Source organism: Janthinobacterium sp. SUN206 (assembly GCF_030587305.1).
In the GTDB taxonomy this organism is placed as follows: Bacteria; Pseudomonadota; Gammaproteobacteria; order Burkholderiales; family Burkholderiaceae_D; genus Janthinobacterium; species Janthinobacterium kumbetense.
The window spans coordinates 632214-689197 of the sequence record NZ_JAPWIB010000001.1 but is presented as its reverse complement, the minus strand read 5'-3'; the positions used below and the strand labels follow the sequence as shown (position 1 = coordinate 689197).

Annotated in this window: 52 protein-coding genes and 1 pseudogene (1 of these 53 only partly in view); 33 read left to right on the top strand and 20 right to left on the bottom strand. The window is 63.2% G+C overall.

Annotated elements, in window-relative coordinates:
* The first annotated feature begins 137 nt into the window (after positions 1 to 137).
* Together O3300_RS02855 and O3300_RS02850 are read left to right on the top strand one after the other, a co-directional pair.
* The gene (locus tag O3300_RS02855; protein ID WP_328572601.1) at positions 138 to 605 is read left to right on the top strand and encodes a cache domain-containing protein; all 468 of its coding nucleotides are present in this window, start codon (positions 138 to 140) and stop codon (positions 603 to 605) included.
* Positions 606 to 665: 60 nt separating this feature from the next.
* On the top strand, positions 666 to 2216 hold the full coding sequence (locus O3300_RS02850) for a methyl-accepting chemotaxis protein (protein ID WP_305051961.1): 1551 nt from the start codon (positions 666 to 668) through the stop codon (positions 2214 to 2216).
* Here O3300_RS02850 and O3300_RS02845 read toward each other — a convergent pair.
* The gene (locus O3300_RS02845) at positions 2213 to 3295 is read right to left on the bottom strand and encodes a hypothetical protein (protein WP_305051960.1); all 1083 of its coding nucleotides are present in this window, start codon (positions 3293 to 3295) and stop codon (positions 2213 to 2215) included. The genes O3300_RS02850 and O3300_RS02845 overlap by 4 nt on opposite strands.
* A 10-nt stretch (positions 3296 to 3305) precedes the next feature.
* Positions 3306 to 3737 carry a Cd(II)/Pb(II)-responsive transcriptional regulator gene (gene cadR / locus O3300_RS02840; RefSeq protein ID WP_034787498.1) on the bottom strand — a complete coding sequence of 144 codons (432 nt, stop codon included), beginning with the start codon at positions 3735 to 3737 and terminating at the stop codon, positions 3306 to 3308.
* Positions 3738 to 3836: 99 nt separating this feature from the next.
* Between cadR and O3300_RS02835 the strand changes: the two genes are divergently transcribed.
* From O3300_RS02835 to O3300_RS02825, 3 genes are all read left to right on the top strand, one after another.
* Positions 3837 to 6104 (top strand): heavy metal translocating P-type ATPase, encoded by a 2268-nt coding sequence (locus O3300_RS02835; RefSeq protein WP_305051959.1) that lies wholly within the window; start codon positions 3837 to 3839, stop codon positions 6102 to 6104.
* Between the two features lie 85 nt (positions 6105 to 6189).
* Positions 6190 to 7650 carry an alpha/beta fold hydrolase gene (locus tag O3300_RS02830; RefSeq protein WP_305051958.1) on the top strand — a complete coding sequence of 487 codons (1461 nt, stop codon included), beginning with the start codon at positions 6190 to 6192 and terminating at the stop codon, positions 7648 to 7650.
* A 9-nt stretch (positions 7651 to 7659) separates the two neighbouring features.
* Complete coding sequence (locus O3300_RS02825; RefSeq protein WP_305051957.1) at positions 7660 to 8709, top strand: alpha/beta fold hydrolase; 1050 nt, start codon at positions 7660 to 7662, stop codon at positions 8707 to 8709.
* A gap of 19 nt (positions 8710 to 8728) precedes the next feature.
* Here the strand turns inward: O3300_RS02825 and O3300_RS02820 are convergent, their stop codons facing one another.
* Both O3300_RS02820 and O3300_RS02815 read right to left on the bottom strand, forming a co-directional pair.
* A complete protein-coding gene (locus tag O3300_RS02820) occupies positions 8729 to 9538 on the bottom strand; it encodes an anti-sigma factor (protein WP_305051956.1) in 810 nt (269 codons plus the stop codon).
* Positions 9525 to 10016 (bottom strand): sigma-70 family RNA polymerase sigma factor, encoded by a 492-nt coding sequence (locus O3300_RS02815; protein WP_305051955.1) that lies wholly within the window; start codon positions 10014 to 10016, stop codon positions 9525 to 9527. The genes O3300_RS02820 and O3300_RS02815 overlap by 14 nt, the downstream gene beginning before the upstream one ends.
* 234 nt (positions 10017 to 10250) lie before the next feature.
* On the opposite strand from O3300_RS02815, the gene O3300_RS02810 reads away from it, so the two are divergent.
* The 3 genes from O3300_RS02810 to O3300_RS02800 are packed head-to-tail and all read left to right on the top strand — an operon-like array spanning position 10251 to position 11988.
* Positions 10251 to 10649 (top strand): cytochrome c family protein, encoded by a 399-nt coding sequence (locus O3300_RS02810; RefSeq protein WP_305051954.1) that lies wholly within the window; start codon positions 10251 to 10253, stop codon positions 10647 to 10649.
* Between the two features lie 58 nt (positions 10650 to 10707).
* Positions 10708 to 11601 (top strand): metallophosphoesterase, encoded by an 894-nt coding sequence (locus tag O3300_RS02805; RefSeq protein ID WP_289905584.1) that lies wholly within the window; start codon positions 10708 to 10710, stop codon positions 11599 to 11601.
* Positions 11602 to 11604: 3 nt separating this feature from the next.
* Positions 11605 to 11988 carry a cupredoxin domain-containing protein gene (locus O3300_RS02800; protein WP_305051953.1) on the top strand — a complete coding sequence of 128 codons (384 nt, stop codon included), beginning with the start codon at positions 11605 to 11607 and terminating at the stop codon, positions 11986 to 11988.
* A gap of 125 nt (positions 11989 to 12113) precedes the next feature.
* Here the strand turns inward: O3300_RS02800 and O3300_RS02795 are convergent, their stop codons facing one another.
* The 3 genes from O3300_RS02795 to O3300_RS02785 all read right to left on the bottom strand — a co-directional run bounded on the left by O3300_RS02795 (position 12114) and on the right by O3300_RS02785 (position 15770).
* Entirely contained in the window at positions 12114 to 13193 is a 1080-nt protein-coding gene (locus O3300_RS02795; protein ID WP_305051952.1) for a suppressor of fused domain protein, read from the bottom strand.
* 385 nt (positions 13194 to 13578) lie between these two features.
* Complete coding sequence (locus tag O3300_RS02790; RefSeq protein ID WP_305053125.1) at positions 13579 to 15057, bottom strand: MFS transporter; 1479 nt, start codon at positions 15055 to 15057, stop codon at positions 13579 to 13581.
* Positions 15058 to 15185: 128 nt separating this feature from the next.
* A complete protein-coding gene (locus O3300_RS02785) occupies positions 15186 to 15770 on the bottom strand; it encodes a GNAT family N-acetyltransferase (RefSeq protein ID WP_305051951.1) in 585 nt (194 codons plus the stop codon).
* Between the two features lie 97 nt (positions 15771 to 15867).
* On the opposite strand from O3300_RS02785, the gene O3300_RS02780 reads away from it, so the two are divergent.
* From O3300_RS02780 to O3300_RS02755, 6 genes are all read left to right on the top strand, one after another.
* A complete protein-coding gene (locus O3300_RS02780; RefSeq protein ID WP_251348762.1) occupies positions 15868 to 16749 on the top strand; it encodes a LysR family transcriptional regulator in 882 nt (293 codons plus the stop codon).
* 298 nt (positions 16750 to 17047) lie between these two features.
* Entirely contained in the window at positions 17048 to 18265 is a 1218-nt protein-coding gene (locus tag O3300_RS02775) for a hypothetical protein (protein ID WP_305051950.1), read from the top strand.
* Positions 18266 to 18333: 68 nt separating this feature from the next.
* Entirely contained in the window at positions 18334 to 18705 is a 372-nt protein-coding gene (locus O3300_RS02770) for a hypothetical protein (protein ID WP_305051949.1), read from the top strand.
* Positions 18706 to 19186: 481 nt separating this feature from the next.
* Complete coding sequence (locus tag O3300_RS02765; protein ID WP_305051948.1) at positions 19187 to 19606, top strand: NTF2 fold immunity protein; 420 nt, start codon at positions 19187 to 19189, stop codon at positions 19604 to 19606.
* 117 nt (positions 19607 to 19723) lie between these two features.
* The gene (locus O3300_RS02760) at positions 19724 to 20341 is read left to right on the top strand and encodes a hypothetical protein (protein WP_305051947.1); all 618 of its coding nucleotides are present in this window, start codon (positions 19724 to 19726) and stop codon (positions 20339 to 20341) included.
* A 4-nt stretch (positions 20342 to 20345) separates the two neighbouring features.
* Positions 20346 to 20804 (top strand): hypothetical protein, encoded by a 459-nt coding sequence (locus O3300_RS02755; RefSeq protein ID WP_305051946.1) that lies wholly within the window; start codon positions 20346 to 20348, stop codon positions 20802 to 20804.
* Between the two features lie 17 nt (positions 20805 to 20821).
* Here the strand turns inward: O3300_RS02755 and O3300_RS02750 are convergent, their stop codons facing one another.
* Positions 20822 to 21874, bottom strand: coding sequence for an FAD-binding oxidoreductase (locus tag O3300_RS02750; protein ID WP_305051945.1), 1053 nt, complete (start codon positions 21872 to 21874; stop codon positions 20822 to 20824).
* A gap of 22 nt (positions 21875 to 21896) precedes the next feature.
* Positions 21897 to 22439, bottom strand: a complete 543-nt coding sequence (locus tag O3300_RS02745) for a GNAT family N-acetyltransferase (RefSeq protein WP_305051944.1) — start codon at positions 22437 to 22439, stop codon at positions 21897 to 21899.
* Between the two features lie 76 nt (positions 22440 to 22515).
* Between O3300_RS02745 and O3300_RS02740 the strand changes: the two genes are divergently transcribed.
* The 9 genes from O3300_RS02740 to O3300_RS02700 all read left to right on the top strand — a co-directional run bounded on the left by O3300_RS02740 (position 22516) and on the right by O3300_RS02700 (position 29252).
* Positions 22516 to 23712, top strand: a complete 1197-nt coding sequence (locus O3300_RS02740) for a citrate synthase (protein ID WP_305051943.1) — start codon at positions 22516 to 22518, stop codon at positions 23710 to 23712.
* Positions 23713 to 23757: 45 nt separating this feature from the next.
* Positions 23758 to 24249: a MarR family winged helix-turn-helix transcriptional regulator gene (locus O3300_RS02735; RefSeq protein ID WP_305051942.1), complete on the top strand. Its 492-nt coding sequence runs from the start codon at positions 23758 to 23760 to the stop codon at positions 24247 to 24249.
* Positions 24250 to 24292: 43 nt separating this feature from the next.
* Positions 24293 to 24751: a PaaI family thioesterase gene (locus tag O3300_RS02730; RefSeq protein WP_099668007.1), complete on the top strand. Its 459-nt coding sequence runs from the start codon at positions 24293 to 24295 to the stop codon at positions 24749 to 24751.
* Positions 24748 to 25185 (top strand): GNAT family N-acetyltransferase, encoded by a 438-nt coding sequence (locus O3300_RS02725; RefSeq protein WP_305051941.1) that lies wholly within the window; start codon positions 24748 to 24750, stop codon positions 25183 to 25185. The genes O3300_RS02730 and O3300_RS02725 overlap by 4 nt, the downstream gene beginning before the upstream one ends.
* A 416-nt stretch (positions 25186 to 25601) precedes the next feature.
* Complete coding sequence (locus O3300_RS02720; protein WP_305051940.1) at positions 25602 to 26192, top strand: hypothetical protein; 591 nt, start codon at positions 25602 to 25604, stop codon at positions 26190 to 26192.
* A 193-nt stretch (positions 26193 to 26385) separates the two neighbouring features.
* Positions 26386 to 27558: an ATP-binding protein gene (locus O3300_RS02715; protein WP_305051939.1), complete on the top strand. Its 1173-nt coding sequence runs from the start codon at positions 26386 to 26388 to the stop codon at positions 27556 to 27558.
* Positions 27548 to 28276: an HNH endonuclease gene (locus O3300_RS02710; protein WP_305051938.1), complete on the top strand. Its 729-nt coding sequence runs from the start codon at positions 27548 to 27550 to the stop codon at positions 28274 to 28276. Before O3300_RS02715 ends, O3300_RS02710 begins: the two co-directional genes overlap by 11 nt.
* Positions 28277 to 28384: 108 nt before the next feature.
* On the top strand, positions 28385 to 28798 hold the full coding sequence (locus tag O3300_RS02705; RefSeq protein ID WP_305051937.1) for a hypothetical protein: 414 nt from the start codon (positions 28385 to 28387) through the stop codon (positions 28796 to 28798).
* An 82-nt stretch (positions 28799 to 28880) separates the two neighbouring features.
* Positions 28881 to 29252, top strand: coding sequence for a hypothetical protein (locus O3300_RS02700; RefSeq protein WP_305051936.1), 372 nt, complete (start codon positions 28881 to 28883; stop codon positions 29250 to 29252).
* Positions 29253 to 29319: 67 nt separating this feature from the next.
* Here O3300_RS02700 and O3300_RS02695 read toward each other — a convergent pair whose 3' ends face one another.
* On the bottom strand, positions 29320 to 30339 hold the full coding sequence (locus O3300_RS02695) for a site-specific integrase (protein ID WP_305051935.1): 1020 nt from the start codon (positions 30337 to 30339) through the stop codon (positions 29320 to 29322).
* 221 nt (positions 30340 to 30560) lie between these two features.
* Here O3300_RS02695 and O3300_RS02690 point away from each other — a divergent pair, with 221 nt between their 5' ends.
* Entirely contained in the window at positions 30561 to 31583 is a 1023-nt protein-coding gene (locus O3300_RS02690; protein WP_305051934.1) for a DNA-binding protein, read from the top strand.
* A 160-nt stretch (positions 31584 to 31743) separates the two neighbouring features.
* Here O3300_RS02690 and O3300_RS02685 read toward each other — a convergent pair whose 3' ends face one another.
* The 5 genes from O3300_RS02685 to O3300_RS02665 all read right to left on the bottom strand — a co-directional run bounded on the left by O3300_RS02685 (position 31744) and on the right by O3300_RS02665 (position 34459).
* The gene (locus O3300_RS02685; RefSeq protein ID WP_305051933.1) at positions 31744 to 32277 is read right to left on the bottom strand and encodes a DUF3592 domain-containing protein; all 534 of its coding nucleotides are present in this window, start codon (positions 32275 to 32277) and stop codon (positions 31744 to 31746) included.
* Entirely contained in the window at positions 32274 to 32723 is a 450-nt protein-coding gene (locus O3300_RS02680) for a GNAT family N-acetyltransferase (RefSeq protein ID WP_305051932.1), read from the bottom strand. The genes O3300_RS02685 and O3300_RS02680 overlap by 4 nt, the downstream gene beginning before the upstream one ends.
* An 88-nt stretch (positions 32724 to 32811) precedes the next feature.
* Positions 32812 to 33372, bottom strand: coding sequence for a hypothetical protein (locus tag O3300_RS02675; protein WP_305051931.1), 561 nt, complete (start codon positions 33370 to 33372; stop codon positions 32812 to 32814).
* Positions 33369 to 33803 (bottom strand): DUF1801 domain-containing protein, encoded by a 435-nt coding sequence (locus O3300_RS02670; protein ID WP_305051930.1) that lies wholly within the window; start codon positions 33801 to 33803, stop codon positions 33369 to 33371. The genes O3300_RS02675 and O3300_RS02670 overlap by 4 nt, the downstream gene beginning before the upstream one ends.
* Before the next feature lie 47 nt (positions 33804 to 33850).
* The gene (locus tag O3300_RS02665; RefSeq protein ID WP_305051929.1) at positions 33851 to 34459 is read right to left on the bottom strand and encodes a hypothetical protein; all 609 of its coding nucleotides are present in this window, start codon (positions 34457 to 34459) and stop codon (positions 33851 to 33853) included.
* 188 nt (positions 34460 to 34647) lie between these two features.
* On the opposite strand from O3300_RS02665, the gene O3300_RS02660 reads away from it, so the two are divergent.
* Both O3300_RS02660 and O3300_RS02655 read left to right on the top strand, forming a co-directional pair.
* Positions 34648 to 35556: a DUF535 family protein gene (locus O3300_RS02660; RefSeq protein WP_289905011.1), complete on the top strand. Its 909-nt coding sequence runs from the start codon at positions 34648 to 34650 to the stop codon at positions 35554 to 35556.
* A 137-nt stretch (positions 35557 to 35693) separates the two neighbouring features.
* Positions 35694 to 37046, top strand: coding sequence for a serine hydrolase (locus O3300_RS02655; protein WP_305051928.1), 1353 nt, complete (start codon positions 35694 to 35696; stop codon positions 37044 to 37046).
* A 3-nt stretch (positions 37047 to 37049) separates the two neighbouring features.
* Here the strand turns inward: O3300_RS02655 and O3300_RS02650 are convergent, their stop codons facing one another.
* From O3300_RS02650 to O3300_RS02640, 3 genes and pseudogenes are all read right to left on the bottom strand, one after another.
* Positions 37050 to 37403: a hypothetical protein gene (locus O3300_RS02650; RefSeq protein ID WP_305051927.1), complete on the bottom strand. Its 354-nt coding sequence runs from the start codon at positions 37401 to 37403 to the stop codon at positions 37050 to 37052.
* On the bottom strand, positions 37400 to 38968 hold the full coding sequence (locus O3300_RS02645; RefSeq protein ID WP_305051926.1) for an EAL domain-containing protein: 1569 nt from the start codon (positions 38966 to 38968) through the stop codon (positions 37400 to 37402). The genes O3300_RS02650 and O3300_RS02645 overlap by 4 nt, the downstream gene beginning before the upstream one ends.
* Before the next feature lie 218 nt (positions 38969 to 39186).
* A pseudogene (locus tag O3300_RS02640) lies at positions 39187 to 40686 on the bottom strand (MFS transporter); the annotation flags it as partial.
* 60 nt (positions 40687 to 40746) lie between these two features.
* Between O3300_RS02640 and O3300_RS02635 the strand changes: the two are divergent.
* Entirely contained in the window at positions 40747 to 41643 is an 897-nt protein-coding gene (locus tag O3300_RS02635) for a LysR family transcriptional regulator (RefSeq protein WP_305051925.1), read from the top strand.
* 2 nt (positions 41644 to 41645) lie between these two features.
* On the opposite strand, the gene O3300_RS02630 is transcribed toward O3300_RS02635, so the two are convergent.
* A complete protein-coding gene (locus O3300_RS02630) occupies positions 41646 to 42215 on the bottom strand; it encodes an XRE family transcriptional regulator (RefSeq protein ID WP_305051924.1) in 570 nt (189 codons plus the stop codon).
* 80 nt (positions 42216 to 42295) lie between these two features.
* Between O3300_RS02630 and O3300_RS02625 the strand changes: the two genes are divergently transcribed.
* Complete coding sequence (locus O3300_RS02625) at positions 42296 to 42826, top strand: GNAT family N-acetyltransferase (RefSeq protein WP_289914967.1); 531 nt, start codon at positions 42296 to 42298, stop codon at positions 42824 to 42826.
* A gap of 13 nt (positions 42827 to 42839) precedes the next feature.
* On the opposite strand, the gene O3300_RS02620 is transcribed toward O3300_RS02625, so the two are convergent.
* Positions 42840 to 44030: a low temperature requirement protein A gene (locus tag O3300_RS02620; protein ID WP_305051923.1), complete on the bottom strand. Its 1191-nt coding sequence runs from the start codon at positions 44028 to 44030 to the stop codon at positions 42840 to 42842.
* 168 nt (positions 44031 to 44198) lie between these two features.
* Between O3300_RS02620 and O3300_RS02615 the strand changes: the two genes are divergently transcribed.
* The 5 genes from O3300_RS02615 to O3300_RS02595 form a co-directional block, all read left to right on the top strand.
* A complete protein-coding gene (locus O3300_RS02615) occupies positions 44199 to 44657 on the top strand; it encodes a hypothetical protein (RefSeq protein ID WP_305051922.1) in 459 nt (152 codons plus the stop codon).
* 460 nt (positions 44658 to 45117) lie between these two features.
* On the top strand, positions 45118 to 45495 hold the full coding sequence (locus O3300_RS02610) for a hypothetical protein (RefSeq protein WP_251348792.1): 378 nt from the start codon (positions 45118 to 45120) through the stop codon (positions 45493 to 45495).
* Positions 45496 to 45675: 180 nt separating this feature from the next.
* On the top strand, positions 45676 to 49344 hold the full coding sequence (locus O3300_RS02605) for a hypothetical protein (protein WP_305051921.1): 3669 nt from the start codon (positions 45676 to 45678) through the stop codon (positions 49342 to 49344).
* Positions 49341 to 50840: a hypothetical protein gene (locus O3300_RS02600; RefSeq protein WP_305051920.1), complete on the top strand. Its 1500-nt coding sequence runs from the start codon at positions 49341 to 49343 to the stop codon at positions 50838 to 50840. The genes O3300_RS02605 and O3300_RS02600 overlap by 4 nt, the downstream gene beginning before the upstream one ends.
* Positions 50841 to 50907: 67 nt before the next feature.
* A protein-coding gene (locus O3300_RS02595; protein ID WP_305051919.1) for a LysM peptidoglycan-binding domain-containing protein crosses the window boundary here: on the top strand, positions 50908 to 56984 show its 5' portion. Its footprint extends 4462 nt past the window's final position; only the first 6077 of its 10539 coding nucleotides appear in the window; it begins with the start codon at positions 50908 to 50910; its stop codon lies off the right edge, out of view.

The window sequence follows — 56984 nt, the reverse complement described above, 5'->3', positions numbered from 1 at the left end:
CTGAAAAAATATCTGTTGCACCAGCGCATGCCCACTGGCATCGCGCTACCATGAGCCGTCGGCACTTCGATAGGCGCCGCCTTACCGCGCCGGTTCCCCCGCCGGCTTCCCCCAGCTGCAATGTGAAGGAGATTCTCATGCCCAAGTTCGCCCCTGCCATGTGTTTGTCGCTCATGCTTGCCGCCGCCACCTTGCCCGGTGTCGCCAGCGCTGCCGAGGGCGGCGCCACGCGCGCCGACGCCGAAGCCATGGTCAAGAAAGGCGTGGCCTACATCAAGAGCGCCGGCGACGCCAAGGCGTATGGCGAAATCACGGCCAAGTCCCCGCAATTCATCCTGCACGACCTGTACCTGGTCGTGTACAAGCTCGACGGCACGGTCGCCGCGCATGGCGCCAACCCGAAAATGGTGGGCAAGAACTTGATCGACCTGAAAGATATCGATGGCAAGGCCTTCGTCAAGGAGCGCGTCGACTTGGCCAAGAGCAAGGGCACGTTCTGGCAGGAATACAAATTCACGAATCCGGAAACCAAGAAGATCGAGCCGAAGGTGATGTATTGCGAAAAGCTGGCCGAGACCGTCGTCTGCGGCGGCATCTACCTGTAGCCAGCCGCCGCGCCGCCGGCGCCGGGATGGTTGTCCGCTCTCTTGACGATAGGGGCTCCGATGAAAATCGCACAGAAGATGTTGATCGTCCCGGTGGTCGCGCTGGCTTGCCTGCTGGCCATGGGGGCCTTGTCCTATTTCGCCATGCAGCAGAACGAGCAGCGCATGCGCGAACTGAAAGACGTCACCCTGACGGCCGAGCGGCTTGCGAACCAGCAAGCTATTGCCCTGGGCCAGGTGCACGCCGACGTGTATGCGAAGATCGCCATCGCGGCCAGCCTGTCGGATGAGCAGTTCAAGCAATTCGGCGCGCAAACGGATGGCCAGCTGAACGCCATTGCGCAAGGATTGAAGCAATTGCAGACATTCTCGGGCGCCGCCACGGAAGCGGGCCAGGCGCTGCCGGGTGTCGAACGCTACCGTGCCAGCGTGGCGCAGGCGCTGGACTTGGCGTCCATGGACCCGAATACGGGCGTGGCGGCGATGCAAAATGCCGCCACGCATTACCAGCAAGTGCGCGGACAGTTGCGCCAGGTGCTGCTCAATCTCGACCACCGCACTGTCGATGCCTTGCAGGATACCAAGAATGCGGGCCAGCGCGCCGGCTGGCTGTCGCTGGGCGCCATGGCCATCGGCTTTGCCCTGCTGGCCCTGATCGCCACCTGGGTGGCGCGCTCCGTGGTGGGCCCCATCGACGAAGCTTGCCGCGCCGCCGAATCGCTGGCCGCCGGCGACTTGACCACGCGCATCGACGCCCGGGGCGACGACGAGGTGGGCAAGTTGGCGCGGGCCCTGGCCACGGTGCTGAAAAACTGGAATACTTTATTGGGCGACATCCGCCAGGCAGGCTCCACCATCACGGTGGAAGCGAGCGAAATCGCGCTGGGCAATGCGGACTTGTCGGCCCGCACGGAATCGCAAGCCCATTCCTTGCAGGAAACGGCGTCGTCCATGCATGCCTTGACGGATACCGTGCGCGAAAACGCCAGCCATGCGCACCAGGCCAACCAGATGGTGCTGTCGACATCGAACGTGGCGCTCGAGGGCGGCCGCGTCGTGGGCCAGGTGGTCGAGACGATGGGCTCGATCAAGGCCAGTTCCGGGCGCATCGTCGATATCATCGCCGTCATCGACGGCATTGCCTTCCAAACCAATATCCTCGCCTTGAACGCGGCCGTGGAAGCGGCGCGCGCGGGCGAACAGGGACGCGGCTTTGCCGTCGTCGCCACGGAAGTGCGTGGCCTGGCGCAGCGCTCGGCCACGGCGGCGCGCGAAATCAAGCAATTGATCGAGGATTCCGTGGCCAGGATAGAAACGGGCAGCGAGCTGGCCGACAGCGCCGGGCGCACCATGGGCGATATCGTCGCCTCCGTCCAGCAAGTGACGGAAATCATGAACGACATCACGGCGGCCAGCCAGCGCCAGAGCAAGGGCATCGAGGAAGTCAACAACGCCATCACGGAAATGGACGAATTGACCCAGCGCAATGCCGCCCTCGTCGAACAGTCGGCCGCCGCCGCGCAAAGCATGCAGGACCAGGCGCATGATCTATTGCGCGTGGTCGACGCCTTCCGCCTGGGCGAAGGCGGCGCGCCGTTGCTGGCGCCTTAGCGCCGGTGCGGCATGGCGGCCCGGGCGCAGGCTTGCATGGCCTTGCCTGTCCCGACCAGCGCGGGGTCCGCGTCCCGCAGCAAGACATTGCCCATGCGGTATTGCTGATGATAATCACCCAGCAGGGCTGAATACAGGAAAACCTGGTCTTGCCTGCGCCAGGCGGCATGGTAGTTGCTGCCTGGCGTAGCCGGAATGGCGGCGCTGAAGTAGCTGTACAGGCCGCCCACCTTCTTCTTGTGCAGCCATTCCATCAATTGCACGATGCGGTACTGTTCCAGCAAGCTCAATTCGCTGACATTGACGCCGGACAAGGCGTAATACAGTTCCAGGCGGGCCATCCAGTTGCCCTTCCCGCCTGCCGCCGCCAGCGCATCCCAGGGCGGGCCGGCACGCACCTTGCGCGCGTCATCCGGCAATGCCATCCACGCTTCCACAAAGGCCTGGTCCGGCACGGGGCCGTAGTCGGCCGGTGCGCGGCAGACGAACTGGCGCGCATCGGGCCCGTCCTGCGGGACTTCGTCGGCGATGTATCTGGCGATCTTGTCGCCGATGCCCAGCAGGCGCTTGCCATACCCTTCCAGGGTCCAGCTCGCAGGCAAACGCCCCAGCCAGGCCAGCGCATCGTCGTTGGCACGGGCCTCCACCGCGTAGGCGGCGATCCTGGCCTGCATCCTGGCTTCCTTCTGCTGCTCCGCCAGCTTGAGCGCCTCTTGCTCTTCGTCATAGCGGCTCGTGGTCTTGGCCAGTTGCACGCAGTCCAGGAAGGCCTCCGGCGCGCCCTGCCAGCACTTGGCCGGCACCTTCAGCTGCCAGCGCATGCTGACGGTTTTCAGCACATAGTTTTCCTCGCCCTCTTCGCCCTTGAGATAGGCGCGGCCATCGGCCTTCGTCACGCCTTTCGCCAGCTGCTTGCCGCCGGCCGTGCTCCAGGTGTACGGGTCATCGTCTTGCGGCACGCCGGGCACGGCGTACAGGGTCAGGTAGTGTCCGGCTGCGGGCGGCGCATCGGCGGCATGGCTCAGCGGCGACAGCAGGGATAAGGTCAATAAAGTTTTTTTAGGCAATAGTTTCAGCATGCAGCAATCGTCAATGAAGTTCGGTGTGGCAGGCGCAGTCGTGGCCGCTGGCCGCCTCGGACAGGTTTTGCAGGATGGCGCAGTCTTGCGACGGCTGCGGTTGGTCGCACTGGTGGCGCAGAGTCACCAGTTGCTGCTGCAAGGTTTGCAGGTTCGCCATTTGTTCGGCAATGCGCAGGATATGGTGGTCGAGCAATTCATTGACGCTTTGACAGCCTTCTGCCGGGTTGTTCTTAAATTCCAGCAAGGCGCGGATATCCGTCAAGCCGATCTGCAGCGAACGGCAATGGCGGATGAATTGCAGCCGTTCCTGGTGTTCTTCCCGGTACTCGCGGTAGCCGGCGCTGTTGCGCCCTGGTTCCTGCAGCAAGCCCGCCTTTTCATAGTAACGTACGGTTTCCACGTCACAATCTGTCCGTTTGGCCAATTCTCCGATACGCATGGCATCCCCTTTTTCATTCCAACATGCAAATTCCGCTTGACCCTGTAGCCGCTACAGGGTTTCTAATGGAAGCATACACGAAACCGGAAGGACGATGCGATGCCGCACGATAGCCATAACCATACCCATGCGCACGAACCCAGCCCTGCGCCCAAGGCGGCCAGTTGCTGTTCCAGCCAGCATGCGTGCTCGTCCACGCCTGCCGCCGCGTCCGCTCCTGCGCTGCCCAGCGCCGCCATCGCCGGCGCCAACACGGCCAAATACCGCATCGCCAACATGGATTGCCCCACGGAAGAGCGCTTGATCCGCAACAAGCTGGCCACCATGGCCGGCGTCGTGGGCCTCGATTTCAACCTGATGAACCGCGTGCTCGACGTGCACCACACCCTGCCTACACTGGCCACGGTGGAAGCGGCCCTGCACGGCATCGGCATGCAAGCCATTCCCATGGAGGCGGACGCCGCCGTTTCGCATAACCCGGATGAAGGCAGCCTGAGCGGCATGCAAAAGGGCTTGCTGGTCGTCTCCGGCCTGGCGGCGGCGGGCGCCGAAGCGCTGGCGTGGACCACGCATGCGGACAGTTCGCCCCTCGTCATCGCCCTGGCCCTGCTGTCGATCGCCACGGGCGGCTGGCCGACCCTGAAAAAGGGTTGGATCGCCCTGAAAACGTTCACCCTGAACATCAATTTCCTGATGAGCCTAGCGGTGTTCGGCGCCATCGCCATCGGCCAGTGGCCGGAAGCGGCCATGGTCATCTTCCTGTTCGCCATTGCCGAGCTGATCGAAGGCTTGTCCTTGAACCGCGCGCGCAACGCCGTGCAAAGCCTGATGCAGCTGGCGCCCGATACGGCGACCGTTGCCGACGCCAGCGGCGCCTGGAGCCAGGTGAACGTTGCCACGGTGGCCATCGGTACGTTGATGCGCGTCAAGCCGGGCGAGCGCATCGCCCTCGACGGCATCGTGCAAAGCGGCGTATCGTCCGTCAACCAGGCGCCGATCACGGGTGAAAGCATGCCGGTGGACAAGGCCGTGGGCGACGTCGTGTATGCGGGCACCATCAATGAACGAGGCTTGCTCGACGTCACCGTGACGGCCAACAGCGGCAACAGCACCCTGGCGAAAATCGTCAAGGTGATCGAGGAAACCCAGGGGAAACAGGCGCCCACGCAGCGCTTTGTCGACAATTTCGCCCGCTATTACACGCCCGCTGTCGTCGTCTTCGCCATCCTCGTGGCCGTGCTGCCGCCGCTGCTCTTCGGCGCGCCCTTCATGGCCTGGATCTACAAGGCGCTGGTGATGCTGGTGATCGCCTGCCCGTGCGCGCTCGTCATTTCCACGCCCGTCACCGTGGTCAGCGGCCTGACGGCGGCCGCGCGGCGCGGCATACTGGTGAAAGGCGGGCAATTCCTGGAAACGGGTTACCGCATCAAGGCCATCGCCGTCGACAAGACGGGCACCTTGACCATGGGCAAACCGGCCGTCACGGACGTGGTGGCCCTGGAGGGCAGCGACCGCGACGCCATCCTGCTGCTGGCCGCCAGCCTGGACGCCAATTCCGCCCACCCGCTGGCCGCCGCCATCGTCAAGGCGGGCCCGCCAGCGAGCAGCCACTTGCCCGTCACCCAGTTTGCCGCCCTGCATGGGCGCGGCGTGCGCGGCAGCATCGATGGACAAACGTATTACCTGGGCAATGCGCGCCTGATGACGGAATTGAACGCCCTGACGCCGGAGCTGCAAGCGATCCTGGCGCGGCTGGAACAGCAAGCCTACACGGCCATGGTGCTGGCCACCTCGGCCGGCGCGCTGGGCGTCATCGCCGTGGCCGACGTGCTGCGCCCCACGGCGGCGTCCGCCATCTCCAGATTGAATGCGCTGGGCGTGACCACCGTGATGCTGACGGGCGACAATCTGCTGACGGCGCAGCGCATCGGCGATGAAGTCGGCGTCAGCCTGGTCAAGGCGGAACTGCTGCCGGAAAACAAGCTCGACGAGATCAAGGCCTTGCAGCAGCAATTCGGCGTTGTCGCCATGCTGGGCGACGGTGTCAACGACGCCCCCGCCCTGGCGCAGGCCGACATCGGCTTTGCCATGGGCGCGGCCGGCAGCGACACGGCCATCGAAACGGCGGACGTGGCCCTGATGGACGATGAACTGGGTAAATTGCCCGAGTTCATCAGCCTGAGCCAGCGCACGCGCAGCATCCTCGTGCAAAACATCAGCTTTGCCATCGGCATCAAGGCCGTGTTCTTCGGCCTGGCGCTGGCCGGCATGGCGACCCTGTGGATGGCCGTGTTTGCCGACGTGGGCGCCAGCCTGCTGGTGGTGGCCAACGGTTTGAGATTGTTGCGCAATAGCAAGCAGACATAGTCCCAGGCAGAAATATTTCCATCTGGACAATTGCTGTAAAAAACGCTACTTTGGCGCTTGATCTCCACCTTCGCCAAAGTAGCCGATGACCGTTCTGCCCCGCCTCCCCCTGCTGGCTACCTTGCTGGCTACCTCCCTGCATGCCGAACCGATGTACTTCACCCCCTGCTCCGATACGGCCGTGCCCGGCAGTCTGTGCTCGGGTTTGAACGTGCCCGGCAGCTACGATGCCCAGGGCCGCGCCGTGGGCGAGCCGGACGCCATGCACGTCTTCGTGCGCAAGATTGCCGCCGACGTGCCTGCCGGCAAGCCCGCCAAGGGCACCCTGTGGCTGGTGGCGGGCGGCCCCGGCGAATCGGGCGCCTCGTTCTACAGCTTGCTGCCCACCTTGCGCCGCAGCTTTCCCGGATTTGAATTCCTCATCCCCGACCACCGCGGCACGGGGCATTCGTCGCGCCTGTGCAAGGTGGAAGAGTCGGAACGGAGTCCCGGCGGCCGCGCCCTGGCGGGTGCCGAATGGGGCAGCTGCTTTGCCGGCATCAACTTGATGCCGGAATACGCGGGCCAGTTTTCCATCACCATGGCGGCGCGCGACCTGCAAGCCTTGATCGCAGGCGAACGCCAGGCCAAAGGCAAACAGCCGCCCGTCTATGTATACAGTGTGTCGTACGGCACGCAACTGGTCTTGCGCACCTTGCAACTGGGACCGCTGCCCGTCAAGGGCGTCATCCTCGACTCGCTGGTACCGCCGCAGACGGATGCGCGCTGGGACTTGAGCCAGCGCTCGCACGTGGTCAACACGGTCGGCATGCAAGTGCTCGCCTGGTGCGATGCGGATGCCGCTTGCCACGCGGCATTGGGCGAGCCGGCAACAACTCTGTACCGCCGCGTGCTGGACAAGGCGCAAGCCGATCCCGCGCTGCTGGCGAAGATCCCCGGCAAGAACCTGAAGCACTTCTTGGGCGGCATGCTCGACGTTCCCGCCGCCCGCGCCCGCATTCCCTACCTGCTGCAGGAGCTGGACCAAGGCAAGGATGGGGAGCTGGCGTCCGTGCGCGCCACGTTGACGCAGGCGGCGGCCGGCCTGGGCAGCTATCCCCAGTCACCGCTGTCGATACCGCTGGTCAATATCATCAGCAATTCGGAAAACAATCTGCAAGCGTCGCTGCGCCCCGGCTGGGCCGCTGCCGACATCGACCGCGACGAGGCGGACTTGCTGTTTACCAGTCCCCTGCCCCGCATCCTCCTGGGCGGCGGCTTGCCCACCTACCCGCGCGACGCCTATTTCGGCGCCTTGCCGGCGAAAGTGCCGCCCACTCTGGTACTGCAGGGTACCCTGGACCCGAAGACGCCCTACGCGGGTGCGCAGGCGCAAGTGCAGGCTTTGACGCAGAACAAGGCCGGCACGGTGGCCATGTCCACCGTGCACAACGCCCCGCATTTCCTCCTGTGGACGGCGCCCGCCTGTTTTGAACAGGCCAGCAGCCGCTTTATCGCCGGCAAGCCGGCGCAGGATTGCACGCTGCAATTCCCACCAACTAACTAAGAGGACGATATGCGCATCACAGGCCTGGCATTGCTGCTGTTATCTTGTTTCGGCGCGGCACAAGCGGCGCCGCCCGCTTCGCCGTCCATCTGCGCTTCGCCCGCACAGTCCGTCCGCGAACAAGGCTATGTGCCCATCAACGGCATCGAGCAATGGATCACGATCACGGGCGCCGCCTGCGGCAATCCCGTGATCCTGTTCATCCACGGCGGCCCCGGCAATGCGCTGAGTCCCTACGCGGACGCCATCTATGCCGGCTGGGAACGCCACTACACGCTGGTGCAGTGGGACCAGCGCGGCGCGGGCATGACGTATGGCAAACAGCGCCCATCGGAAGAGCTGCCCTTGACGCTGGAACAGATGCGCGACGACGGCATCGCCGTGGCCCGCTATATCGGGCAGCATCTGGGCCAGCGGAAAGTCATTTTGATGGGCAGTTCCTGGGGCTCGATCCTCGGCGTGCACATGGCCAAGGCGCAGCCAGAGCTGTTCCACGCGTATATCGGCACGGCGCAGGTGGTCAATGCGCGGGCCAACGAGGCCGGCATGTACCGGGAAGTGCTTGCGCTGGCGCAAGCGGCCGGCGATACCGCCACGGTGGACAAGCTGACGGCGCTCGGCGCGCCGCCCTGGCGCGATCCGCGCAACTTCGGCATCCTGCGCCGCTTCGACCGCAAATATGAGGGATTGGCAACGGATGCGCCGCCCAAGCACTGGTGGCAGCCGGCGCCGTTCTACGCCACGCCGCAAGCGCTGGCCGATGCCGAGGCGGCCGATGACTACTCGTACATCCAGTTCATCGGCCTGCGCGGCGACGGCATGTTCGCCAAGGTCGACCTGCCTGCGCTGGGCACGCGCTTTGACTTGCCCGTGTTTTTCATCATGGGCGAAGCGGACTTGCTGACCTCGCCCGCCATCGCGCGCAGCTACTTCGACAGCATCACGGCGCCGGCCAAGGATTTTACCGTGGTGAAACGGGCCGGACACGACCCCAACCAGGCCGTGCACGACGCCCAATGGACGGTCTTGCGCGACAAGGTGGCGCCGCTGCTGAAGTAAAGCGCGCGGCGCGGCGCATTCACGGCAAACTTTCCTTGTCGATCTGTGCCGTGAAGCGCCGCTCGAAGTCCATCAGTTCCGCCACATTCAGGTCCGAGATGAGCTGATAATGCATGCCGGAGCGGCTCCAGCGTAGCAAATGATAGCCTTGCCTGACAGCCAGGCGCGGCGGCGCATCGCGCTGTGCCCCGTCGGGCCAGACATACAGGTTCAGCACATGCTGATGCCGACGGTACGCGAGAGCGGCGACGGGACGCGCGTTGATATAGTCGAGGCGCCCGCCGATCAAGGGAAAACCTTCTTGCGCCAGATCAACCACGGGCGGAGAAAAGTCGAGCTTGCCGCTGAACCATGGCTTGACCGTGTGCTGGTCGGAGGACGCCACGTCGGCCAGATGATTGGGCATCAGCGAACGGAAATGACTGGCGACGATCTCCTGGTCGAGCCGTTCCGCGTCCGAGGGTACAGACAGATACAGCGCCAGGGTGACGGCCAGGGCCGCCGTGCTGGCGCTGGCCACGCCAAAATTGATCCAGGCCCACGGCGGTTGCGCCCATTTCCTGCCGCGCGGGGCTTTCCTTGCCTGCTTGCCCTCTTCCTGCAACGCCTGGCGCAGGCGCTGCTGCAGGAAAGCGGGCGCGGCATGGCCGACGGCATGCTGTTTCACCGCCGCGCGCAGGGCAAACAGCTGTTCGCAGGCTTTGGCGCAGTCCGGGCACTGGGCCAGATGCTGCGCCAGTTGCGCCATGGCCGAGGCATCGAGCTCGCCATCGGCATAGGCGGACAGCCTGTCTTGTGATTCCTTGCACTCCATGTCAGCTCTCACCATCAGATTGTTTCAGGCGCGCCAGCAGCAGCTTGCGTCCGCGCGCCAGGCGCGACATCACCGTGCCGATCGGGATGCCGACGATGTCCGCAATCTCCTTGTAGGACAAATCGTCGATCTCCTTCAGCACCAGCACTTCCCTGAATGGCTGCGGCAGCGTATCCAGGGCATGGTTGACCGCCTCCTTCGCATCGGCGCGGGCCAGGATGTCTTCCGGGTTGCCGCATCCATCTTCATCGTGGCCATGGAGTTCCTCGTCAAAGCCGATGTCAGCGTGTTCTGCGCGACCATCGCGCAGCGACGTGTAATACGTATTGCGCACGATCGTCAGCAGCCAGGCGCGCGCGCCGTCGCCATGGTAGCCGTCCATGTAGCGGTAGGCGCGCAGGAAAGCCGTCTGCACCAGGTCCTGGGCATTCTGGTCATTGCGCGTGAGCCAGCGTGCCAGCTTGTAGGCGGCGTCCAGGTGAGGCAAGGCCATTTTCTCAAAGAACCGGGTTTTATCGATGTCGTTCAAATCAACACCCATCCGCCTGTCTGGCGTCTCAACTCCCAAGACTCGCCTTGCCTGCCGTTTATTCCCGATATGGCGGTTTTTTTACGGCAGAAAATAAACCGGCACAGGCGGGAATATTTGCCGCGCCTTCGCAGTTATAGCATGTGCAGGCCCCGATTGCATCGGGGCTTGGCAACCGCAAAGCGAAAGGAGTTCAACATGCAATACCCCTGCTTCATCCCTGGCCTGGCCGCGGCCACGCTGATGGCGTTCAGCGGAGCCGCCACCGCCGGCGACGCCATGCACGGCCAGGTACTGTACAAGAGCATGTGCATATCCTGCCACTCGATCGACTACAACGGCGTGGGACCCGCGCACAAGGGCGTGTTCGGCAGGAAAGCCGGCAGTGTCGCCGACTACAACTATTCGCCCGCCGTGAAGGCGTCCGCCATCGTGTGGGGCGAGAAAACGCTGGACCAATGGCTGTCGGGTCCGGAAAAACTGATTCCCGGCCAAAAAATGGGCTACCTGGTGCCGTCCGCGCAGGACCGCGCCGACCTGATCGCTTATTTGAAGCAGGAATCCGCACGGGCCAGCCCGGCCCAGGCCACCAAATAGAGACAGTTGTGCCACCGCCTGCCAGCCATTGCCAGGCATTTCAAGGAGAAACATCATGATGGACCGCAGAAGCTTCATGAAACTGGCCGCCGTCGGCGGCGGCGCCGTGTTCATGTCCGGACTCTACGGGCATGCGCCGGCGGCGGCCGGAAAGACGGCAGCCGCTCCCTACGAGGATTTCTATTTCGTCCAGTTGTCCGACGTGCACTGGGGTTTCACGGGCGCCGCCAACCCCGATGCCCTCCACACCTTCAGGAAGGCCGTCGCCACCGTCAATGCGCTGGAAGTGCAGCCCGATTTCATCATCTTTACGGGCGACCTCACGCATACCACGGACGACCCGAAGGAGCGCCGCCAGCGCATGGCCGAATTCAAGGACATCGCGGCGGGCTTGACGGTAAAAAACGTGCGTTTCATCCCCGGCGAGCATGACGCGTCGCTCGACAACGGCGCCGCCTACAAGGAAAACTTCGGCCCGTCCAACTACGCGTTCGAGCACAAGGGCGTGCATTTCATTGCCCTCGATAACGTCTCCGACCCCGGCGCGCGCATCGGCGACACGCAGCTGGCATGGCTGAAGGACGACCTGGACAAGCAGGCCAAGGATGCGCGCATCGTCGTCTTCACCCACCGGCCCCTGTTCGACCTCGTGCCCAAATGGGACTGGGCCACACGCGACGGCGACAAGGCGATGGCCCTATTGATGCCGTACAGCAATGTGACCGTGTTCTATGGCCATATCCACCAGGAACATCACCACATGACGGAGCACATCGCGCACCACGCCGCCAAATCCCTGATTTTTCCCTTGCCGGCGCCGGGATCGCAGGAAAAGCGCACGCCCCTGCCTTGGGACCCGGCCGCGCCGAACAAGGGCCTGGGCTTGCGCGAAGTGGAGGCGGAAGCAAACAAGGATTACAAGCTTACGGAATTTCCCGTCACAAGGAGCTGAACCATGGACCGTGCAAGAAGACAGTTTGGTATCCGTTGCGCCTGCGGTATCGGCGCGCTGCTGACGGTAGCCGCCATCGAGGCCCAGGGCGTGAAGAAAGTTGCTGCAAAAGAAAGAATCATCGCCATCCAGGCGAAGAAATTCGTCTACACACCGAACGAAATCACCTTGAAGAAGGATGAACCGGTCGTGCTGGCGTTCACGGCCATCGATTTCATCCATGGTTTTTTCATCCCGGACATGCGCATCCGCGCCGACCTGCTGCCGGGCCAGGTCACCGAAGTGAGGCTGACGCCCGGCAAGGCCGGTGAATACGCCTTTTTATGCGACAACTTTTGCGGCAGCGGCCACGAGGAGATGAATGGGAAGATCATTGTCACGGAGTAAGGTGGACGAACCATACAGTTTGACGCAAGCCCGCCATGAGGCGAGCGACTTCGACGCGCCGCGCGTGCAAACACTTTCGCCCTGCAACTACCGGCCGCCAAGGCTTGCTCTGCATGGCGCAGCGCTCAGCCGATGGTGGTGACGATATTGCCGTCGGCGTCGCGGATGGAAGTCTGTTGCACGATCCACGACACGGTCGGCAGCTGGTTCAACTGGTAGCGGCCGGCCTGTGGACGCATGGTGCGGGCGAAGTCCTGCGCGCATGCGGGCGTCATGGTGATCGCAACGCTACCGTCGCGCATGGTGACGCTGCACGCTTCGCCGGGCTCGAATTGCAGCTGCCAGTCGCGCCCGGCCAGCGTGAAGGGCCGCCCGAATGGAATCCGCAGCGGCAGCAGGGAGCACAGTTCGTCTACCTGGCGCGCGCCAAGCGTCACTTCGGTCAGCGGCGCGCGTAGCAGGCGCTTGTGCTGCTCAACGCGCAACACCTCCGTGTACATGAAGCCGTTCCCGGAGCCGTCTCGCTCCATCCCGGCCTTCACTTGTGCGGCCAGGGCCGGGTCGTCCATCAGCGAACCGCGCTCCAGGTCGGTAATCCACAGCGGCATGCGGGGCAGGAAGGTATCCAGCACATGCTGCGGCGACCACAGCTTCGCCGCGGACTCTTCTTCCAAAGTGAGGCCAACCACCTGGATGAACTCGAGGTGTCCGTTCGGCGTTTCCAGGGCCGGTAGCTCCGGGTCGCGCGTCATCGCTATGGAGCAAATCCTGGTGGCAGTGCCGAGAGCGATCGGGCCGTTGGCCGTCATCCATTCGCCCGGCCTGAAGACGTTTCCGGTCTTGAAGACATAGCGCGCAAGATTTTGCAGCATTGAGAACACCCACTTTGGCGCCTCGGCGGCACCCTCTATCGCCCGCAAGCGGAAAGTCAGTTCGAAACCATAGCCGCTCACCTGTTCGTCTTCCTGCACTTTTTCATACAGTTCCGACAAGCCGAATGTCACGTAATGCCAATGCGGCACCGGATGCGCGCGGTAATAGGCGCTGATACCGTCCAGCGGGTCCGGCCCGCCCAGGCGGTAGTTAATAAGCGGGCCCATATGCTGGGGCTTCTGTTCGCCATACAGCGACGCGAGGCTGGCGTCGATGGCGGACCAGCCAGCTGAGTCGTTATCGTCCAGGGAGTTAAGCGGATATTCGTTCACAGCCGCGCCACGTGGTAGCCGGAATGAAAAACAACCCTTGAACGGTCCTGGGTCGACCTCATTTCCTCATCGCCTGGTGGGCGAAAGGGAGCGTTTTCTGTAGGCATATGCTTGTTTTCTTTGTGGATTTGGGCTGTGCAACGACGAAGGATCGCTTCTCGCCGCCGGCGGCCCGTGAGCATAACGAATTACCCAGCGTGAAAAGTCACACATTGTCACGTCAACGCGAATGACTGCTTCTGACTACGGATTCAATCGGTCAACGCAACACACTGTACACATCGTTGGGCCGGTGTTTGGTAATGATGCGTCTGACTATTCTTCCAGAACCGAATCCTGCTGGCGCCGCCGCTCATGGCGACGCCAGCACCCAAGGGGCGGTCGATCAGACCGCGCGGCGCGCCCGCAGATGCAGGTGGCGGATGGTGGCTGCGGCCGCCATCAGGATGGCGGAAGCCGTGGCCAGCACGACAATGAACGCCTTGTCGAAGGCCGAACGGGCCAGTTCCGACACTTGCAAGCCCAGTTCGGCCGGCAATTGCTCGGCGGCCAGCAGTGCCGCGTCGAGCGTGTCATGGGCATTCGGCAGCAGGCCCGCGCTTTCCGGGATCACCAGGGTGGCGCTGTAGACGGCCGACAAGATGGTGCCCAGCACGGTCACGCCGATCACGGCGCCCAGTTCATACGATACTTCCTCGATCGAGGCGGCCATGCCGGCCTGTTGCGGCGCCACGTTGAGCATCACGGCGCTGGACGCGGCCGTCATGACGGCGCCCAGGCCCAGGCCCAGGATCACCAGGCTGGCCACTTGGGCCGAGACGGCGGCGTCATGCAGCAGCAGATACGATGCCATGCCTATGCCGGACAGCAACAACGAACCCCACAAGACCTTGGCCTTGTCGGCGCGCGGCAGCATGAAACCCGTCAGCGGGCCGGCAAACACGGATGCCAGCGGCAGCGGCAACAGCAGCAAGCCCGCTTCCAGCGGCGACAGTTCCCGCACCAGCTGCATGTGCTGGCTCAATGCCAGTTCCATGCCGATCAGGGCGGCGGACGCCACCATGGCGGCGGCCACGGCGCTGGAAAACGGCAGTTCGCGGAACAGGGCGAAGTCGATCAGCGGCCTGGCTTGCCGCTTCTGGCGGCGCACAAACTTCAGCATGAAGAAGGCGCCCACGGCGAACGAGGCGGCGGCCAGCGCATACGACGGCTGCGACTTGCCCAGCTCCTTGATCGCATACACGCCACCAAGCAGGCCCATCATGACTTGCAGCGAACCCTTCAAGTCCCACGGCTTGTCGCGGTTACCGGCCCGCTTCGGCAGGACGACGGCGGCCAGCACCAGGGTCAGCAGGACGATGGGCACGTTGATCAGGAAGACGGAACCCCACCAGTAATGTTCCATCAGAAAACCGCCCAGCACGGGGCCGAACGCGGCGCCGCCCGAGGCGATGGCCGCCCACACGCCGATGGCGAACGAGCGCTCGCGGTTGTCCGTAAAGGTCAGGCGGATGATGGACAAGGTGGCCGGCATCATCAGCGCGGCGCCGATGGCCAGCAGCACGCGGGCAAAGATCAGCCACTCCGGCGCGGGCGAAAACGCGGCGCACAGCGAGGCGACGCCGAACACGGCCAGGCCGGCGAGGAAAACGGGTTTGTGGCTCAAGCGGTCACCGAGGGTGCCGAGGCCGGGCAACAAGCCTGAGACGACCAGCGCGTACACGTTGATGATCCACAGTTTTTGCGAGGAAGTGGCCTGCAAGTCGCGCGTCAGCGCGGGCAAGGCGGTGTAGAGCACGGTCATGTCGACCACGATGAGGAACAAGGCGCTGGAGACGATGGCCAGCGTCAGCCATTTTTTCATTGGATGCATAAACAACTCATGGATTTTAGTGTAACTTTTAACAACTATCGGTATGGATGAATTTGGTGCTGCGCAAATATTTACGTTCCAGGCTGCCACGGGCCTGGGCTGGTCGGAGGCGGCGGGCGTCAGCCACGGTCGCCATCCTTGTCATCCACGGCGGCCGTCACTTCCGGCGCGTCGAGTTCGCGCAGCATGACGACGGACACTTGCTTGAAGCCGCGTCCCTGGAAGAAGGTCTGCGCCGTCAGGTTGTGCGCGCCGCATTCGAGGAACAAACGGGCGATGCCGTGGCTGCGCAATTCGCTCGCTACCCACTCCACCAGCTGGCTGCCGATGCCGCTGCCGCGCACGGAAGGCAGCAGGACCAGGTCGTCCAGCGCGGCGAACGATTTCGAGGCGCGCTGGCGCGTGTCGATGGAAACCAAGGCCATGCCGACGATGGCGTCGCCGGCAGTGGCGACGGCCAGCAGGGTCGAATCGCCATGCGCCCAGTCATGCGACAGGGCGGCGCGGATTTCGCCGCGTATGACCTCAGGCAAGTCCGCGCGCCAGTTGCCCGGCGCATCGGCACGCTCGCCCTGCAGCTCCGAATGGGAGATGTAGTCGGCGCTGACGTTGTCAAGGTAGAGCTGGCACAGCGCATCTTCGGCGGTGGCGTCGTGACACCAGCTGAAGCTGATGGCGGGATTATGGAGTTGAGCGTTTTTCATGGCGGATCTCGTGTTGTTGAAAATGTAAATGCATTTTATGTCGCCCCTGAATGGCATTCAAGTTAAAATCCATCTGTAAAACAGATAGGTGGATGCCATGCAATGGACTTTGGAGCAAATGCGCTACTTCGAGGCGGCCGTCGCGGCCGGCTCTTTCTCTGGCGCGGCGCGCCGGCTGGGCCGCGCGCAATCGGTGGTCAGTACCTCGATCGGTCTGCTGGAAGCGGAGTTCGGCGTGGAACTGTTCGACCGTTCGCGCCGCAGCGCCGTGCTGACGGAAGCGGGCAAGGTGATGCACCTTGAAGCGTGCGAACTGCTGCGCCAGGCCGAGCGCCTGCAGCTGCGCGCCCAGTTGCTGAGCGAGGCGCCGGAAGCGCAGCTGACCCTGGCCCTGGACGAAGCCCTGCCCTACCTGGCCATCAGCACCCTGGTGAAGGAATTGGCGGCGCGCTACCCGGCGCTGGAACTGGTGATGCTCAACGCCACGGCGTCCGAGGTGGCGCAATACGTGGAGCAGCAGCAAGCGGACGTGGCCTTCCACTTCGACCGCGGCCCCATTTCCCCCGTGCTGGAACAGCAGCACATCGGCAGCGTGGCGCAAGGCGTGTTCGTGGCAAAAGGCCACGCCATGGCCCACGGCCAGGAAGTAAGCCGCAACGAGCTGACCCGCTACCGCCAGCTGATCATGGATTCAGAACTGAACCGCGAACACGCGTTCAGCCCCGCCGTCTGGTTTTCCGACAGTTTTTACAGCATCGCGGAAATGGTGGCGGACGAGCTGGGCTGGGCGATTCTGCCGCTGAACATCGCCAATTATGACAACTACAAGGGTTATTTGCAGGAAGTGCCCTGCCCTGCGCTGGCCCTGTCGCGCTTGCCCGTGCGGCGCTTATCGATCCACGGCAAGAAGCTCAGCGAGACGAGTTTGTGGCTGACGACCAGATTGGCGGAGTTGTTGCTGGATGGGCCGCGGGGGTGAGGTCATGTAGTTAATACAGAACATTGGAAGCGTAAGCACTCGATAGACTTGCGTCCACATCGCCACTCGCCCCAAAACATCAAAGATGCTTTGGCTGGAAAGTTGCTACGAAGTTTTTAAGCAGTCACTGAGTTTATTTGTGCAACAAAGTCACTATTGATCGACAAATTCACTGGCCTTGGTCATGACAATATAATTTGAATTTATCCCGTTTATTGAAAGAACAGTGCGCATTACAATCATTGTTAATCACGATTATAATCCGCCATGATCTTTTTATCTTTCAATTAAAAATTCCATGAATCTACTCGATTTTTTCCGAACGCGTCCCTCACCAGATTCTTTTGCCTCCCTAGTCATGCGCCAAGCGCGCGCCGACGGCCAGGTACAGAAATTGATTTACGATGCGGAGCAGTTTCGCATTCTAATGGGTGAAAACAGTCAGCATATCTTCAATCTGGATAATGCCTATCACGATTATTGCGCCGCGCCGCGCAAGATGCGTGCGCAAGTGCTGCAAAACTATCTGGCCAGCATGGTCGTGCCCGGCCTGCCTGCCAGCTTTGCCGAAGCCAAACCCTGCCTGATGCCGGTGGTACGCAGCCGGGCACAAGGCGACTACTTGCGCCTGGTGGCGCTGACCCAGCCAGAGCGCCAGCAAGTGAACGATGCCTACCGCTCACTGGACGACGATACGATCATCATGCTGGCCTACAACACAGACTCGCACATGGCAATCGTCGGCCAGGCCGTCTTGGCGCAATGGGGCGTGACGTTCGATGCAGCGCTGACGGCGGCCATGGACAATCTGCGCGAATGCACGCCGTACAGCTTTACGGATCTGGGCGATGGATTGCTGATGGGCGAATGGCAGGACGACTATGATTCATCGCGCCTGCTGCTGCCTGACTTGCTGAGTCGCGTCTGCAAAGACGCCGAACCGCTGGCGATGATTCCCTCGCGTGGACGTTTCCTGCTGGCATCGTCACATAATGTAGCGGGGCAATTGCGCATGATCTCCCTGGCCGACCAGCTGGTGCAGGACGAGGGACGCCTGGTCTCGGCCACCATGTATCGCATTGAACAGGGAAAAATCGTCGTGTTCCAGCCATCGGACGCGGCCGTGGCCGGAGCCTTGGCGCACTTTCAACAGTTAATGCGCGCACATCACTACGAGCTGCAGAAAGAGCAGTGGGATCGGGTCAACGACAGCATTGGAGAGGATATTTTCGTGGCCACTTGCATGTTGATAAAGTCAAAAGATGGCCAGCGCGTTACATCTGCGGCAAGCTGGACCCGCGGTGTCAACACGCTGCTGCCGCGCACTGATATAGTGGCCATGGTGGAGCTTGACGATGCCGGCGGCGAAAGCACCACCAAGATGCTGGCATGGAATGATGCATTGGCCATCTGCGGTGAGCTGATGCAGGAAGTCGATTGCTATCCAGTGCGCTACCGGGTACAGGCATTCCCTGCCGCGCAGCATCTTGAGTCGGCGCCAGCCTTTGAGTTGTAGCATTTTATTCAAACCATTGATATTAGACAAAGTTATTTAAAATTAAATTTCTAGCAGGACATGCAATAATGAAAATAGACTGCGACCATGCAAGAAAAGTTGAAATAGCGGTGGAATTTCCAATTTCAATACTATGCAAATATAATGGTCCTGACAATTTGGATGTGACGCTGGACGATAATATAACATACCTGATTAATGAAGCATTGAGAAAAGCCGGAGCATATGTAAAAAACAAGGCAATGAAAACGTATTACTCCGCGGAGAATGAGGAAATCCTAAGTTATCAACTGACATTGATCGTTCAACCACCTGGTGTTAACTTGCACTGCATTGTGGATGATCTGACTCCGGAGAATTTCCATCAAGGATTATGCATTAAAATGCAATCTCAGCATCATGGTTTTAGAATGGTCTATCCGCAATCCGCAGTCGGGTGAAGCTGAGCTGAGCATTGATGTACTTCCCAGGCCTGAATTCAAGAATTACTTTTCGACGGAGTACGCTTTGCAGTCGCAGTCATCGCAAGCCCGATTCAGCCGAGAATTTTGCTGTGAATCAGCGGGAAGCCACAACTCAGGAAGTCCCCTGGCCTTGTCGCGCTTGCCCGTGCGGCGCTTATCGATCCACGGCAAGAAGCTCAGCGAGACGAGTTTGTGGCTGACGACCAGGTTGGCAGAGTTGCTATTGGATGGGCCGAGGGGGTGAGTGCATGCAAGTCAGTGCAGGAATGTTGAGGCTTTTATGATAAATAGAAGCCAGTTCCTGAGTGCTGATCCGGCACGGCAAGGAGGCGGAGCTTCAAGGTCGAGGTGTGGCACAATCCTGAATGGTCTGAACTTGAATGATCAAAGATGGCAGCATGAAATGACGGGCGCTGGCATCTTTATTAACACTAGCGACATTTGCTAGCCAAGGGAAATGATGAGTATTGAAATAGTTGATGTGGAAAATGTATTGAAGGATTTTATTCTGGCCATGAATGGTTGGGAACTTCATTACTACCCCGAGGTGCGAGAGAAAGGGCTGATTACTCTCAAAGAAAAAATGAAGCAGGATCTTGATGCTATTTTTGATTGCTTTTGCACCAAAAAAGAAAGAAAACAAGGTCGCCAGATGTCATTGCTCTGCAGCGATCCTCCTGAATACTCACCCACCGAAATATTTTTAAATTCATGCATCTCAGGAAGTAAAGCTGTCATTTCCACGCAGCAGACTTCGGGATTCAAGAATAGATACAGATATACATTTGGTCTTAAAAACCAGCAATGGTTTATTGATAAAAAAGAATGGCTTGATGACGAGGAAGGCATGGAGCGTTGGCGACCGGCGTATCTTTAGTCGCGTTCGCTCAAGCTTGCGCCAATGCGGGCCACGCGACGACGATCAACGCAGTCCCCGCTTCCGAGAGACGCCAGCAATCACAACGAGCGCGGTATCGTCCGCACCAGGAAAAGAATGAGTATTAACACCAAACTGAAAAAACTCGAAGATAAGGCCATGGCCAAAGGCGAGTATGCGGTCGCCGCAGCCGCAGCCCATCTGTTGCACGATATTGGCTGCGTGGACAAGCAGATTAACCTGGTCGGGGCGCTGCACGAAGTCGGCTACCTGCAAAATTCATTTTCTCCATACTGGAAAGAATTCAGAACTGATGAATCGGCATGGATAGAACGCTGTTTGGCCAGGCTTGTCACTGCTGACCATGACTATTGGGCGCTTGCCGCGCTTCTGGGCTGCAATGGTCCAACGACCATCAGCATCGCCATTGGCCAGGGTTTTAAATCCGCTGCAACAAGGCTTTACGAACGTTTTGACAAACCCAAGGTCCATGTCGATACTTTATATTTGACAGCCAATGGAGAAGTGCTGCATCCCGTATTGGAAGTCGGCTATGACATCAAAGACATGAAAACTGTCGACATGGGAAGAGCACGGGCACTTAATCTGAAGAATAAACAATGGAAGCCAGGCGATCGTATGGGCGACGGCGGACTGTCACTTTCCATGCAGGCCAAACTTCCGCATGGCGCATGGCGCTCGGTATGGACGGCTTTTAAAACATGGGATGCATGACGACATGATGAATTGCAGGACAGTCAATGCATGGCTGGAAATGGCGCAAGACGATGAAGTGTTCATTGATGCCGACGACATCAACCGCGAAGCGATGGAGAACATGTGGAGCTTTTCGCCCACGGACGAGGAAACGCCGCAGATCAATGCGGCCGATATCGTTGCATTCATCGAGGAATTGATCGCGGCACGCGGCAGCGCACTTGTTGGCGAGGAAATGCTGTTCTATTGCTGGCACGATGCGCAGTGCCGCCAGTTGCGCTTCAGCATGGTGTCGCGCTCGCATGGGAGGCTGCCGTTTCGCTGCGAGGTGCGCGAAACGCAGGATTTGGCGCTGATCGCCGACCGGGTGGTGAACGGGGACTGGCGCAACGAGGATGTTATGCAGGCCCCGTCGGAGGAAGGCGATGCGCAAGAGCAAGTGCCGTTCATCCTGCCCGTATTTGTCGTGCCCGTGCCGTAGGAATCAGCGCGGCATCATCACATCAGGAACCGTGCGGGCCGGCAAGCTTCCAGGGCTGACGCTGGCTGGCCGTCAACAATTTCCCCGCTGGCAAGCTGACCCACGATGCCTGCCAGCACGACGCCCGGATGCATGGCGCACACGTACGCGCCTTCGACCTGCGGCAAATAGCCGATCACGGGCACGCCATCGACGGGCATGGGGCGCAGGCCGATGCAGGCGAATGCCGGCGCGATGGTGTCGGCGCCCTCAAGTTCACTGCGGATCGCGCTGGCCGTGCGCTGCGCCATGGCGGCCGGCTGGTTTTCCGGCGCGTCGTCCACGTAATCTTCCGCCGCCAGCATGGCGCCGTCTTCGTCTTGCCGCACTTCCATGGCATGGCTGGAAATAATGCCGTGCACCAAGCCGAGCGGCGCCTGGTAGCGCAGGAAGATGGCGGGCGAGGCGTGGATGGGCAGGCTGGCGCCCAGCTGCTCCGCCAGCGCGGCAGTGGCGGTGCCTGCCGCCAGCACGATCACATCCGCATCGATGACGCCAGCGGCCGTTTCCACGCCCCTCACCTTCCCGTCCTGGACGGCAAAGCCCAGCACGGATGTGTGCGTGCGGACCGTCGCACCGAGCGCCCGGGCCGCTGCCAGCAAGGCGTGCGTCGCGGCGACGGCGTCGAGGGCGCCCTGCTCCGGTTCGTACAGCGCCTGTTCCGGCGGTTGCCGCAGCTGCGGTTCCATCTGGGCGATGCGGGTGCGGTCAATCACCATGCACGAGGGAGAAACGCGCCCATCCTGCGTGCCATACGACAAGGCGCCATGCCAGCGCACCGCCAAGCCGGGCACCTGCGTTTCCAGCCGGCGCCAGGCGGCGATGGCGCCGCCGCGCAGGGCCGCGATGGGGTCCATCCCCGCGCAGGACGCGTTAAGCCAGGCAAACGAGGTGCCCGTCACGCCGGAAGCGATGCCGCCCGCCTCGACGACGGTAACTTTCGCCCCCTTGCTGGCCAGGTGGTAGGCGAGCGATGCGCCGACGATGCCGGCGCCGATGACGACGATGCGTTTTGAGGTTTCTTGATTCATATCTGGCAAGTTTGCATATTTATCATAGGTCAGAGTCTACCCCAGCCGCCCGCAATTCCAGCGCAAACCGGTGGCCATCGACGACGTTGCCTTCCACGATGGCAATATCGGGCACAGCCACTCCCTGCGCGAAACCGCAGCGTTCCAGCACGCGGATCGAGGCCGCATTGCCATCGATGGCATAGGCGCATAGGCTGGCCAGCCGCCATTCGTCTTGCGCCAGGGCAATCAGGTACTGCAGCGCGGCCGTGGCCAGGCCCTTGCCCGCCTGCTGTTCCCCGATGCGGTAGCCGACTTCGGCTACGCCTTGCTCCCGGTCAATGTCCTTGAGGTTGGCGCGCCCGATCAATTGCCCGTATTCGTCCACGATGACGCAGGGGTGCATGCGCCCCTGTGCATGCTCGTCCAGGAATTGCGCGACGTGCGCGTGGATGCCGTCGATGCTGTAAAAAGCGTCCGGACGCCGGTCGATATGGCGCTCGAACCACGCCCGGTTGGCTTGTTCGAAGGCCAGCAAGGGCGCGGCGTCGTCCGGGCGCAGGGTGCGTATGGCAAAGGTGCTCATGGAAACTCCTGGAAAGGCATGAGTCTAGTGACGCGTGGCCCAGCCCGTCAATCTTGATTCCATGAATCAATATAAAGTGACAAACGCTACAATGGCCGCCATGAACAACGATCTGTCCGCTCCTGACGCGGCGCGCCTGCTGGGCGTCAGCCTGCCCACCCTGTATTCCTATGTGAGCCGGGGCTTGCTCGCTTCCGTCAGCAACGGTGCATCGCGCCGCAAGCGCTATCCGCAGGAAGACGTGCTGCGCCTGGCGGCCCGTAAAAACGACGCCAAGCGCGGTGGCCAGACGGCCGTGGCCGCCATACACTGGGGCTTGCCCGTGCTGGAGACGCGCATTTCCCAGATTTTCGATGGTCGCTTGCTGTACCGCGGCTGCGATGCGGCGGCGCTGGCGCGGCACGCGACGCTGGAAATGACCGCCAGCCTGTTGTGGGACGATGGTGCAAGTGACTATTTTCAGCAAGACGCGCCCGCCCAGCCGCCAGGGCTGGCCAGCGCGCCCGATGCGCCGCCGCTGGCGCGCGCCATGCTGGCCATGGCCATGCTGACGACAGCGGACATGCCGCACTCGCTGCAATCCGGCCCCGCCGCGATGCGCATCCTGGCCGCCGCCCTGCTGCAAACGGCGCCGTCCGCCATGCCGCTGCACCAGCAACTGGCCCAGGCGTGGCAAGCGGACGCGCAGCAGTCTGAATTGCTGCGCGCCGCCCTCGTGCTGCTGGCCGATCATGAATTGAATGCGTCGACGTTTGCCGTGCGCTGCGTCGCCTCGACGGGCGCCAGCCTGCCGGCCGCGCTGGGCGCGGGCTTGGCGGCCTTGTCCGGAGACAAGCACGGCGGCGGCAGCGCGGCGGCCAGGTGCATGTTGACGCAGGCGCTGGCCGCGCCTGACGCCGGTGCTGCCATCGCTACCTTTTACACAGCCATCGCGCCGGAATTCGCCGGTTTCGGCCACCCGCTGTACCCGCACGGCGACCCGCGCGCCGCATATTTGCTGGGAAGCCTGTCCGCGATGTCGCACGGCTACCCGCAGCTGGGCGCCATCCTGGCCGCGTGCGCCAAGGCGGCCGAGTTGCTCGAAGTAAAACCGAACGCCGACCTGGCGCTGGCGGCCATGGAACTGGCCTTCGGCTGGTCCGAGGGCGCGGGCATGACCATGTTTGCGCTGGCCCGCTCGGCCGGCTGGATCGCGCACGCGGCGGAACAAGCGGCCAGCGCGGCCCTGATACGCCCGCGCGCCCGCTATATCGGGCGCCACCAGCGCGACTGAAAATTCACGCTTGATTTATTACGCATACGTAGTAGTATACTTCGCATGCGTACCAATACCTCCCCCACCCCAGACGTACCCGATGCCGCCGCCTGCCCGCTGGGCGAGCGTTCGCCGCGCTTGTTCAATCTGCTCAACCTGGCGCGCCAGAACCTGTTTCGCTCGGCCGATGCCGTGTTCACCAGCGAACTGGGGTTTTCCGGCACGCAAGTGGTCGCCTTGTTTGCCCTGAAGGGCGAGGAAGGCTGCCAATTGAAGGATCTGGGGCGGGCGCTGCAGCTGAAAAACTCGGCCGTCACGGGCCTCGTGGCGCGCATGGAAGAAAACGGCCTCATCGTGCGCGGCCAGTCGGCGCTCGACGCGCGCGCCGGCACCCTGCACATGTCGCCCAAAGGCGGCGAGGTGCTGGCCGCCGCCCTGCCCCTGCTCGACAGCCTGAATGAACAACTGAAGCAAGGTTTCAGCGAGGAAGAACTGGCCGTCGTCGCCCGCTTCCTGCTGCATGCCTCGCGCCTGCGTTTCCAGCAAGACGTTTAATCGGCAAGACGTTTAACCCAACCTTCACCCCACAGGAGTTACCATGCACCCCAACGACATGACCGGCTTGCAACTGATGCAAGCTTTCGCGCAAGGCCTGTTTCCCCGGCCCGGCATTTCCAAGACCATGCCGATGGACGCCCACACGATCGAGCACGGCAGGGTCATCTTCACGGCGACGGCGAATGAAAACCACACCAATCCCATGGGCGGCGTGCACGGCGGTTTTGCCGCCACCGTGCTCGACACGGTCACGGGTTGCGCCACGCACACGGTCTTGCCGGCCGGCGAAAGCTACGGCACGACGGACCTGAACATCAAGATGTGCCGCCCCCTGCCCTTCAACGTGACGGTCTACGCGGAAGGCAAAGTCATCAATGCGGGACGCAACCTGGTCATTTCCGAAGGCACGATCCGCGACGAAGCCGGTAAAGTGTATGCGCACGCGACGGCCACCTGCATGATCATCCGCCCGGCCCAGCGGGAACAAGCGGCCGCATGATCCGTATTGGCAACATCGAGGAAGCCTGGCAGGTGCTGCAGGCCATCCCAGAGTTCGACCAAGAGCGCAGCCTGGCGCAGTTGCAGGAGCGCCTGCCCGCCGGTGCGCTGGTGCTGATCGCGGAAGCGGACGGCCAGCCCGTCGGCTGCAAGCTGGGCTATGCCGCCGAGGATGGCTCCTTGTATAGCTGGCTCGGCGGCGTGCTGCCCGCGCACCGCAAGACGGGCCTGGCGCAGCGGCTGCTGGAAGCCCAGGAAGCCTGGGCCAGCGAGCACGGCTTTGCGGCCGTCACCGTAAAATCGATGAACCGCTATCCCGCCATGCTGCGCTTGCTGATCCTCAATGGCTATCAGATCCGACTGGTGGAGCACTTTGGCGATCCCGTCAGCGAGCGCATTCATTTCATCAAAGCATTGTCCAAGAACGCTTCGTAAAATCACTTTCCTGTCTTCCACTTTTCAAAAGAGCAACAATGCCATACACTGCGCCATTTTGGCTGTCCGCTATCGGCCATAAGGAGGCTTTCGATGAGCGCCAAAACTACGATACCAAGCCGTCACCAGTCTGTTTTGAAAGCTTGCTCGGTCCCCTTAGACTGGCGGGAAAAACGTGATGACTCTCTCAAGGCCTATCGGAGTGGTGAAGTTATTTTCGGTGCACATTTACTCCAAGACTTCGAAGAGTTGGCGTTTGACACGAATTAGGGTTGTCCGCAATGGAGCGGAACCTGCCGACAACGGCAACCGGCCAGCAGCGGACGTTCGCCTTCGACTCTGCCGACTCCTCTGACATATTCCAATAGGTCCTGCTAACTTTGCAGAATCTAACTTTTTAGGATTTCGAATTTCGCATGGATATCGGTGACATAGCGCGACACTGCTGGAATCAACGCCTTCGTTTGCCGTTTCACAACAAGGAAGGTTGGGTTCATGATACTTTTAAGAAAGATTGGTTCGATGCGATTCGGGCCGATCATTGGGTGAAAGGACGTGAGTGTTCGGGGTGGTATTGGTTTGAACTGGACTTAGCGCTCGACGATATACGGAGCCTTAAACGGCCGATAGACCTGCCCGGCGGGGGATGTGATTTCGGGAAGGTAGCTACAACGAATATTGAGATTTTCAGTGACTATTTGTGTCAACATAAATCTCAACTCAATGTAGTATACAACGGACATGAGAAAAACGTGTTAGCTCGAATTCGCTCCCACTTTGCGGTCGATAACCCACTTACAGGGGCCCTCGGGATTACCCGGTATCCCTTGAGCGCGAGCCAATGGCATGTCTCCGTATATGTCATGAAGCATCTGGAAAATGATCAGACCCTGAGCGCTGATGATAAAGACAAGATTCTTCGACTAAGCAGAAGCAAGACGGGCCGATCTGCGGTTGAGCAGATGTGGCGTACAATTTATGGTTGGCCTGTACTTTGCAAGGAGTAATTAGCACAGAGAGTACATTGACGTACCTTCGAATTCAGCCAAGAACAGTTTTCAGAAATGGATGGGCTCTCGAAACCGATATCGACAGGATATGGGGGATGTGACATTAATTACGGAACTGAGCAATTAGTAGGTATTGTTAGATCGAAATAATAATCGATAAAACTCACTCGAATAATCGGAAAGCTTGTATATGAATACAGACGAGTTGCTGAATGAGGTCGATACCTTGCGCGGACAAGGGATGACGGTTGTCGTGTTGATAGGGGAAAACGGGGTAGGAAAGAGTTCGTTCTTGGCAAGGTATGCGGAACATATCGCCGTTGTGGATCACAATATTAACGTAATGGCGATATCCAATACACCGCATGATAAATTTAACGTGAATCCCACGTCGGCCCAGCGTCTCGGACAACGGAATGGAAGCAGGTACGCAATGGATGCGATAAAAGATTCTTTGAAAAGGCCACGTAATGAAGTCGCGACAAGCTTGCGAAGAGTCGGAGATGTGTTGCAGGGCTTGGGATACGAGCGTACGGTTGGCTTGGCAATTTCTGGAATTAATATTGCTGAAGGATTGGAGGAATCACGGCTTTCCGAAGAAGTGCAAAGCCTGGTAAAAAAAATCAGGAATACGGTCAAGGAAGAGTTGGATGATCAATCGAAGGTCATTTGGATTGATCTCGATGACAATAACGAGTCGAGGACCGGCGCGTCGATAGTCCCTCGCCTGTTGCAGAACGAGGCAACTATCACCGCAGCAGGGGTATGTAGGCCGGTTCGTATCGTTCTACGTAAATGCATAACCCTGAATGGTGTCAAGAAAATTATCAACTTTGATCTTGATGCTGCAAGTTCAGGCGAGATCGGCTATCTTGCGTCCATGGCCTGGGCGAGTGCCAAGATCAAGGAAAATTCGGTCGTATTAATCGACGAGCCGGAAAATAGCCTTCATCCAAGGTGGCAGGTTCAATATATCGAAAACTTGTACCATTTCTTCAAGTATGAAAAGCCGTTCTTTGTAGTTGCGACTCATAGTCCAGTGTTGCTATCTGGTGACCAGAATTATCCATTCGATGTAATCACCTACAGACTTGACCCAGATGGCCAGGTACATCAAATTGACACAGCGGACGAAGGCTTGGAAGGCATATCTTGGTCGGCATTTCAAGTCATTCCCAAGAATAATCAGTACGTGGCAGGTATGTTGATCGACGCGGTCAATGCTGTTTGTGCTAGAAAAATGACTATTGAAGACGCGGGACAGTTCATGGATGAAATTGAGAAGGCTTGCATTGACCCGGAGCAGCGCAATGTGGTAAAAATCTACAAGCAAACATTAATGGGGATAATTAATGAAAAATAAGGAGAATGTCTCGTTTAAAAAACTCATTACAGAAATAAATTCTTTTGCCAATAAAATTGAATATGATGAAAAATTCTGGGATTCGGACGAATTCAAGCCGCTAAAGGAAAAAATAAAAGGTTACCTGAAAGAAAAATCTGGATATTGTTGCTCATATTGTCGAAGAGACATCAAGGGAGAGCACAATATGGTACTCGATATAGAACATGTACTCGAAAAAGATAAATTTCCTCGATTAACCTTCAACATGGAAAATCTTCTTATTTCCTGTCGTCGCTGCAATTTTAAAAAATGCAATTTCCGTGACGCATATACAACACAAACGCCAGACGAAGAGTTTTTAACTTCCTACACTTATAAATTTGTGAATCCAAATTTAGATAAATATTACGACTACATAAGCTATATAAATATTTCTATCAACGAAAAAAGAATAATAAAATATCTTCCTTGGCCACGACCTGGTGTCCCGAATTCAGAAAAAGCATGGTACACATATGAGAATTTTGATCTGCGCGAACTGGAACGTTTTGAGTTGATGAAGCAAATGAGAATAAAAAAACCGAATACAGTGCTGGCGCTTCAAAATCCTGTACTGCAGGAACGCGTGGCTGCAAGCCTCGAGGCAAGCCATGCGCTAAGCAAGGTGGCCAAGCAGGAAGCAAAAGAACAACGCCGGGCCGAGAAGGCTGCGAAAAACGCACCAGTCCCAGACTAACGACTTCGGACCTTTATAGCTGATGTCTCCTTTGGGGCGATAATCGCCGCCGACCGCAACCGACCAGAAGCGGCCCCGATGTGAGCCCCGAGCAATCGCTGAAACTTAATGCAAATGTTGAATAAGAGACTTTTTGATGCTATCGCATCTGCGGTGGACTTGGATGACCCTGCGGAACAATTTTTAGCTCAGCGATTCATGATTGAGGCGATAGGAAGAGTGACTTCACAATTGCCTGAGGCTGCTAAATCAGCCGCAGCTGTGGCGAATCGATACGTCACCGGCGCGGCAATGGCTGAGGAAGTCATTGCTGAGCGTGTACGCCTCTGGCGGGCAATTGAAGGGCGCGATCAATCGGACGAGCCCGACGTTTTGAAAATAAGAGCTGCCATCTGCGTCTTGCATCCTATGGATATTGACGCTTCTGCCGAAACATTGGAGTATTTTTTTGAGTTTTGGCGGCGAGGAGGCTTGCCGCAGGCTGAGCTTAAGGCCGCTGTTCACAACAAGTATGGCATTTGAGGTAGCTTCAGCCGGCCAGGAGCGGGCGTCCATACGTGACATGACAATAGATCATCTATTTTAAATTTATACCAGAGGTTGCATGCGCAATTGTCAAAGTGGAAGCTACTATACGGCTTGTCTGAACATTCGGCCTACGCTGCCCTTCGAAGCCACGGTTGTCGTTCTGGCTGCGGCACTGGGTATCAGATTTTCGCCTGACGAGGAAGGGAAATACGAGGAATATCCGGCGTATCGCGCCTTCGCGCTTGGACTGGAAATCGCTCTGTTGGCGCCTCCGCCGCCGGATATGGACACGCGGGAGATGCGCGACAACTGTTTTCAGCTAATTATCGATACCTGCGCGGACGTATCCGATGGCGGTGCGGACGTGGATATGAGCTCTCTCATTGCGGCGCAATTAAGCTCCGCCACCGAGCTGGAAATTGAGCGTGTCGACGTAGCCCCTGCTTAATCCCCCAGGGCGCTGCGCCCGCATGGGCATCCGTTGACCGGCCGCTGCAATATCTTGCAGGGCACCCTCACCCCGCCGGCTTCCTCTTCGCCTTCAATAAACTCCCCGCCGCATTTTCCTCGAAGCGGCCCGCCTCTTCTATATAGCCATGCACGGTACCGTCGTGGCGCCAGCCGCCCTGGCGCTTGATGGCCTGGAAATCGGCGCCGGCCCGGTGGGCGCTGGTGGCCATGCCGCGGCGCAGGCTGTGGCTCGACAGTTCCGGAACGTAATCGAGCTCAGCCAGCCTGGCGCAGCTTTCCAGTATGGTATTGATGCTGCTCGCGTGCAGCGCTTTCGCGCTCACGTGGCCCCATTGATTGACGGGGCGCAATAGCGGCCCCGTGCGGATGTGCGCCGCGGCGAGCCAGGCGCGCAGGGCCGTGGCCGGGCAGCAGACGCCGTCGCCGAACGGGATCGCCTTGACGATGCCCTCCCCCAGTTGATCCGTTTTCGAGCGGGGCAAGGTGATTACCATGCCCTGCGGCTCCCATCTCACGTCTTCGACAGTCAATCCCGCCAGTTCGCTGCGCCGGAAACCGCCAAAAAAACCCAGCTGCAGCAAGGCGCTGTCGCGCAAGGCCTTGACGCTGCCCAGCGCGGCCAGTCTGGCGACGATCAGCTCCAGGTCTTCCAGCGGCAAGGCCTTGGCCTTTTTCTTTGGTTTGCCATGCAGGCGGGCGATGCCGGCCAGGGTCTTGCGCACGGTGGGCGTGGATGCGGGGTCGGCAAAGGCCTGGTACACATGCCATTGCGACAGGGCCGTCAGGCGCAGGGCAAGGGTGCGGGCGTTCAGGCTGTCCGCATACGCCAGCAGGTAGCGGATGACGGTGGACTCGTCGGCGGGCAGCGCCCCGCCCCAGACCTGGAAGTGGCGGATGGCGGAACGGTAGGTGCGGCGCGTGTTGTCGGACGTGGCGGCGGCGAGAAACGCCTGGTGGCGCGCGGCCAGCTCGGCATCGATCAGGGCGCCGTGTAACGGCACAGGAGCCAAGGCGGCGCTTTTGGGCGCGGCGGCGCGGCGTTTGGAAAGGGGCAAATCGGGCATGGAATCGCTGAAATCGGGCTGGTGTACTGGGAAATACGCAGAATACCATGCAAACCACCCCCATAACCCGCGATAAGCGATCTTATCGCGATATATATTTTTCAAAAACGATCAAAATTTATATCGTAATATTATGCGATATTACGTATCATGTAATACGTTACTAAATTTCACTCATAGGTGATTTCATGGCCCGCACCGGCATTCTGTACTCTGATGTTATGAAAGCAGCCCAAATCGTCGCTGCCGATGGGCGCAATCCCACGGTCGACAGCGTGCGCGAAGCGCTGGGCAGCACTGGCAGCAAGAGCACCATCGCTCCCCTGCTGAAACGCTGGAAGGAAGAGTTCCAGGGCGTGGGCGCCGTGAAAACGGAATCAGGCTTGCCGGCCGAACTGATGGAAGCGATGCGCGGCGTGTACGACAAGCAGCAGCGCGACGTGGCGCAGCAGCTGGAAACGGGCATGCGGGAAAACCGCGCCGAACTCGATGCGGCTTTGGCGCAGCTGAAGAAGACGGAAACGGAACGCTTGAAACTGACGGAGGCGCGCGCCGCCCTCACCCAGGAATTGCGCGCCACCCAGCACGCGCTGGCGCAATTGAAGGAAGAACACCATTTCCGCGCCGTCACCCTGGCCACCTTGCACAGCGATAACGCGGGCTTGACGCAGCGCCTGGCCGACCGGGGCGAGGAAATCGCCGCCCTGAACCGCCAGCTGGCGCAGGTGCGTTCGCAGTTCGACCATTACCAGGAAGCGGCGGCCGCCCAGCGCAGCGAGGAACGGGCCCAGGCGCAGCAACGGATCAGTCGCCTGGAACAGGACAACGCCCAGCTGCAGCAGCGCCTGCAAGGCCAGCAAGCGACGCTGGTGCAGCAAGACATGCGCCTGGCGCAGCTGCAGGCGGAACAAACGACGCTGGCGGCCCAGGCCGCGGCAGACCGCGAAGCCCTGGCTACCGTGCGTCCCGAGCGCGACCAGTTCGAATTTCAATACTTGCAGGCGGCGGCGTCCGCCGACGCCCTGCTGGCCAAGCTCGACACGGCCCTGCTGGCGCTGAACGACGCCAAGGTGGCGCTGGCCGCGCAAGACCGCCAGCTCGACATGCTGGCGGAAAACGGACAACTATCGCAACAGAAAATGGAAGCCTTGGCGCAGGAGCGCGACGGTTTGCTGCGCGACAATGCCGGCATGGCGGCCAGGCTGGGACTGCTAACCGACAACAAGGAGCAACGCCGGGTTTGACCCCCTCCACGTGTGGCCTGGGATAGCTACGACTGCCCCAGGACGGGCATCGCCCGCTATCGGGGCTAGCCCCATTATTTCGTCTGCCCGATGACGGCCGACGGGGCGAATATGCGCCGCATTTCACGTTGACGCCGATCGGCGCGCCGCCCGAGCAAAACTATGACCGCGCGGCCATGGATGCCACGTTTGGCAAAGCGGACCCGGCTGGCGGCGCCCGCTTGCGCGCTTCCGACATGCCCAGCACGAACAGGACGACCCACAGCACGACGCCAAAATAATCGAGGAAATCGAGGCCGGCGAGGAACACGGCGGTATCGTTCGGGTCGCGCGGCCGGTAATGCACGCGGATGTGCGCACCGGGCGCCATGCTGGTCAGGCGCCAGGCCGTGACGGCCTGATCTCGGTGGCAGCCGGCGTTGCCTATCCGCGAGACGCCGATGCGCGAGCTGCGGTAGGCCTTGCCATCCACGCTGTAGCGGTAGCTGAGCTTGACGCACCAGTCCTGCGATTTACCCGTGCGCTGATACATGCTGCTGCGCACGATCTCGGCGCTGGTCACGGGCCAGGCTGGCGAGGCGAGCTTGTCATACGCGCGCCAGAAGGAAAAATACGCGGTGGGAAGGGCGAGCAGGATCAGGAACCAGCCCATCATTCTTGCCAGGGCGGGGTCGATGGCGCCAGGGTCTTTCATCGCCCGGGCGGTGCGGCGCGGTAGCGCACCCGTATCCACGCGCCGAGGATGTCCACGCCGCCATCGCCGGCGTCTTCGACCCAGCCCGCGCGCGCATACAAGCGCCGCGCGCCCGTATTGGCCAGCTGCGTCTTGAGGCTCAGCCGGGGACCGAAGCGCGCCGCCACGGCGGCCAGCAGCTGTGTGCCGATGCCCAGTCCGCTATGCGCCGGGTGCACATATAAATGGTGCAGGAAATGCTCGGGCGCGTCGCCCGTGTACACGGCCGCAAAGCCGGCGACGATGCCGTCACGCTCGGCAACGAGGATTTCTTCGCCCTGCGTCGCTGCCGTGAAAGCGGCGGCGCTGGCGACAGGGCCGAAGGTGTCGCGCCCCGCCAGCGCCAGGATGGCGGCGCAGGAAGGCGTGTCCGCCAGCGCGAATGGCCGAAGCGTGGCTGGCGTCATGCGGCGGCGCGCAAGCGAGGCGATGCTGTGGCGAAATGAGGACGAAGCATGGCGGGCGCGTATCAGTTATCGGAATGCCATTATACGGTCACAAACGGCGGTTCAGCACGCTGTCGATATCGTGGGTTTTCAATTCCACTTCGAGCCTGCCGTCTTGCAGCCAGTAACCGTCGTCCCCCTGGCGTAGCGCAGTCAGGTCGAGCGTGCCCAGCGCTGGCGGGATGGCGCCGGCGAGCACAGCCGCCGCATCGTCCCATGCCGCATACAACAGTTTCAGGTACCAGCCGTCGTCGTGGGCAAAGGCGAGGAAGCGGTTTTGCAGGGCGGCCAGCCCCGTGCGCCGCGACGCGGCGTCGTGGTATGCCAGCGCCGCAGCCACGTCCCCATCCTGGGGCGGCGGCGCCGCACCCCGCCAGTCGGCCCATGCATGGCTGCCGCAGGCGTGCAGGTCTTCCCGGGCCAGGGCCGGCAACTGTTGCCGCGCCAGGGTCTGGTAGCCGGCGGGCTTCCTGGCCGTCCCGGCGCTGCCCTTGCGCAGCACGATGCCGCCAGCTTCGCCGAGGTTGGGGAGAAAATCCTTGAATTCGATGCCGGAAGCGACCAGCATGCGCTCGGCCGGGTCGTGCCACAGATACAGATAATGTCTCAAGTCGGAGTCCGTTTGGGTTTCGGTGTCGTATTCAGCGCCACGGCGGCACGTATCAGCGCCTTGAACGCCGCCGTATCGAGGTGCGCGCCTTCGTGCAGGTCGATGGCCCGGCGCGTGTTGCCGTCCAGGCTGGCATTGAACAGGCCGGCCGGATCGGGCAAGGCGGCGCCCTTGGCGAAGGTGAGTTTCACGGCCAGTTTATAGGTTTCGCCCGTGCAAATCATGCCCGCGTGCGACCAGACGGGCACGCCGCGCCATTTGACTTCCTCGACCACGTCCGGGTCCGCCTGGCGTATCAGTGCGCGCACCGTGGCCAGCGTCTTGCCGCGCCAGTCGGCCAGCGCGGCGATTTTCGCGTCGATCAGGCGAGCAGCGGACTCGGCGCTCACCGCCCCATCCTGGGACTGCGTGTCTGGTTCTGTTTTTTTCATGGCGGTGATCTCCTTTCCTGGCTTGCCTGTGCCTGTGTGCGCCTGCCTTACGGCGCGGGATCGGCCATGCAAGCGGCCAGCGAGCTGATGAACTGGTCGCGCAAGGCCCGGTACTGCGCATCCGTCGCGAATTCCCGTTTGTCCGCCGGCTGGTTGAGCAGATAGGCGGTGGCGACCGTCCCGCTGGCGGCATGCAGCAAGGTGTATAGACTGATGATGCCCGCCGATTGCGTGACATTGGGATTGTTTAATCCTAGCACTTCCACGCCCTGGCGCGTGTCCGTTTCCAGCGACACTAATTGCGGCGCCTTGCTGTTGGCGGCCATCTGCTGCATCTGCGCCACGATGGTGTCGCGGTCGGCGGCAAACCTGCCTTCGGCGCTGCGTTCGATTTTCAGGTTCACCAGGGGCAAGCTACCCTTGCGGAACAGCATCAGCCGATAGCCATCGGCCACCGATACCCGCCCCTCTCCCGTCGCCAGCTTGACGCTGCGCGTCGTCACGTGCGCGGGCAGGCGGTCCTGCTGCCGGAACTGGAACTCGCTGCGGTTGATGCATTGCGCCAACGGCCCCAGGGGATCGGCCGTGCGGTCTTGCGCCTGGGCGGCCAGGGCGGCAACGAGCATGGGAATGGCAAGCAATGGGCGGTGATTCATGAGCGGCATCAGTCCAGGAGTGAAGGTGCCGCGAGCATAACTGTCCATATTGCCAGAAGGCAAATGTTTAGTTGCCATCCTCTAAAGCCCGTGTGCATGGCATCTTAATAGGAAATTCACCTGGCCCGCGTAGCATTCAGATTGGCAAGGCTCTCATTGTGCAGCGCCTGCCCTTTTCCGGCTGAATCATGAATGACATCGCTTTACCCCTGCACCACGGCGCCGCCGTGCCGCACCCGGCCAGCGGCCACCGCCTGAAAGCGGCGCTGGGCGCCCTCTTCTTTCCCCGCCAGCGCACGCGCTGGCAAGCTTTCCTGGGCAGCATGCCCGGCCTGAATTCGCTGGCGCAGCTGCATCCTTGCTTGCGCTTCAAGATTTACCGCCCTTACGCTTCGCGCCGGCTCGGTTGCGCGGACAGGCTGGCCTTGCTGGAAGGGCATTACCGTTTCCTGTGGCAAGCCGGGGCGCGCGCCCTGGTCGAGCGGGCCGCGCGCCAGCCCGTGGTGCTGGCCGCGTTCGAAGGCAAGGATGGGGCGCTGTACCGCTTGCAGCTGACGGCCATCCACGACAGCTACCGCGAAGGCGAACTGTGCCTGCGCCTGACGCGCGACGGCCAGCCGTTCTACCTGGCCAGCTTCCTGTTCCTGCCGCGCGCCGATGGCGTGTCCCTGCAACTGGGTGCGCTGCAAGGCTTGCGCTCGGAAGCGGGCGCGCAAGCCGTGAAGGCGGCCACGCGGGCGCTGCACGGTTGCCGCCCGAAAAACCTGATGGTGACGGCCCTGCGCGATTTCGGCGATTTTTTTGCCTGCAATAACCTGTTTTTGATCAGCAATGACAACCGCATCGCCCTGAATGCGCGGCGCCGGCGCCATATCGCCGCCGATTACGACCTGGCATGGCAGGAATTGCATGCCTTGCGCATGCGCGACGGTAATTATCACCTGCCCTGCGCGCCCTACCGGGCGCCGGACCTGGCCGACGTGCCATCGAAGAAACGGGCCGATGCGCGCCGGCGCGGTGAATTGCTGCAATGCATGTCTGCCGACATGCGCGCGCAGCTGGCGTGCCTGCTGGAAGCGCCGATGGCTGAACATTGAGCAAACGCAAGCCTTGCCATACCGGCAAACATAAAACTCAGGCAACCTTCATGTTGGGCCCGTATCCTTCACCAGGCATGCCAGCCACCTTCCCCATGCGCCGGCGTGCCTTCGATCCACTCTGGACAAGGTTACCCATGACACCCACTTTCGCCCTCCTCCCCCTTTGCCTCGCCGGCAGCGCCGCACTGGCCGCCCCCGCGCTGGACGACGCCGTGCGCCAGCGCGCGGAAGAACTCACGCGCACGGGCTTGCACGCCAGCATCGTCATCGCCGTGATCGAAGGCAAAGACAGCGTCGTGTATGGTTTTGGCAGCAGCCAGACAGGCAAGAGCGCCAAGCCTGGCGCCGACACCGTTTACCAGATCGGTTCCGTCACCAAGACCATGACGGCCTTGCTGCTGGCCAACGCCGTCGTCGAAGGCAAGGTCAAGCTCGACGAGCCCGTGGCGGCCTTGTTGCCGGGCTATACCGTGCCTGCCTTCGATGGAAAAACGATCAGCCTGCTCGACCTGGCCACGCATTATTCCTCGCTGCCGCGCCTGCCCGACAACTTCGCGCCCAAGGACCCGGCCAACCCGTATGCCGACTACACGGAAGCGAAGCAGCGGCAGTTTCTCGCCGCCTACCACCTGCCGCGCGCGCCAGGCACGGCCTTTGACTACTCGAACATCGGCTACGCCGTGCTGGGCACGGCCCTGGCGGCACAGGCCGGCACCAGCTATGAAGCGCTGCTGCAAAAGCGTATCGCCGTGCCGCTCGGCATGCGTTCCACCTCGAACAAGCCCACGCACGGCATGCTGGCGCGCCTGGCGCCCGGCCATCTGCTGTCGGGCGAAGCCACGCCCGCCTGGGATTTGAATGTGGTGGCGCCGGCCGGCGGCGTGTATTCCAGCGCGCGCGACATGGTCGCCTACCTGCAGGCGTATATGTTCAAGCCGCTGCGCCCGTATGCGCTGGCGATCCAGCCGCAGCGTCCGGTGGCGTCCGGCGACGACACGAAAATCGGCCTGTCCTGGCTGCTGGAACAGCGGCAGGGCCAGGCCTACGCGTGGCACAGCGGCCAAACGGGCGGCTACAGCAGCTATGCAGCGTTCACGACGGACGGCAAGCGGGGCGTGGTGGTGCTGACGAATACGGCGCGCGATGTCGATGCCCTGGGCTTGTCCACCTTGCTGCCCGGCACGCCCCTGCCGCCGCTGAAAAAGCCGCAAGCGGCCATCGACGTGCCGCGCGCCGCGCTCGCCGAGTACGTTGGCGAGTATCCACTGGACAAGGATTTCACCTTGACGGTGAGCCTGGGCAAGCAAGGCCTTGAAGCGGCCGGCACGGGCATGGGCTCCGCCCCCTTGTTTGCCAGCGCGAAAGATCAATTCTTCTTCCGCGCCATCGACGCGGAACTGGCGTTTACGCGCGATGCGGCGGGCAAGATCGCCAGTGCCGTGCTCAAGCAAAGCGGGCAGGACACGGTCTTGCCGCGCAAACCGTAGCGATCAAGCTGCCAGGTCTTGCATGAATTGCTCGACCCGCGCGACAAACGCCGCCTTGCTGCGCGTGCGAAACTCGCCCAGGAAGGCGTCGCTGCCCTGCACGATCTTGCCGTCGCGGTCGTATGCCACCTTGCCCATCTCCAGCACGAATTCGCCCTGCGGGTCGTCCTCCGGCTCGAAGTGCGAATTGAAGCAGTAACCGCTGTCGCGGCAGCTGCCCCACAGCAGCAATGCGCTGCTGAACCATTCCATGGTGTCCGGCCCCGGTTCCACCTCGAACAGGGTGTTGACGGTGATGTGCCAGCCGCCCGGTACGCGCAGCGGTTGCAAGGGATAGGGAAAGCGTGGCGGTTTCATGGGGATGCTGGCGCGCGGCGCGTTTGATAAAAGGCAAGGAATTGCGCTGCCGGCAGCGCTTTGGCGAACAGCCAGCCCTGGCCGAATTCGACTTTGCGTTCCAGCAAATAATCGGCTTGCTGCTGCGTTTCGATGCCTTCGGCCACGATCAGCATGTTCAGGGTGCGGGCCATGGCGATGATGTGCGGCGTGACGCTGCTGGTGGCGGCGTCCGTGCCGATGGTGTCGACGAAGGATTTGTCGATCTTCAAGGCGTCGAGCGGCAGGTTTTGCAGGCTCGACAGGCTGGAATAGCCGGTGCCGAAGTCGTCGATGGCCACGGCATGGCCGCGCGCCCTGGCCTTTTCGATGGTGGCGCGCGCCGCTTCCACGTTGATGAAGCCCCGTTCCGTCGCTTCCAGCCAGATCTGCTGCGCCTCGATGCCCGTGCCGGCCAGCGCGCGTTCGAGCACGTCGAGCACGCGGCCCGTTTCGATATCGCTGGCGCACAGGTTGATGGCGATGTGCAGCTCGCGGTCGGCCAGCAGCGCGGCGCGCATGTCGGCGATCACGCAATCGATCACCTGGTCGGTGATGGGTAGAATCAGATCGCCTTCCTCGGCCACGGGGATGAACAGGTCGGGCCGTATCATGCTGCCATCGGGACGGCGCCAGCGTATCAGCGCCTCGGCGCCCACGCACACGCCCGTATCGAGCGCGATGATCGGTTGATAATGGACAAAGAATTCGCGCCGGTCGATGGCGATGCGCAACTCTCCCATCAGCGACAAACGACGGCGCGACAGCCACACGACGATGCCAACGAGGAAGGCAGCCATAAGCAGGCCCAGCGGCAAGAGCAGCAGCTGCTCGCGCCGCAGCCTGTCGTTCAGCTTGCTGCGCGGTTCGATCATGACGGCCGTCAAGCCATCGCGGTACAGCATGGCATGGATGCTGCCGTCCGGCACGGCGCCGGCCGCCGCCGGCTGGCCGGCCAGCAAGGCTTGCACCAGCGCCGGGTCCGGATGGTGCAAGGTGTCGAGCACGCCCCGCTTGCCGATGGCCACGGCCATCTGGATGTCGCTGTCGACGATGACGTCGGAAAAGCGCACGGGATCGATCAGCACCTTGTAGGCGCGATACGACAGCCCCACCATGCGCTTGCCGCCGCTGACGACGGGGCGCAGGTCGAAATCGAGGCCCATGCCATTGTCCAGGGTAAAGTCGGCGGGCGTGACGGCGATGCGCTCTTCCTCGATGCCCGTGGACGTGCATTTGAGCAAGCCGTTTTCCACATAGCCGATATCGTCGATGCTGCGCGTGGTGATGGTGATGCGGCGCAATTGCTGGACATGGGCTTCCGAACACGGCGCCAGCTCCAGCGCATCGGCGCTGCGCAGGGCCATGCTGGCCGAGGCGATCGAACGGTGGGCGCGCTCGAGCGCGTAACCGGCCAGCAGGCGCAGGCGTTCCTGCTCGCCCTGCTCGGCCCGCACGGACGACAGGTAAAAGGCCAGGCTCAGGGGAGCGGCCACGCCGATGACGGCCACCAGCACGCTGGTGATGATAATGCGTTTCCTGCGCATGCGATTCTCCGCACCGAACATAAGCTACTGCGCGTCGCGATTTGCGGCTTCCGATGCTCACTGTGCATTCGCACAGCTCCGCTTCTCAGCCACAACTCACTGCCGCTCGCTACGCTTCTGTTCGGCGCTCTTGATTGGTCGTGTTATATGATTGCCATGTATTTCCTGATGGCATCATATTACAAGCAGAGGCCGCGCACGCAGAACTTGCTGAACAGTTACACTTTTTCCAGCGGCCTTGCCAGCACGAAGACCAGCGCCGCCACCACGGCCGCCAGTCCGCCAGCCAGGTACAGCACGCTGGCAAAGCCGTCGATGAAGGCGTGCCGCGCCGCTTCCTGCGCCACGGATTGCAGGGCGGGCGGCAGCTGGCCGAAGGCGTCGGACGCGTTGCCGGCGACGATGCGCCCGATCATTTCCGGCGAAGCCTTCAAGCCGTGCAGCCACGCCAGTTGCTCGAACGAGGCGGCCGTGCGCATAGCCAGCACGGCGCCCAGCGCGCCCACGGCCAGCACGATGCCGACGAAGCGCGTGGTGGTGCTGATGCCGGAGCCCATGCCCGTGCGTTCGCGGGGGATGCAGGCGAGGATGGCCTTTTGCGTGGTGCCGTTGAGCAATCCCGCCCCCGCCCCCGTGACGACCATGCCCGCCGCCACCCAGCCGTACTGCAGGCTGGCGGCGGCCAGCGCCGTGGCCACGTTGCCCGCGGCGACGATCAGCAGCCCCGTCACGAGGATGCCGCGGTCGTCCAGATAATGCATGGCGCGCGGCGCCAGGCGCGACAGCACGACCATGGCGACGGCAAACGGCAGCATGGCGCAGCCGGCCAGCACGGCGGAAAAGCCGAAGGCGTTCTGCAGATACAGCGGTAAAAAGGTCATCATCACTTGCGCGGCGATGGCATAGCCGAACATGCCCAGCACGGCGCCGACGAACACGCGCCGGCCAAACAGGGATAAATCGACCATGGGCGCGCGCTGGCGCCGCTCTACCAGCACGAATACCAGCAGCAGCGCCGCGCCCGCCAGGAAGCGCAGCAGGGTGGCGCGGCTGGACCAGCCCGCCACGCTGGCGTCGATCAAGCCCCAGATGATGCAGAACAGGCCGGCGGAAAACAGCAGCGCGCCCGCCGGGTCGAAGCTGGCGTTGGACGCGTCCTTCGATTCGTCCACATGGCGCTGCACCAGCCACATCAGGATGGCGACGACGGGCAAGTTCAGGTAGAAAATCCAGCGCCAGTTGATGGCGCTCGTGATCAGGCCGCCCAAGAGGGGCGCCACCGTCATGGCCACGCCCATGGCCGCACCCCACACGGACCAGGCGCGCGCCCGCTCCTTTTCCGCATGAAACGTGTGGCCGATGACGGCCAGCGCGGAGGTGAGCAGCAGCGCGGCGCCCAGGCCCTTGACGGCGCGCGCCACGTTGAGCACGAACGGCGTCCACGCCAGGCCGCACAGCAGGGACGCCAGCGCGAACACGGCCAGGCCAAACAGCATCACCTTGCGCCGTCCCAGGCGGTCGGCGATGCTGCCGGCTGGCAACAGGAACGAGGCGAACGCCAGCATGTAGGCGCTGACCACCCATTCCACGTCGACGAAGCTGGCGTTGAGCGAGCGGGCGATCGACGGCAGGGAGACGGCCACCACGTTGGTGTCGAGCATGATCAGCGCGCACACGCCCGAGCACGTATATAAGGTCCAGTTGGTATTCTTCATGCCCCGATTGTAAGCACGCTTGTATTATTTCCTGTTATAAGATGATCGCCTTATAATTCACTGATGGTGAATACAGACAAAGACATGGAATTGCGGCATTTCCGCTGCATACTGGCCGTCGCGCACAGCCTGCACTTCGCGCGGGCCGCTGCCGAGCTGGGCATTTCGCCGCCCGCGCTGACCAAGCAGGTGCAGGAAACGGAAAGCTTGCTCGGCACACGCCTGTTCCAGCGCAGCAAGCGCGCCGTGGCCCTGACGGCGGCCGGCGAATTGTTTGTCATCGAAGCGGCGCGCGCGCTGGGGCAACTGGCGCAGGCGCAAGAAGTGGCGCGGCGGGCGGGACGGGGCGAGCTGGGACGGCTGGAAATCGGCTATGTGGCCTCGGCCGCCTACTCAGGCGTGCTGCAGGACCAGTTCGCCCGCTTTCGCGCCAGCCACCCCGGCATCCACATCGGTGCGCGCGAATACGCGATGGATGCCCTGCCCGGCTTGCTGGACCAGGGCCGGGTGGACCTGGCGTTCGTGCGCCCGCCCCTGCATTTGCCGGACGGCCTGGACAGCGTGGTCTTGCTGCGCGACCGCTTCGTGCTGGCCGTGCAAGCGGACAGCCCGCTGGCCCGCCTCGGCGTGGCGGGACCGGCCGCGCTGGCGCAGCAGGCGTTCATCGTGCCGGAACAGGAATTGGGCACCCTGGAGGCGAGCCGGCGCGGCGGCTTTTCGGCCCAGGTGGTGTCGCGCCCTGGCAGCCTGGTGGCCGTGCTGACGGAAGTGTCGCTGGGCGTGGGCTGCGCCATCGTGCCCCACTCGGTGATGGCCAGCGTGCAATTGCCCGGCGTCGTATTCCGCGAGCTGGAAGGGCCGCAGATCAGCTCGGAAATCGCCGTGGCCTTCCGCCGCCACGAACAGGCGCCCGCCGCGCGCGCCTTCATCGCCCAGCTGCGCGCGGCGGCGCTGACTTAAGGTCAAACGCCTTTCAACACGGCCACGGCGTAGGTGCAGGCCGTGGCCGTTTCATTCCTGAACACGCAGTCGGCCGGCGGGCCCAGTTCCAGGCAGTCGCCCTCGTCCAGCACGTGGCGGGTCTCCCCTTCGATGAAGACGAGGCTGCCGCTGAGCGACCAGATGAGTTGCCGCCGCGACGCATAGGCGGCGGCCGGCATGGCCACCACGGCGCCGGGCGGCAAGGTAATATGCACGAGGTCGAGCGGCATGTCGGACGCGGGCGACACGTGGCGCCGCACATAGCCGCTCTGCGGGTCGATCCACACGGGCTGCTCAGCCTGGCGCAGCAAGCGCCCTGCGCGCATTTCGGCGCGGGCGATCAATTCGGACATGCTCAGGTCGAAGGCGCCCGACAGGCGCGCCAGCAAGGTGGCCGTGGGGCTGCAATCGCCCCGCTCCACCTTGTGCACCATCGCGCGCGACACGCCCGAGCGGGCCGCCAGCTCCGTCAGCGACCAGCCCAGGCTTTCCCGCTCGAGGCGCACCCTGGCGCCGATGCGTTGGTTCAATTCGTCTGGTTTAGTGGACATGATCAGGATTTATTGGACAAAAGCGTGGGCAGCAATCTATGATTTGTCCATTATAGTAGACGCCTAGCAAGGAGAGCAACATGCAGATACGCGATGCCCATGCGGGCGACATCGAGGCCATCACGGCCATCTACAACGATGCCGTCAGCAATACCCTGGCCATCTGGAATGAACGGACGGTCGATGCGGCCAACCGCGCCGCCTGGCTGGCCGACCGCGAAAAGGCCGGCTATCCCGTGCTCGTCGCCATCGATGCGGAAGGAACTGTCGCTGGCTACGCCTCGTTCGGCGACTGGCGCCCGTTCGAAGGCTTTCGCCATACGGTCGAGCATTCCGTGTACGTGCGCGCCGATCGCCGCGGCGCCGGGGTCGGAAAGGCCTTGATGGGGGAATTGATCGCGCGCGCGCGCGGCCTGGGCAAACACGTGATGGTGGCGGGCATCGAAGCGGGCAATGCCGGCTCGATCGCCCTGCACAAGCAGCTGGGTTTCGAAGAGGTGGGATTGATGCGCCAGGTGGGCACCAAGTTCGGCGCCTGGCTGGACCTGGCATTCCTGCAGCTGCAGCTCGACACGCGCAGCGATCCGGACGGCATTGCGCCGCCCGGTTGAGGTCAAACAAATATCAAGGATCGATCTCCGGCGGCGGACGGCGCAGCGCCATATGTTCCCACACGGCCACCAATACCAGCACGCAGCTGGTGATGCAAGCCAGGGTCAGGGGCGAATACAGCCGGCCATACGCCATCGGGATCAGCGCCAGGATGATCAAGATGCCCAGCAGATGCGACAGCGGCGGCGTGGCGCGGTCGTTGCTGACCCATTTAAACAAGGCATTACCCAGCAGATACAGGATCGGGCCGCCCAGCAAGGCGCTGATGCCGGCGAAGCTCGCTTCGTCCGGATGCACGAGGGCCAGCTCGTCGGCCACGGCGGAAACGATCACGCCGCCCACGATCAGCACGTGGATATACGTGTAAGCCTTGCGGGCGATGCGCCCCGGATCCTTCGAGTGGGCGATGCGGTGGTGGCCCGCCTCGGCGCCCGTGTCGAAATAAATCCACCACATGGCGATGCTGCCAACCAGGGCCGACAGGAACCCCAGCCAGTTGGCGGCCGTCCATTCCAGGCCGGCGAAGGTGGCGCCCGTCACCAGCAGCGATTCGCCCAAGGCGATGATGACGAACAGCGCGCAGCGCTCGGCCATGTGGCCGCCGTCGACATCCCAGTCGGCCGTCGAGGAACGGCCCAGGCCCGGCATGCCGAACTGCATCCAGGGACCGGCCAGGTCGATCAGCAGGGCCGCGCCCCACCAGAAGATGCGCTGCTCGGGCGACGCGATGCCGCCGGCGATCCAGAAAATGCCGGACAGCACGGCCCACAGGGCGATGCGCTGGAAATTGCGGCGGCGCGACAGTTCTTCATGGCGCACGGCCCACCAGGCGAACAGGGGACGGCCCGCCTGCATGGCGACATAGGCGCCCGCAAAGCCGAGGCCCCGCGCGCCGAACGCTTCGGGAATCGAGGCCGACATGAGCAAGCCGCCCAGCATCATGGCGAACAGGCTGATGCGCACGGGAATGCGCTCGGGGTCGAGCCAGTTGGTGATCCACGAGGTAAAGATCCACACCCACCAGACGGCCATCAACAGCAGGCCCGTCTGCAGCCAGCCCATGGCGCTCAGGTGCGCCAGCAAGCCGTGCGACAGTTGCGTGACGGCAAATACGAACACGAGGTCGAAGAACAGCTCGATCATGCCCACCTTGCCGCTGTCCTGCACGCCGCGCTGGCGCAGCAGGGAAATGCGATTATTCATTTTTTTCCTTGCATAAATACCGGACCGGCGCCCGCGGCGCTGGCCAAAACGGCACGATGATAGCAGATGGGGATGGCGGCCATGGCGACGCCCTGCGGTCGGCATGCGTTTGCTCTTCCGGCCGAATTTCGTTACGATGGGCCGCATGCGCGGGACACCACCTCCACCATGTATCAGCTGAATTGGCGCGGCCCCTGGCTCGCTGCCGCGCTGCTGCTATCGCTCGGCGGCGACGCCCCGGCGCTGGCGCGCCAGCTGGCCGAACCGGCCCCCGCGTGCCGGGCGCCGCAAACCATGGCGCTGACGGTCAACAGCGACGCCATCGCCACGGCCAGCAACGATATCAATGACAACACCCTGGTGGCGCTGCGCGCCAACGGCACCGCCTACTGGACGGTTTTATTGTCGACAGCGAATATCCTGCTGCAGCTGGGCGCCGACCGCGACGATACCATCGTGACGTTCCAGAAAGGACTGACCCTGCGTTTCCAGGCGCTCGGTCCGCAGCAATATCAAATCCTCATCGATGGCCCCATCCTCGATGACGGCACGCAATACACGCTGACTGGCAAGGTGGTAGCCGTTTTTGAACGCTGTCCGGCCCCGCCCGCGCCGGCCGCGCAATAAAGCCGCGCATGCCATCTATTTAAATCAATAAACCGTTTATATTCAATTGCATTTCCTATTCCGCTTGCCTGCCGCCGCGCAAAATGGCCGGCGGCGCATTCCCGCGCCGCGCCCGGAAGCCGCATTATTCTTGCCTTCGCGACAATTCGAGAGAATCGCGCAAAAAAATAGGCATAGAATCGCTACTCGTCATGCGCAAGAGCCGGCATGGTTATATTACGAATAGCCGGAAACTACTTTTTTGAATAAGCAAATACGAAATATATTAATCAATCCCGGATTGATTAATATCAAATGTCTTGTCTTTATTTGAAATTGCGTATTGTCCCGCCATATTTTTATGGCATGGTCGCAAAGCCGTCGCAATACCGTTTCCACCGACTTACCCAACTGCCCCGAACCTGTCGGCCACGGGGCGCCCACCGCAAGTGCAGGCCGATATCACCTCATGGAGAATGTCATGTCTAACTTACCTCGCGTCGAAGTCACCAACCATACGCTGGCCTCCGGCCAAAGCGTCACCACCAACACCACGCCGAACAGCATCGCGCTGTCCATCGCCAGCGGCGACAGCAACAACCAGACCGGCATCGCCTTCCAGTTCCAGGGCCGCACCACGTACTGGAATCCCAGCGTCACCACGGGTTTTACCACGGCCAAGCTGGCCAGCGACACGGGCAACGGCGTCGTCACGTGGAAAGCCGGCCTGACGGTCACCTACTCGCCGCAAAGCACGGGCCTGTATAACGTGCTGCTCTCCGGCGACATCGTCGACAGCGGCACCTTGTATAGCTACACGGGCTTCGTGCTGGCCACCTTTACCTCCAACTCGCAGTAAGCGGCGGTTCCGCGCCCGCCTGCGGGCGGGCGCTCCGGATGGCCGCCCGCCACCGCATCCAGGCAAGCCGCCTGGCCATCCGACGCCCTTCCGGGCCCACCCGTTGTAAACGATTGCGTTGCCGCGCGGCAGCCATGCCGCCGCATCGCAGCCCGAGTCGCGTCTTGAGTGGAGGTTGTCATGGGTTTCAGTTTCGTCGCCACCGATCCCGCCAGCAAGGTCAGCCTGTATGAATCGCCGCCGCAGGCGGAGCATGCCTGGGCCGGCTACCTGCTGCCGCCCGTCGCGCCGCCGGCCACGCCCCCGGACAGCATCAGCTATGCCGACAGCCTGTCGCCGCAGCGCATGGGCAGCTACGTGTTTGCCAGCGCCCGTCCGGCGGCGCTGGACGCGGCGCCCGGCCCCTTCATCGCCGCCCTCGCCGCGTATATCGACCTGCAGTCATCGGCGCCGGGACTGAACCTGAACGCACTGCTGTGGCTGCGCGACACCGATGCAGCGCCGACTGATTCCTTCAAGAACTACGGCTGCAGCTACACCTATAACCAGCTGACAAAAGGCTTTGCCACCAGCACCAACGTCAATTTCCGGCTGGGACAGGACCTGCTGTTCAACGTGCTGTCCGGCGTCGGCCTGTCCATCGACGCGGCCAGCGGCAGTCTGCGGCTGGCCGCGCCGCTGGCTACGCCGCCGGCGCTGGCCTTCCAGCGCAATGCCAGCGATATCGGCATACGCGTCACGGGCAGCGGCAGCACGATCCGCACGTTCGTGCCTTTGGCGGGCGCGAATGCGGGCTGCCTGACGTTTACGGCCACCGTCAACCCTCCCGTCACCTTCGGCCCAAGCGGCCTGGCCGTCGGCTTCCCCATGACCGCGCGCGACACGGCCAGCGGCCAGCTGCAGCAGCTGTTCTACCCGGCGCTGAGCGCGCCCGCCAAGCTGTCGGCCAGCCTGGCCTGGGTCGGCACCGTCGACCCGCTCGATCCCTACAATCAGAAGCTGTCCGCCAAGGCGCGGCTGGAAGGCGTATTGCGCTGCGGCTTGCTGCCGGCCGACCGGCCCGCCTTGCCGTCCACCTACCGCACGGCGCTGGGCCATGCGACGACCTTGCGGCCGCTGGGCGCCGCCAGCGGGCAGCCGCCCGTGATCGGCCTGCAGTCGGGCGCCCTGGCCTTCGGCTGCGCCGCGCAGTCGCCTTCCCAGCCCGCCACCAGCAAGGCCCTGCTGACGCCGGCCGGGCGCTTTGGCCTGAGCGCCATCGGCCAGGCTGACGGGGCGCAGACAAACTTGTTATGCGGCATCTTCGGCTCGGAACAGCTGAGCATGACCACCTATGATGGCGCCGCGCCGGAGAATGACAGCCTGCTGTTCGTGCCCGCCTCGCCCGCCTACGCGTCCGTCTTCCCGTTCCAGGCCGCGACCCTGGACTTGCCCGATTCCGGTAACGTGGCCACGCCGCTGACGGCCGATTACCTCGGTTGCTGGGCCAGCGTGCTCAAGGGCGGCGCGGCCATGCCGCAATACCATGCGGAGCCGGCGGGCAGTCCCATGTACGGCCTGCCGCCGGCCGCCCGGGCCGCCGCCTTGCTGCGCACCGTGGCCGCCGATACCGTGCTCGCCTCGACCCCGCCCTCGCTGCCCGTGCCGCAGGGCGCCGCGCACGCCTTTCCCCTGCTGCCGTATGGCGGCGCCGTCAGCGGCGGCCCGCTGGATGTCAGCGCCGCCCTGCTGTCGAGCTTTGAAAGCAGCATCGTGGCCGCCACCCGCAAGGCCGTCATTTCCAGCGGCGCCAGCGCCACCTGGCAGGCGCGCGCGGCCGCCAGCCGCCGCGTGCGCGGACTGGCCGCCGGCGACGCGGTGGCGGAAGCGCCGCACTACCGCACCACGCCGCAGGGAGCGGTCGCCACCGTGTCCAGCCAGGCGCAGGACCAGGACGCCTTCCTGTCAGTGACCCTGGGTCAGACCCTGGGCGGCGGCGGCCAGGTCTTGCCGTTCGGCTTCCGCTTCCCGGACGCGACCTTGCAGGATGCCTTGCAGACCAACCAGCTGTTCCTCGTGGCCGTCAACGCGGCCCACCTGTCGGACGGCGCCGCGCACTTCGACAATACCGTGGGCATCGCGGGCTGGACCATGCAAGCGCAGGTGGGCGTCGGCGTGACGCCCACGTCCTACCGCAACGTGATGCTGCTCAAGTATTGCAGCGGCAGCGTCAGGGAACGCGTCGCCAATCCGAACGCCTGGTCGGGCGCGCCCGATTTTTCGCTGGCCGCCGACGCCGGCCCCGACGTCCAGGGCATCGCCTACACGGGGCTGTCGCAGTGGCTGCAGGATGTCATCGAAGCGGCCGAGGTGCTGGCGGCGGACAAGCCCGAATCGCCGTACCGGCATTTCCTGGAACTGGTCAGCGATCCCGCCTGGACGGGCGTGCTGGTGCTGCAGGCGGACCTGGATCCGTCCAGTCTGCCGCCCGGCCTGCAGGGCATCGCGGCCGGCCTCGACCTGACGCGCTTCGTCGCCCACCATTTCGGCTTCACGGCCAGCCGCGTGACGGTGCATGGCGACGGCAGCATCACCCTCGACGGCAATTCCAGCACCTTCGGCCTGGTCGACTACCAGGATCCGGCCTTCGCCGCCGGCCAGCGCAACGGCTTGCCGCCCGATACCCCCATCGCCCTGCCCGACACCGACAACTATGCATTCCGCGTGCTGCAATTGCAGGTGCTGTTCGACAATGCCGTCATCAAGACCTTCAAGAGCTACGTGCAGCTGGCCGTCAACGGGCTGCTCGGCTCGCGCGTGACGGCCACCACCTTCGGCGGCAATGCGATGCCGAACAACGGCGTGGTACTCGACGGCAGCTATATCGACCAGAATGGCACCGGCATCTACATCTTCGAGCAAGCCACGCCGTCGATATTCAGCCTCGACAGCAACCTGCTGCGCCACGTGGCGTTCCAGCGCATCCAGTTCAACTGCCTGGGCACCACCGACGCGGGCGCGACCGTGCTGAACCGTTTTTCCGTCTGGGGCACGCTGGACTTCGCCAGCCTGGACGACCGCACGGGCGCCGTGCTGGACCTGCTGTCGTTCGGCGCGCTGGCGCCGGACCTGCCGCCGGACGGCGCAGGCCTGGCGTTTTCCAACCTGGTGATCGACATGCGCTATCCGCAGACGACGCCGTCGGCCGTGCGCTTCGACGAGGTGACGGCCAACCTGGCCTACGACCTCGACGCCAGCCAGGCCAGGCCGGACAGCCTGTTCAAGGGCTTCGGCCTGGAACTGTCGGGCTTTATCGCCGCCGCGGACGGGCAAAAGCCGGCCGATTTCGGTTTCCTGCCCGTCAGCACGGCGCTGAACCTGGGCACGCTCGACGGGCCATGGCACGGCATCGTGTACGACGTCACCATGGGCGGGCCGGGCGCGCTCGTCTCGGCCGCCGGCTTCCATTCGACCCTGCTGCTGGCCTGGTCGCCCGCCAGCACGGCCGACGACGACGAGCAAGCCGTCTTCGTCGGCCTGTCGCTGCCCGGCGCGGCGCCGGGCGCCAGGCTGATCAGCCTGCAAGGCATCTTCAAGCTGGCCATCGACAATATCGGGCTGATGCGGCAAAAAGTGCCCGACGGCGACTCCTACTATTATTGCCTGCGGCTCGACAATATCGCCATCAAGTTCCTCGGCATTGCCAAGCTGCCGCCCGACGCGAACATCCAGTTCTTCCTGTTTGGCGACCCGAAGAATACGGGCAGCCTGGGCTGGTATGCCGCGTACATCGCCGATGCGGCCGCCCGCCAGGAGCAGGCACTGGCCGCGCTGCCATTGCCTGCCATTTCACTGGGGAGCGCAGCATGACCAACGTCGTGTACTGGAATATCGAGAACTTCGGCATCAACAAGGTCAACAATCCCAGCCGCAAGCGGCCCCGCTATGGCGAAGGCGGCCGCTGCGGCGGCAACCTGCCGGCCGTGGCCGCGCTGCAGCGCCGCAACCACATCCTGACCATCCTGCGCGCCACGCAGCCCGATATCTTCGTCCTGATCGAGGTGTCGGCCAGCGCGGCCGGCGCCGGCGACCTGGCGCCCGACACGGGCGGCCTGCAGGGCGCGATCTTCCTGCTGCAACAGCTGCGCACCGACCCCGCCGACCCCAACCGCGCTGCCTGGCGCATGGTGCCGCCGCTGAAAGTGGGCACGGGCGGGCGCACGGAATCGGTCGCCGTGCTGTACCGCGGCATATCGGGCACGGTTGGCACGCCCACGGAAGTGCGGCGCTATTTCACGGGGCCGAACGTGTGGACGGGCGGCGGCGTGTCGGCCGTGGCGGCCGGCGCCGTGCCCGCCGCCTACCCGGCCGGGGGCGCCGGCGCGCCCGACATCCAGGATTTGCTCAACCCGCAAGGCCAGCCGGCGCGCACCATCCCGGCCGGCGCGCAGTACAACGGCGGCCTGGCCGAGGGCATGGCGGCGGCGCGCATCGCCTTCGCCCCCGCGCCGGCGCCGGCCGTGCCGCCCGTCGTTGGCGGCCTGGTCAATTTCAACGGCTTGCGCCAGCCCTTCATGGTCACTTTCGTGGAAACCAACCGGGCCAACGTCATCACGCGCAACCTGACCCTGTTTGCCGTGCATGCGCCGCCCAACCACGGCGGCGCCACCAATTTCATCAATATCTTGCTGCGCGGCGTGCTCGACGTGGCGGCGCCGCCCGCCGGCGCGCCGCACAATGAAGTCAAGCTGATCTGCGGCGACTTCAACCTGAACGCCATCTACGCGCAGCCGCCCGGCGCGGGCGGGCGGACGACGGCCTACGACCAGTTGCGCGCGATCAACTACATACCGCTGCTGGACCCGCCGCCCGCCATGCCGGTGGCGCCGAACCTGACGCTGGATGCGTACCAGGGTTACCTGGCCACGCATATCCGCCCCAAGCGCACCAAACAGCAGCTGACGCAGCAATCGCGCTTCCTGTGGTCCGACAATACGGCCGGCGGCGCGCTGGTGGCGGCGCCGTATCCCGGCTACAACTATATCGGCAGCGATATGGTGAGCAACTTTTTCTCGATCGACAATATGCTCGTCAACCCGTTGGTGCCGGCGAATAACTACCAGTTTACGGTGATGAACCCCGTGTCGGGCACGCCGTTCACGGTGGCGGGCGGCATGCCCGCGGGCGTACCCATCGGCACGCGCCCGCTGCCCGCGCAATTTCCGAACGTGCCTGCCGGCATGGCCTGGCCGCAATCGCCGGCGGCCGTGTATGCCGTAGGCCAGGCGCGCACCCTGAACGGCTGGGCCAATTACGGCTACCTGCGCAGCACCAGCGACCACCTGGCGCTGTTTGCCGTGCTGTAGACAGAGCGTCCGGGCGGGTGCGAGCGTCCGCCCTGGACATCACGACTGATTCAAGGAGCAAGTTCGTATGGCCACCACCGATACCGCGCTGGAAAACCTGCAGCAAGCCATCGTCAACGCCGCCAGTAGTGGCCCGTTCGCCCTCGATGCCGCCTTCCTGGAAGCGGGCCTGGCCGACCCGGACGTCGCGCCGCCCGAAAAATTCGACGCCATCATCGGCCAGGCATTCCAGATCGACGCGGCGCAGTTCCTGATCAGCTGCGCGGCAGCCGACGTGGGCGCCGTGAGCGACGGCGTGTTTACGGTCAGCAAGGCGAGCCTGCCCTTCATCGGCGGCCTGCTGCAAACTCCGGCTACGCTGGTGTTTTCCACGCAGCCTGCCGCCGCGCGCTCGTCGGCCGACGACGGGGATGACGGCGGGGATGACGCGGCCGTGCTGGTGGTGCAGGTGGCCGCCAGTCCCGCCGACTGGAACTGGGACAGCAGCTTTCCCTTCATGGGCGGCTGGCCGTTCAGCGAGTTGCCGCTGTCGGGCGCGCTGCTGGTGTTTTCCAGCGCCGACGGCGTCTATCCATGGGGCGGCGACAGCGCGCTGTCCGTCACGGGCGGCGCCAAGCAGAACCTCAGCGCCAGTGTGGCCCTGCCCGCCTTCGTGACGCCGTTTCTGGAACTGTTTTCCGACCTGGCGGCGCCGCCGGGCAAGCTGCAGATCGGCGGCTACCTGGACATGGCGCTGTACGACGGCAAGACGTTCGAATTGGGCGGCCTGATGCCCAGCGGCGTGCTGTCGGCCACGCTAAGCGAGCTCGACTGCACGTTCGCCGGCTACCTGCGCGTGGCGGCGCCCAGCCTGACCGTGACGATCCCGCCGCCCGTCGATGCGCCGCCGCCCGACGCCCTGCTGCTCGACGGCGGCATGCAGCTGCTGCTGCGCGGCGCCGGCGAAGCGGACGACGAGGAAGCGGCCGACGGCGACCAGGCCGCCACGCTGGCCTTGACGGCCACGCTCAGCGTGGAAGGCGCCGGCGCCGCCGACTACACGCTGTCGCTGCTGCTGCAACCATCGAACGCCGACGGCGACGGCAACTACGCGGTCAGCCTGGAAGCGGGCAGCGACGGGCCGCCCCTCAGTCCCGCCGCCGCCATCGGCCTGATCGGCGGCGGCGCCAGCTATTTCCGCGCCACCCCGGCCGTGCTGCAGGAGTTCCTGACGTCGTTCGGCCTCGGCGGCATGACCATCAGCGGCAGCATCCCGCCCAAGGCGGCGCCCACGGTGGACCAGGTCACGCTGCAGCTGCGCAGCGTGCGCGATCTCAGCTGGCAGCCCATCCCGGCGCCCACGCCCGCGCTGAGCTTTACCATCACCTCGTTCTTCCTCGACTGGACGGCTTACCAGCCGCTGGCGAGCAAGGCCAGCGGGAAGTCGCGCTATGAATACCTGTTCGGCACCACCTTCACCCTGTTACCCACGGTATTTCGCAACCTCGACGGCACGCCGGGCGGCGAATTCGACGTGCAGTTCAACTCGGCGCAGCTGTTCCAGGCCAGCTTTCCCGGCAAGGCCACGCTGTCGGACTTCCTGTCCGTCGTCTCGAACGGCCTCGTCAGCCTGCCCGACAGCATCCAGGCCGAGGTGTCGAATATCGCGCTGAGCATAGACGGCGCGGCCCAGTCCTTCGCGTTTTCCAGCGACTACGCCATCAGCCTGTCCTTCCTGACGGTGGGCGGCGCGCCCATCCTGAGCATTTCGGATGGCCAGATCAGCCTGTCGGGCATCAGCGCCACGGTGGCCGCGGACAAGCAGGAAGGCGCGCTGGCCCTTGTCGAGGCCGGCAAGGCGGGCGCCGGCACGGCCTGGGCCGGTTCCATTTCCGGCTTGCTGGGCGTGGGCGCCAGCCTGCAGGCGGCCGTCAGCGTGGCCTACACCAGCCAGGAAACGCCGCCCCGCTGGACCCTCTCCGCCTCGCTCGCGCAGGAACTCGACGTGGGCGAGATGATTAAGCAATTCTTTGCCGCCGGCGGCATCTATGATTTCCCGGTCTTCTTGCCGGGCAACCTGAAGATTTCCGCGTTCGCCATCGACGCAGTCATTCCCAGCGGCAAGCCCAGCACGGACCTGGCCACCAGCTACACGGTCGACACCACCTTTACCTGGCTGTTCTTGCTTGGCCAGCAACAGATCGGCTTGCAGAAAGCCACGCTCTCGGTGCAGTATGACGGCGCCAAGCCGGCCGCGCAGCAATTCTCGGGCAAGGCCGATGCCGTATGGATCTATACCGCCATCAATCTGAAACTGGGCTTCGGCTATGCGTTCCAGCCGACGGACAAGGGGCCGAACCACACGCTGTACGTGAGCTGGGAAGGCTTCACGGCAACCTATACCAGCGGCAACGAGATGCTCAGCTTCACCCTGGCGGGCTGGTCCCTGGGCAGCCTGATCCAGGCGCTCGTGCGCACGCTGGGCGATCCGTATTTCGTGCTGCCGTCGCCGTGGGACTTGCTGAACCAGGTCACGCTGGACGGCCTGTCCGTCAACGTGTCGCTGAAAACCGGCGAAAAGAACCGCCTCAGCGCCACCTACACGCTCAGTTCACCCCTCAACCTGGGCTTCATCGTCATCCGCAGCATCGTCTTCAAGCGCAATACGGACGGCAAGGTGACCCTGGCGCTGGACGCCACCGTGCCGCCATTGCTTAAAGGCAGCATGGGCGACTTGCTGGACCCGGACAAGGGACAGGACGTGGAAGAGATGCCCAGCGTGCCGGGCGCCGGTTCCAGCTATTTCAAGGTCTTCCTGCTGATGCTGGGCCAGCGCGTGGCCATCAACGGCGCGTCCGACTTCAGCTCGACCAAGGCCGTCATCGATGCGCTGGCGGGCGTGCCGCCCACCACGGGCAAGAACAATCCCGTCAACCCGGGCAGCGGCGTGCACGGCCAGCCGTATTACCAGCCGGACAGCAACTGGCTGATCGCCGCGCATTTCGGCGTGCTGCAGACGGCCGGCGTGTGGGCCGTCGACGTCCAGATCGTCTTCAACGATCCCAACCTGTACGGCTTGCGCCTGACCCTGGGCAGCCCCAAGATGGGCGGCCTGGCCGGCCTGGTGGTCGACATCCTGTACAAGAAAATCAGCGACGACGTGGGCCTGTTCCAGATCGACTTCACCTTCCCCGACAGCATCCGCAACCTGAACTTCGGCGCCGTCAGCGTGGTGCTGCCGATGATAGGCATCAAGATCTACACGAATGGCGATTTCCTGATCGACATCGGTTTTCCCTACAATATGGACTTTACGCGCTCGTTCAGCTTCAGCGCCATCGTCTACGGCGTGCCGGTGCTGGGCTCGGGCGGCGTGTATTTCGGCAAGCTGTCGGGCGCGACGGCGACGCAGGTGCCGAAAACCGATCTCGGGTATTTCAATCCCGTCATCGTCTTCGGCCTGGGCCTGCAGCTGGGCCTGGGCTACAACTTCGTCAAGGGGCCGCTGAAAGCCGGCTTCGCGCTGACCGTGTTCGGCATCATCGAAGGCGTGATCGCCACCTACCATCCGTACGACCGCAGCAACGCCGTCGCGCTGGCCAACGCGGGCGCGTCCGGCAGCGTCCAGGAAAGCAGCTACTTCAAGCTGACGGGCACGTTCGGCGTGATCGGCATGCTGTACGGCGAAGTGGACTTGAAGATCATCAGCGCTTCGCTGCTCGTCAATATCACCGTGTCGGTGCAGATCGGCTACGAATCCTACCGCGCCATCCCCCTGTCCGTGACGGCCTCGGTGCGCATCAGCCTGCGCGTCAAGATCGACCTGGGCATCTTCAGCTTCACCATTTCCGTGGGCTTTTCCGCCACCGTCAGCGCGCAATTCCGCATCGGCGACGACAGCCGCGCGCCGTGGGATGGCGGCGGCGCGCTGCGCCTGGACAGCCTGGCGCGCGGCCGCGCGCGCACCCTGCCGATGGAATTGCAGGCCGCCATGCTGCGCGCCGGGCCGCGCCGCCAGCCGCGACGCGTGCTGCGCACCGACGCCAAGCCGGTGCTGCAACTGGTGACGGCGCCGCAATTCACGGTGCTGGCGCCGCAGGGCGCCACGGCCAGCAGCGCGCAGCAAGGCGCGTTCGTCTGCCTGTTCGCCATGGATGCGCCGGACCCGGCCGCCGGCGGCGCGGGAACGGGCACGACCTCGTTCGACCTGCTGTGCAAGGCGTATTTCCCGTGGCTGCTCGACGCCATGCAGCCGGCGGTGCGGGCCGACGCCGAGGCGCTGGACCTGGCAGCCGCCGCGACCGCCAGCGTCACGCTGGCGCAGCTGGTGGCGGGCATCCAGGTGTTGGCCGACCCCGCCATGCAGCCATTCGGCATGGGCGACCTGCTGCACTTCCTCGCCGACAGCTTCATCGTGAACATCAGCGCGCCGGGAGCCAATATGGATGGCGCCACGCTCTTCCCGCTGTTCGACGGGCTGCGGCTGGACGTCCCCGACCCGCAAGGCGGCGCCGGTACGCAAGCGATCGACCTCGAGACCTACGCGACGGCGACGGAACAGTACCGCAGCACGGTGGCCGGCCTGCTGCGCCAGGTGGCCGCCAAGGTGGGCAAGGCGCCCGCCAAGCCCGCGCTGCTGGCGCAGGACGACACTGAGCCCGAATCGATGGCGGCCTTCATCTTCGTCGACGTCTTCAGCCTGATCGGCCGCGCGCTGCTGCAATCGGCCATCGATGCCTTCGACAATTACAGCTATGCGCTGCAGCCGGGCGACAGCATCGCCGGCATCGTCGCCGCCTTCAACCGGGCCGGCAACGCCATCGACGCGGACGACGTGTCGCTGCCGAATGCCGCGTATCCGCTGAACGGCGCGCTGCCGCTGCAGGTCGGCGGCCTGTCCGCCGTGATCCAGGCCGGCGATACGCTGGCGGCCATCGCCGCCCGCTACACGGATCCGGCCGGCGCCGGCGGGCGCTGGCACACCACCGCGGCCCAGCTCATCGGCGCGAATGCCGAGCCGCGCGCGCTGCGCACGGGCGTGACGCTGGTCTTCGACTTCGGCGCCGGCGCCGTCAGCCACGTCACAGCGCCCGGCGACAGCTTCGGCGCCATCGCCGCCGCGCTGGGCGTGCCGCTGGCCACCCTGGCGCAGCAGGCATCGCTGTATGCGCGCGCCGACCTGCTGCTGCCGACGGCCATCCTCGCCGTGCCGCCGCTGGCCTATGCATCCGTCGCCGGCGACACCCTGTCCGGCATCGCCAGCCGCTTCGCCGCCACGACGGCCGCGCTGGGGCGCGACAATGCCGGCGTCGCCAATCTGTTCGCCGCGGCCCCGGGCCGGCTGGCCATCGCCCACCTCGACGCCTTGCCGCTGGAGCAGCTGTGGAGCGGCGTGCAGGCGAGCGGCGCCGTGGCCCAGGCCGCCGGCCAGGTCGCGCGCTTCATCACCTATGGCTTGCGCCTGCCGGTGGCGGCGGGCCTGAGCCTGTCGCCATCCTTCCTGTATAGCAGGACGCAGACCGACTACGCGCTGTACCAGCTGACGGGCCAGCAATTCCCCACACCCGCCAGCGCCGCCGGCGGCTACCGCATCGGCCTGGGACGCAATGCCGTTTCGCATGGCGTCGCCCTCGATTTCATCACCTTCGCCGGCGCGCCCGGCACCAGCCTGCCCATCGACCTGGGCGCCGCGTACGGCTTGCTGTCGGGCGTGCTGGCGTATGCGCAGGCGGGCAACTTCGTGCCGTCGCCTGCGCTGCACATCCTGCCGCTGGCGTCCTTGCAGCCGCGGCAGTTCCCTGCGGCAGGCTACGCCGCCTGGATCACCGCCGACCTGGCGCGCCTGACGGCCGTGACGTCCGGCGCCGCGCCAGGCGCGCGCGCCGCCGCCAGCCAGGCCGCGCCTGCGCCGTATCTGTGGCAATTGCCCGACGCCATGCTGGCCAGCATCACCCAGCGCCAGGATACGCTGCAGACGCTGTACCCCCAGGCGCCATACGCGGACATACTGGCCCTGATGCCCGCCTATCGTCCCCGCATCGGCAACACGCCGCCCAACAGCAGCAGCACGGTGCTCCAGGACTTGAGCGGCTATGCCTATGCCACGCGCGTGGACTTCCAGATCACGCGCATGCCGGCCGCCACCGTGGCCACCAACGACGCCAG

Bases quoted from the DNA above. Each gene is read 5' to 3' on its own strand.
- O3300_RS02605 (WP_305051921.1), top strand. From the start codon at position 45,676: ATGGGTTTCAGTTTCGTCGCCACCGATCCCGCCAGCAAGGTCAGCCTG.
- O3300_RS02660 (WP_289905011.1), top strand. From the start codon at position 34,648: ATGAATGACATCGCTTTACCCCTGCACCACGGCGCCGCCGTGCCGCAC.
- O3300_RS02790 (WP_305053125.1), bottom strand. From the start codon at position 15,057: ATGAAAAAATGGCTGACGCTGGCCATCGTCTCCAGCGCCTTGTTCCTC.
- O3300_RS02780 (WP_251348762.1), top strand. From the start codon at position 15,868: ATGCAATGGACTTTGGAGCAAATGCGCTACTTCGAGGCGGCCGTCGCG.
- O3300_RS02800 (WP_305051953.1), top strand. From the start codon at position 11,605: ATGGACCGTGCAAGAAGACAGTTTGGTATCCGTTGCGCCTGCGGTATC.
- O3300_RS02620 (WP_305051923.1), bottom strand. From the start codon at position 44,030: ATGAATAATCGCATTTCCCTGCTGCGCCAGCGCGGCGTGCAGGACAGC.
- O3300_RS02635 (WP_305051925.1), top strand. From the start codon at position 40,747: ATGGTGAATACAGACAAAGACATGGAATTGCGGCATTTCCGCTGCATA.
- O3300_RS02765 (WP_305051948.1), top strand. From the start codon at position 19,187: ATGATGAGTATTGAAATAGTTGATGTGGAAAATGTATTGAAGGATTTT.
- O3300_RS02705 (WP_305051937.1), top strand. From the start codon at position 28,385: ATGCAAATGTTGAATAAGAGACTTTTTGATGCTATCGCATCTGCGGTG.
- O3300_RS02645 (WP_305051926.1), bottom strand. From the start codon at position 38,968: ATGCGCAGGAAACGCATTATCATCACCAGCGTGCTGGTGGCCGTCATC.
- O3300_RS02710 (WP_305051938.1), top strand. From the start codon at position 27,548: ATGAAAAATAAGGAGAATGTCTCGTTTAAAAAACTCATTACAGAAATA.
- O3300_RS02810 (WP_305051954.1), top strand. From the start codon at position 10,251: ATGCAATACCCCTGCTTCATCCCTGGCCTGGCCGCGGCCACGCTGATG.
- O3300_RS02600 (WP_305051920.1), top strand. From the start codon at position 49,341: ATGACCAACGTCGTGTACTGGAATATCGAGAACTTCGGCATCAACAAG.
- O3300_RS02825 (WP_305051957.1), top strand. From the start codon at position 7,660: ATGCGCATCACAGGCCTGGCATTGCTGCTGTTATCTTGTTTCGGCGCG.
- cadR (WP_034787498.1), bottom strand. From the start codon at position 3,737: ATGCGTATCGGAGAATTGGCCAAACGGACAGATTGTGACGTGGAAACC.
- O3300_RS02630 (WP_305051924.1), bottom strand. From the start codon at position 42,215: ATGTCCACTAAACCAGACGAATTGAACCAACGCATCGGCGCCAGGGTG.
- O3300_RS02725 (WP_305051941.1), top strand. From the start codon at position 24,748: ATGATCCGTATTGGCAACATCGAGGAAGCCTGGCAGGTGCTGCAGGCC.
- O3300_RS02730 (WP_099668007.1), top strand. From the start codon at position 24,293: ATGCACCCCAACGACATGACCGGCTTGCAACTGATGCAAGCTTTCGCG.
- O3300_RS02815 (WP_305051955.1), bottom strand. From the start codon at position 10,016: ATGGCCTTGCCTCACCTGGACGCCGCCTACAAGCTGGCACGCTGGCTC.
- O3300_RS02775 (WP_305051950.1), top strand. From the start codon at position 17,048: ATGAATCTACTCGATTTTTTCCGAACGCGTCCCTCACCAGATTCTTTT.
- O3300_RS02680 (WP_305051932.1), bottom strand. From the start codon at position 32,723: ATGACGCCAGCCACGCTTCGGCCATTCGCGCTGGCGGACACGCCTTCC.
- O3300_RS02750 (WP_305051945.1), bottom strand. From the start codon at position 21,874: ATGAATCAAGAAACCTCAAAACGCATCGTCGTCATCGGCGCCGGCATC.
- O3300_RS02610 (WP_251348792.1), top strand. From the start codon at position 45,118: ATGTCTAACTTACCTCGCGTCGAAGTCACCAACCATACGCTGGCCTCC.
- O3300_RS02695 (WP_305051935.1), bottom strand. From the start codon at position 30,339: ATGCCCGATTTGCCCCTTTCCAAACGCCGCGCCGCCGCGCCCAAAAGC.
- O3300_RS02770 (WP_305051949.1), top strand. From the start codon at position 18,334: ATGAAAATAGACTGCGACCATGCAAGAAAAGTTGAAATAGCGGTGGAA.
- O3300_RS02650 (WP_305051927.1), bottom strand. From the start codon at position 37,403: ATGAAACCGCCACGCTTTCCCTATCCCTTGCAACCGCTGCGCGTACCG.
- O3300_RS02855 (WP_328572601.1), top strand. From the start codon at position 138: ATGCCCAAGTTCGCCCCTGCCATGTGTTTGTCGCTCATGCTTGCCGCC.
- O3300_RS02665 (WP_305051929.1), bottom strand. From the start codon at position 34,459: ATGAATCACCGCCCATTGCTTGCCATTCCCATGCTCGTTGCCGCCCTG.
- O3300_RS02655 (WP_305051928.1), top strand. From the start codon at position 35,694: ATGACACCCACTTTCGCCCTCCTCCCCCTTTGCCTCGCCGGCAGCGCC.
- O3300_RS02755 (WP_305051946.1), top strand. From the start codon at position 20,346: ATGATGAATTGCAGGACAGTCAATGCATGGCTGGAAATGGCGCAAGAC.
- O3300_RS02670 (WP_305051930.1), bottom strand. From the start codon at position 33,803: ATGAAAAAAACAGAACCAGACACGCAGTCCCAGGATGGGGCGGTGAGC.
- O3300_RS02715 (WP_305051939.1), top strand. From the start codon at position 26,386: ATGAATACAGACGAGTTGCTGAATGAGGTCGATACCTTGCGCGGACAA.
- O3300_RS02835 (WP_305051959.1), top strand. From the start codon at position 3,837: ATGCCGCACGATAGCCATAACCATACCCATGCGCACGAACCCAGCCCT.
- O3300_RS02720 (WP_305051940.1), top strand. From the start codon at position 25,602: ATGGATATCGGTGACATAGCGCGACACTGCTGGAATCAACGCCTTCGT.
- O3300_RS02845 (WP_305051960.1), bottom strand. From the start codon at position 3,295: ATGCTGAAACTATTGCCTAAAAAAACTTTATTGACCTTATCCCTGCTG.
- O3300_RS02615 (WP_305051922.1), top strand. From the start codon at position 44,199: ATGTATCAGCTGAATTGGCGCGGCCCCTGGCTCGCTGCCGCGCTGCTG.
- O3300_RS02735 (WP_305051942.1), top strand. From the start codon at position 23,758: ATGCGTACCAATACCTCCCCCACCCCAGACGTACCCGATGCCGCCGCC.
- O3300_RS02785 (WP_305051951.1), bottom strand. From the start codon at position 15,770: ATGAAAAACGCTCAACTCCATAATCCCGCCATCAGCTTCAGCTGGTGT.
- O3300_RS02685 (WP_305051933.1), bottom strand. From the start codon at position 32,277: ATGAAAGACCCTGGCGCCATCGACCCCGCCCTGGCAAGAATGATGGGC.
- O3300_RS02625 (WP_289914967.1), top strand. From the start codon at position 42,296: ATGCAGATACGCGATGCCCATGCGGGCGACATCGAGGCCATCACGGCC.
- O3300_RS02690 (WP_305051934.1), top strand. From the start codon at position 30,561: ATGAAAGCAGCCCAAATCGTCGCTGCCGATGGGCGCAATCCCACGGTC.
- O3300_RS02760 (WP_305051947.1), top strand. From the start codon at position 19,724: ATGAGTATTAACACCAAACTGAAAAAACTCGAAGATAAGGCCATGGCC.
- O3300_RS02830 (WP_305051958.1), top strand. From the start codon at position 6,190: ATGACCGTTCTGCCCCGCCTCCCCCTGCTGGCTACCTTGCTGGCTACC.
- O3300_RS02820 (WP_305051956.1), bottom strand. From the start codon at position 9,538: ATGGTGAGAGCTGACATGGAGTGCAAGGAATCACAAGACAGGCTGTCC.
- O3300_RS02745 (WP_305051944.1), bottom strand. From the start codon at position 22,439: ATGAGCACCTTTGCCATACGCACCCTGCGCCCGGACGACGCCGCGCCC.
- O3300_RS02805 (WP_289905584.1), top strand. From the start codon at position 10,708: ATGGACCGCAGAAGCTTCATGAAACTGGCCGCCGTCGGCGGCGGCGCC.
- O3300_RS02850 (WP_305051961.1), top strand. From the start codon at position 666: ATGAAAATCGCACAGAAGATGTTGATCGTCCCGGTGGTCGCGCTGGCT.
- O3300_RS02700 (WP_305051936.1), top strand. From the start codon at position 28,881: ATGCGCAATTGTCAAAGTGGAAGCTACTATACGGCTTGTCTGAACATT.